Source organism: Streptomyces sp. NPDC090499, from assembly GCF_044769305.1.
Taxonomy (GTDB): Bacteria; Actinomycetota; Actinomycetes; order Streptomycetales; family Streptomycetaceae; genus Streptomyces.
In genome coordinates this window covers 606,725-661,224 of record NZ_JBIVXP010000004.1, presented here as the reverse complement: position 1 = coordinate 661,224, position 54,500 = coordinate 606,725, and the positions used below count along the sequence as shown (strand labels likewise).

Below are 54,500 nucleotides of genomic sequence, written 5' to 3'. Positions count from 1 at the left end.
GTCCGCGAGCCGATCGGCGAGCCGCCGCCCCCACTCCCCGTCGTCCACCCGGACTGCGTCGAACTGGACACCGGCTTTGCGGAGTTGAACGCCGGTGGCGGGCAGCCAGCCGAGGTTTAAAGGGTCACTTTGGGTGTTCATGGGAACAGTTTTGGCACGTGGAGCTACCGTCGCCATAACTCTGAGTCGACCACTGAATACGGTCGAAAATCGGGGTGCGTTGGTTGTGACCGGTTGAGTTCGGTTGAGTTCGGGGGTGACCGCTCATGGCGCGGGCCGAGAACAAAGAGGAAGCGGGCGGCACGGCACAGATGGTGGCCGCCCTGGCGAAGGCACTGCGTGAGCAGCAAGAGCTGACGCAGGAAGAGGTGGGGCGGCGCACCGGCTACACGGCGTCCGCGATCAGCGCCATGGAGACGTGTGCGCAGCCTGCCAGCGACAAGATGCCGGTGGCGCTGGAGGAGGCCATCGGCAACGGGATGGGCGTCTTCGAGAAGGCCCGCAAGTGGATGCTGCTGGAGAAGTACCCCGCCCGGTTCCGGGGCTTCTCGGAGTTGGAGGCCGGGGCGGTCACGATCTCGTCGTACGGGACGCACGTGGTCGACGGACTGTTCCAGACCGAGGACTACGCGCGGGCACTGATCGGAGGCGGCTTCCCGCCGGTCCCCGAGCAGAAGCGGGAGGAGCTGGTCGAGGCACGGCTGGCCCGCCGGGCATTGTTCAAGCGTGAGCCTGCACCGCTGATCGAGCTGATCCTCGAAGAGAGCGTGCTACGGCGGCCGTTCGGATCCTGGGAGGTACTTCGCGGGCAGTTGCTCTCGCTCATCGAGGACGCACAGCGGGACAATGTGTGTCTGCAAGTGCTGCCGATGGAGCGGGGGTTGCGGGGTACGTACGCAGGTGATCGCGGCCCCATGAAGATGGTGGTGACCGCGGCGCACGAACACGTCGTCTACATGGAGATCGAGGACCAGGGCATCCTGGTCAGCGAGCCGGAAGAGGTGTCCCAACTCGCCCACCGCTATGCGAAGACCCGCGCACAGGCCCTGAGCCCCGACGACTCGGTCGGCCTCGCCGAACGGTTGGCAGGAGAGAAGCGATGACCCGCACCGGAACCCTGCGATGGTTCAAGTCCAGCTACAGCGACAGCGGGGGCGGCGACTGCGTCGAAACCGCCTACACCTGGCGCAAGTCCTCCTACAGCGACGACGGCGGTGGCCAGTGCCGCGAAATATCCCCCTGCCCCCAAGCCATCCACATCCGCGACTCCAAAACGGCCCCCGCCGGCCCCCACCTCTCCCTCTCCCCCACCGCCTGGGCCGGTTTCCTCACGGACCTCGCGAAGTGACCGTCGGGCCGCTCGCTTCTCGGCCAGTGTCGTGCTTCCGCGAGGTGCGTCAAGGGCGCTTCGCGTCGGCTCCGCCGATGGCCCTCCGGGCCACCCCTGACACACCTCGCTCCAGCACGGGAGAGAAGCGAGCGAGCGGCCGGAAGGAAGCGGGGGCCCTGACCGGCGTTCGCGGTCAACCGTCGGCTGCGTGCGCATCGCCGGACGACGGGCGCGGACGCGCTTCGGGGGCACGCCGGGCCGCCCAAGCGACGGACGGAACGACGGGGCGCGCCCACAACCCCACCCGCCACGCGGGATGAAGTGATCGGCGTTTGTGTGCCACGGCTGAGGCCCGTCCTCCCTGACCGGGCAGGCTCGATCTCGGCCGGACGAGGCACAGATCCTCCACTCGTACCTTCCCGGGTCCTCCGGGGTCCTCTCGGGCCCCGCCGGTCGCGAGCCGCTGGGCGGAGCGGGCCGCGGACGGGGGGAGCGCGCTCGTTGATCGGCGGTGCGGACTCGGCCGACGGTTGACCGTGAACGCCGGCCGGGACCCCGCCTTTCCGGGCCGCTCGCTCGCTTCTTCCCCGTGGTGGAGCGGGTCGTGTCAAGGGTGACCCGAAGGGGCATCGGCGTAGCCGACGCGAAGCGCCCTTGACTCGGCCCGCGGAAGCACGACACTGCCGAGAAGCGGGCGGCCCCGACGGTCACTTGGCGGCGTACGTGAGGCGCAACCCGTTGAGGCGCAACCGTCAGCCGAAGACGGTGAACAGGGCCAGCGCCGGTCCGGCCGTGTACACGAGTACGCCCACCGTCAGGGCGGTCCACGGTCGCCGCACCTGCACCGCCCCGAGCACGACCGTGACGACCGCGACGCCCAGCGCGACCCACGGCCCGAGCATCGCGACGAGGATCCAGACGCCGGAGTCGTCGCAGAACCTCGCTGTCCCGGCCGAGGTGCCGCAACTGTCACCGGCGAAGGCCATGCCGAAGAACAACAGCCCGTTGACGGCGACGGCGACCGCGAGCAGCAGTACGGCCACGACGGCGAAGACCACCCTGAGGGGCCCGCCCTGCGCGGGGCGCGGCGGTGGAAGGCTCATGCTCCCAATCTCGCCCCCGCCCGGGTGTCCCCGCCTGAGTAGGGCTACTCAACCGGGATGAGTCCGTATCCCGGGGTGGGTCACCAGGGCACCTCCCCGTCGTCGTCGAAGAAGCGGCCGGTCGGGCCGTCGTCGGGCAGGGTGGCGAGGCGGATCGCGGTCGCCGCGCCCTGCTGCGGGGTGCGGTGGCCCTGGAAGCCGTTGAGGTCGGTGGCGCAGTAGCCGGGGCAGGCGAGGTTGATCAGGATGTTCGTGCCCCGGAGTTCCCTGGCGTACTGGACGGTGACGCCGTTGAGGAACGTCTTGGACGGTGAGTAGGCGAGGGCGATCGGGCCCAGCTCGGCGCCGGGCGCGGTCTGCCGGGTGAGGGAGCCGACGCTGCTGGAGATGTTGACGATCCGCGGGGACGGCGAGCGGCGCAGCAGCGGCAGCATCGCGTTGGTGACGCGGATGACGCCGATGACGTTGGTCTCGACGGCCTCCCGTACCGTCGCGAGGTCGGCGGTGGTCGGTGTCTGCGCCATGCCGCCGGTGACACCGGCGTTGTTGACGAGGGCGTCGAGGTGTCCGGCGAGGTCCTCGACCAGCGCGGCGGCCGCCGTCACGCTCGCGTCGTCGGTGACGTCGAGCGGCACGCCGAACGCGTCGACGCCCGCCGCCCGCAGCTTCGCCACGGCGGTCTCCCGGCGCTCCGCGTCGCGCGCGCCGACACCGACACGCCAGCCGAGGGCGCCGAGGCCGGCCGCGATCTCGTGTCCGATGCCCTTGTTCGCGCCGGTGACCAGCGCGGTCTTCTGCTGTTCGGTCATGCTTCGATCCTGACCGGGGCCGGACCGTGCGGGCCAGGACCGATCGGGTGGGCAGCGATACCGCGGGGGTATCGATCCCGGCCGGATCGCTAGCATGGAGGTGTGGAGACGCGGGAGTTGCGGTACTTCGTGGCCGTCGCCGAGGAGCTGCACTTCGGGCGGGCGGCCCAGCGGCTCGGGATGGCGCAGCCCCCGCTGTCGCGGGCGATCAGCCAACTGGAACGGCGGCTCGGGGCGAAGCTGCTGGAACGCACCAGCCGTGCGGTCACCCTGACCGAGGCCGGGTCGGTGCTGCTGCGGGAGGCTCGGGCGGCGCTGGACGCGGTGGCGGCGGCCGAGCAGCGCACCCGGCGCGCGGCGCTCGCCGGGTCCGGCCGGCCGGGCGTGGTGCTGGCGACGAAGGCGGGCTCGTCCGGCGAACTGCTGGCGAAGCTGCTCGACGCCTACGCCGCCGAACCGGGCGCGGTCGCCGTCGATCTGCTGCTGTGCGGGGTCGGCGAGCAGGAGCGGATGCTGCGTGACGGACGGGCCGACGTGGCGCTGCTGCACCTGCCGTTCGACTCCACGGCGGGCTTCGACAGCGAGGAACTGCTGACGGAGGGCCAGGTGCTGGTGGTGCCGGCCGGGCATCCCCTCGCCGTCCGCGAACAGGTGCGCACGGCCGAGGTCGCCGAGCAGGCCGGGCTGCCCCTGGCGCGCTGGCCGGGCCGCGACGGCAGGTACCCGGAGGGGCCCGGTCCGGAGGTCCGGGACCAGGCCCAGCTGTACCAGCTGATCGCGCTGGGCCGCGCCTGCTGTGTCGTGCCGGAGTCCGTCCGGGCCCAGCTGCGCGAGGACCTGGCCACCGTCCCGGTGGTGGACGCGCCGCCGGTCACCACCGTGATCGCGTGGCCGCCGCACAGCCGTTCCCGGGCCGTCGCCGGACTGGTCCGCGCCGCCACGCAGCTCTGAGCTGGGGGAGCCGTCGGGCGCGGCGGGCCGTTGCCGTGACGGTCGCCGTGCCGGACGGCTTCCGCAGGCTCATGACCGGTCCGGGGCTGCACGCCATCGGAGCGGCCTGAGCCCGTCCGGCGGTGCGCTGCGTATGCGGGCGGCCAGGGTCCACCCCGTGCTGGTCAGCGCGCCCAGCGTCAGGACGACCAGCAGCAGCGTGGTGTGGGAGCCGGCGCTGTCGGCCGCGCGGGCGACCGGGTTGGGCAGGCCGAGGCGGTCGACCAGCCAGCCGAGGGCCGCGATGCCGGTGAGAATCGCACCGGTGAGGCGGAGGGCGGGCTGGACGCGGAGGCGGGCCAGGACCAGGAGCGAGGGCAGGGCGAGGCAGACCAGCAGCAGCTGGACCAGTTCGATGCCGAGGTTGAAGCCGAGCAGGCTGGTGGCCAACTGGCCGGTGGAGAGGTGCATTTCGGCGAGCACGAAGGAGAACGCCATGCCGTGGCCGAGGCCGAAGACGCCCGCCACGACCGCTTCCCGCCCGGGGAACAGGGGGCGGATCGCGTGGATCGCGCCGACCAGGATGCTCGCGGCGATGAACGCCTCCACCGGCCAGGACGGGATCTGGAGACGGCCCAGGGCCGTGGCGGCCAGGGCTACCGAGTGGCCGGCCGTGAAGGCGAGGGTGATACCGCCGATACGGGTCAGTGCCTTGCGGGGGCCCACCAGGCCGGTCCACCGGCCGCCGCTCGCGGCCAGCGGGGCCGGCAGCAGCAGGATCAGCAGGAAGAGCAGGTGGTCGGTGCCGGTGAGGATGTGGTTGCCGCCGAGTCCGACCATCGCGACGAAGCCGCGCCAGGCGCTGCCGGGGCCGAGGTCGACCTTGAGGGCCGGGACCTTCATGTGCCGGACGTCGAGCTCGATGGTGCCGACCTGGGTGGTGCCCTTGCCGTCGACCTGGCCGTTGGCCCAGTCCTGGCGGACCGTCACGAGGGTCACGTGGGTGACGACCTGGTGCACGATCACGTCGTAGCGGAAGGTGAAGTGGCGTACGTCGGCGCCGGCGGGCGGGGTGAGGACCGCGGCGACGGTCAGTTCGCGGTAGGGGCCGGTGGACGTCTGCCGGGTGGCGCTCAGGTGCATGGAGCCGATGGCGACCCGCCAGGTCCTGCCGCCGGTCGTGGTCGGGTGGATGTGCTTGAGCAGGTAGGTACGGACGGCGGCGGCCCGGGACGGCAGTTGGGCGTTGGTCGTCGCGGTGAGGTCGATGCCGCTGGCCCGGGAGAAGTCGGAGACCGGCAGTTCCAGGCGGGCGGAGACCGAGGACCTGTAGACGTCCAGCTGCACCACCGAGTGCGGCATCGGATGCGCGGCGGCCGGCGACGCCCCGAGCAGGAGCGCCGCCGGTACCACGATCGCGATCCCGGCCACCAGGCGTGTCAGGGCGTTGGTCAGCCAGTTTCGCGGTCCGGTCATGAGAAGGAGAACTCGTTCCCGTAGTCGCGGGTGTGGTCCCGGTACACGGTGTGGTAGTGCACCTGGTCCCGGTAGACCACGCCGTTCTGGCAGACGAACTCGATCCAGACGCTCGGGCCGTCGATCCGGACGTAGTCGCCCTGGGTGTCCAGGCCGGTGCCGCCCGAGTAGGAGACGTAGGTCTGGTCCAGCTCGTGCGCGTACGTCTTCATGAGCTTCTCGGCGGTGGCGTCGTCCACGTTGGCCACCCAGGGGTGGATGGCCGCAAGGACCAGCTTCTTCTGCTTCGGCGACAGCTCGCTGACCTTGATGCCTTCCTTGGTCTCCGGGAACTCGCCGTCCTTGCCCGGTCCGAGCAGCACGTCGCTGAACGACTCCGACAGCTTGGCCTTGGCCAGCTGCTCGGTGCTCAGGCTGCCGGTGAGCTTCAGCAGGCCGTCGCGGAACTTCGCGAGCGGCGAGTACGTGGTGCCGTCGTCGTCGGTCCAGGTGGTCGGCTCGACGCCGGTGAAGTACGGGCTGGCGCCCGCCACCTTGCCGTCCTTGTAGGTGATGTCGACGGCGAGGTGGTGGCCGCCGAAGTGCAGCTGCCAGGTGCCGGTCGCCGACGGGGTGCCGAGGAACGCCAGGAAGTAGACGCCGCTGCCGTAGCCGCCGCCGGCCGGGCCACCGCCGGTGCCGCCGGAGGGCGGGGCGCCGGTCGGGACGTCGGTCGCCGTCGAGCTGGCGGTGGCGGACGGGTCGGCCGAGGGGGCGTCCGTCGCGCTGTCCGTCGGGGCGGCGGATGCGGAGCTGGAGCTGGTGCCCTGCGCGGAGGCGAGCACGTCGTCGGCCTTGAGGGTCTGCAGGACGTGCTCGTAACCGGTGTCCTTGCCGGTTCCGAGGGCGACCTTCAGCACGTTCTCGAGGGCGGCCAGCTGGTCGTCGGAGAGCGAGCCGGTCTGGATGCCGGGGCGGCAGGAGGAGCCGCACGGCAGGTTCGACCAGGCGGTGGCGTTCGCCTGGGAGAAGTCCAGCAGCGTCTCCGTCTGCTGGTCCGAGGTCAGCGTGTTGAGGAACGCGTTGGCGGCGCTGACCACCGCTGCGACGCCCTTGGCGTCCTTGTGGACCGGACGCTGGACGCCTACGGCCGTTTTCTGCGCCGAGTCGGTCGATGCATTGGCGACGGCGAATCCACCGCCGACCAGCACGATAGCGGTGGCAGCCCCGGCGACACCCCGCCAAGTACGTCGCGTACGTACTCGACGAGTTCTTTCTTTGCTCACGGAGCACTCCTTCCGAGAAAAGGGGAGGCAGGCATGGAATGACGCATCAGCCAACGGCGAGGCGCCAGTTGGCCTGCTGTGACGCCACGGACAGTACCAACAACGCTATGGACACTCAATGCGTGAAAGGTGGCTGAAAAACAGCTTCGGATTACATCCGAAATTCTTCAGGATTCACAGCTTTCAGATTTCACAGATTGCGCTGAATTCGCTGGGTGAATTGACAGGTTCCACTTGTCTGGCGAATAAAAAAGTGGCGGCCCCACATGAGGTGGGACCGCCACAAACCCGCAGCAAGCGAACGCTAGAAGACCGGCGTGCCGCCCTGCGTCAGCTTCCAGTTGACGGCCGCGAAGGCCGCCGGGTCGATGGTGCCCTTGGCCGTGGCGTAGGCGACCATCAGGTCACGGACCTGGTTGGTGGAGCTGTAGGCGATCTCGGCGGCGGCGATGTGCGGGTAGCCGGAGCCGCCGTTGGCGCGGTAGTTGTTGACGGCGACGACGAAGACCTGGTCGTCGGCGACCGCGGTGCCGTTGTAGGTGAGGTTCTTGATGCGGGAGCCCTCGGCGGCCGCGATGTCGATCTCGTAGTCGACGCCGGCCGCCATGTCGTACATGTAGTCCCAGAAGCTGTTGGCGTTGGTGAGGGTGGCGGTGTCCACCGCCGTGCCGGCCGGGACCTGGTGGTAGTACTTCGCCGCGTACTCCAGGTAGTCCTTGAGCTGGGCGCCGGTGAGCTTCTTGCCGTACAGGGTGTTCTCGTAGACGTACAGGCCCGCGACGTCGCGGATGGTCACGTCACCGGCCGGGATGGTGGCCGTACGGCTGAAGCACGCGGCCACCGAGATCAGCGGGAGGGCGGCGTCCGCCGCGGACAGGCCCGCCTTCACCGCGTCCATCTGGACCTGCTGGATGAAGTCGATGGCGGGGACGTCCTTCCAGCAGGCCTCCGCCGTCGTCATCGCCGCGGTGCAGGTGCCGATCGCGGTGTTGACGTACTTGACGACCAGCTGGTGGTCGGCGGTCAGGAGTTCGGTGATCCGCGGGTCCTCGGCGACCGTGTTGCTGTTCAGGGTGGTGGCGGTCTTCTTGGTGATCTTCCAGGAGTGGTCGACCAGCTCCAGCTCGAAGTCGAAGCGGGAGAGGCGGTAGCCGTAGCAGTACGGCTCGGAGAGCAGGACGTCCTCACCGGTCTCCGCGTTCTTCACCGTGTACGTCGGGACGTCGACGTGGGTGTGGCCGACGAGGATCGCGTCGATGCCGGGGACCTGCTCGGCGACCAGGTTCGACGCGTTCTCCACGTAGGGGAGTTCGTCGCCCCACGAGGTGGAGCCGTCCAGGCCCGAGTGGTCGGTGAGGAAGACGACGTCGCAGCCGAGGGCGCGCAGCCGCGGCACGTACTTCTTCGCCTGCTCGACCAGGCCCGTGAAGGCCATCTTCCCGGAGACGTTGTCCTTGTCCCACAGGGCGATGCCCGGGTTGGTGAGGCCGAGGATGCCGACCTTGATGTCGGGGCCGTGCGGGACCTTGATGTGCTTGACGGTGTAGGGCCGGAAGGCGGGCTGCAGCGTCTTGGCGTCCAGGGCGTTGGCGCCGAGCAGCGGGAAGTCGCACTGCTTCTCGAAGGTGCGGACCGTCTCGATGCCGTAGTTGAACTCGTGGTTGCCGAGGGCCGCCGCGTCGTAGCGCATCTCGTTCATGGCGATCGCCATGGGGTGCTTGGGGCCGCGCTTGCCGTTCTTGCCGGTGATCGGGTCGACGCTCGCGTAGTAGGAGGCGAGCGAGGTGCCCTGGATGATGTCACCGGCGTCGACGAGGAGGACCCGGTCCGCGCCCTCTTCCTTGCGGATGTTCTTCACCAGGGTGGCGATGCGGGCGATGCCGTAGGTGTTGCCCTTGGAGTCCACGGGCGCCGCGTTGGTGTAGTAGTCCCAGTTGAAGACGTGGCTGTGCAGGTCGGTGGTGCCCAGGATGGAGAAGCTCCAGGTCTTGGGCGCCTTCGGCGGCTTGGCGTGGCCGTGGCCGGCCTCGGCGGCCTGGGCGGTGCCGGTACCGACCGTTCCCGCGACGGCCACGGCGGCGCCGGTGACGGCCGACTTCTGCACGAACTCACGGCGGTTCATGGGATTGACGGGCATTCAGGGCTCCTGGAGAGGCGGAGAGGACGGTTGTGGCGGGCGGGAGGCGGCGGGCTACCCGCGTAGATGCTGACCGTCGCCCGTTACCGGCGTAACCACGGAAAGCCCAAGGGCCGGTCAAGGATTGCCAAGACCGGCCCAAGTGCGTCGTCCAACCGCAGCTCTACAGGAACGAGTTGATCTCGATCGTCTCGTCCCGGCCCGGCCCCACGCCGATCGCGGAGATCGGGGCGCCGGACATCTCCTCCAGCGCCTTGACGTAGTCCTGCGCGTTCTTCGGCAGGTCCGCGAAGGACTTGGCCTTGGTGATGTCCTCGGACCAGCCCGGCAGCGTCTCGTAGATCGGCTTCGCGTGGTGGAAGTCGGTCTGGGAGTACGGGAGTTCCTCGACCCGCTTGCCGTCGATCTCGTACGCGACACAGACCGGGATCTGCTCCCAGCCCGTCAGCACGTCGAGCTTGGTGAGGAAGAAGTCGGTCAGGCCGTTCACGCGGGTCGCGTAGCGGGCGATGACCGCGTCGAACCAGCCGCAGCGGCGGTCCCGGCCGGTGGTGACACCGCGCTCGCCGCCGATCCGGCGCAGCGCCTCGCCGTCCGCGTCGAAGAGCTCGGTCGGGAACGGGCCGGCGCCGACGCGGGTCGTGTACGCCTTGAGGATGCCGATGACACGAGTGATCTTCGTCGGGCCGACGCCGGAGCCGGTGCAGGCACCGCCCGCGGTCGGGTTCGAGGAGGTGACGAAAGGGTACGTGCCGTGGTCGATGTCGAGGAGCGTGCCCTGCCCGCCCTCGAAGAGCACGACCTTGTCGTCCTCCAGCGCCTGGTTGAGGACCAGGACCGTGTCGGCGACGAACGGAGCGAGCTTCTCCGCGTAGCCCAGCAGCTCCTCGACGACCTGCTCGACGGCGATCGCGCGCCGGTTGTAGAGCTTGGTGAGCATCTGGTTCTTGACGTCGAGGGCCGCCTCGACCTTCTGGGTCAGGATCGACTCGTCGTACAGGTCCTGGACCCGGATGCCGACCCGGTTGATCTTGTCGGCGTAGGTCGGGCCGATGCCGCGCCCCGTCGTACCGATCTTCCGCTTCCCGAGGAAGCGTTCCGTCACCTTGTCGACGGTCACGTGATACGGCGTGATGATGTGCGCGTTACCGCTGATGAGGAGCTTGGACGTGTCGACGCCACGCTCGTTCAGACCGCTCAGCTCGGAGAGCAGGACCGACGGGTCGACGACGACACCGTTGCCGATGACCGGGACACACGTGGGCGAGAGGATTCCGGAAGGGAGAAGGTGGAGCGCATACTTCTGGTCGCCGACGACGACCGTGTGGCCGGCGTTGTTGCCGCCCTGGTATCGCACCACGTAGTCGACGGATCCGCCCAGCAGATCCGTCGCCTTTCCCTTGCCTTCGTCACCCCACTGAGCACCGAGCAGCACAAGTGCGGGCACGCGCGTACACCCCTTCCGGGCGGGGCATGTCCAAGGTCAGGGGCGTACGCGTAAGGTTCGTCGCCGCGTACCACCGCGACCGTCGTTGGCCGCACAACCGTCGGACCGGATGCCCCGGAATAGACGAAGCCCCTGGCGCAATAGCGCAAGGGGCTCTTGCACAGTGATGCTACCCGAGGAAGCGAGGCACGACCGAGGTGGCGACATTCGCGACGTCCGATCAGCTGCTGGTGATCATCGATCCGGCGGCACGGGAGACGGACGGTGAATCCGTCAGGATCGCGAAAGACGTGCTCAGCGCGGGTGCGGCCGCGAAGGTGTGCATGCCGGACGGCCCCGAGGAATTCGCCCGCGTGCTGTCCCGCAGGGGCTCGCGGCGGCCGGTGGTGGTCGGGGACGACGGCGCCCTGGTCCGTGCGGTGACCTTCCTGCACCGCAGGCGGGAGCTGGCCGACTGCGTGCTGTCCATGGTCCCGGTCGGGGGCGCGCTGGGCGTCGCACACGCGCTGGGGGTGCCGGACGGTGCGGTGGCGGCGGCGCGGGCGGTCCTGGACGGGGTGGAGCGCCGGATGGACCTCCTCGTCGACGACAGCGACGGGGTGGTGCTGGGCGCGCTGCGGATCCCGCCGCTGGCGGCCGCCGCGGCCAGGGCCCCGGAGCCGGTGCCGGCCCGGGGGTGGCTGCGGCCCTACCAGCACCTCGTGCGCTCGCTGGCCGCGCGCCCGGCCCCGGCCCCGGCCGTGCCCGGCCCGCCCGCACGGCTGCGGGTGGAGGTCGACGGCGAGACGGTCGTCGACCTGGACCAGCCGGTCGAGGGGATCTCGGTGGTCCCGGGCGGCCACGACGGCCTCGCCGAGGTGGAGGTACGCCCGCTGTCGGTGGGCGCGGAGGCGACCCCGGTACGGGCCACGGGGCGCACGGTGACGGTGGTGGGGGCGGACTTCCGCTACCGGGCCGACGGCGGGGTGGCCGGGCCGGTACGCCGTCGGACGTGGCGGGTGGTGGAGGGGGCTTGGGGGCTTACGGTGCCGGGTTCTTCGTGACGGGGGGCTGGAAGCCGGTGGTGTCGAGGGTGCAGTCGAAGGGGGCCGGGATGGGCAGTTTTTCGCCGAACGGCAGGGTGCAGTGTGACTCGTACCCGTGGGCCGAGGGCGTCCAGAACACCGTTGCCTGCCCCTTCTGCATGTCGAGGAGCAGGTATACGGGGACACCGGCCCTGCCATAGACCACGACCTTGTCGGTCAGATCGTCGTCCCGAGTGGAAGTAGAGGTCAGCTCGGCGACGAAGACCAGGGCCTCGCCGTCCAAACGATTACTCACCGTCTCAAAGGCGTGCCCAGGGGCCGCGTGGATGTCCGGCCCGTACGCACTCTCGTCGCCTGGAAAGACGTAGAGGAAAGGGCCGATGCTGAGGCGATGGCCCTCCGGGAGGGAAGGCCTGAGCTGTTCGCAGACCTCCTCCATCACACGGTGGTAGTACCCCTTCGACCACGGCGACACGACGATTTTCCCCCGGTAGATCTCGGCCTTGAAGCCGTCACGCAGTTCCAGCTCATCAAGGACGTCCAGAAGTTCCTCGAAACTGTCGGGCTCGCCGTCGCTTATCACCGGTCGCTCAGTCATCAGAGTCATGATGCGCCCTCCCCTCCACACCGACCAGCCACCACTCAGAGTATCTGATCAGTCACGGTCAGGTGACCCATACGTCGCGGCCGGATTTCCAAAGGTCTGGTTGACAAATATTTAACGTCCCGATTCCCTCGACGGACTCATTCGCCCTACAGAGTTCCGGTCCGGTACAACCGGCGAACCGCAGGAGAGGGGCCACCCCGATGGCAGTGGACGAGGGAGTCGCCCCGGCGACGGAATCAGGCGGGAGCACCGGCGGCGGGGGCACGGTCCACCGGCTCAAGCCCAACGCGATCGGTCTGCTCGGGGTGGTCTTCATGGCCGTCGCGACCGCCGCGCCGATCACCGCGATGACCGGCAACGTGCCCTTCATGGTGTCGTCGGGCAACGGCATCGGCGCCCCGGCGAGCTATCTCGTCGCAATGGTCGTCCTGGCAATCTTTTCCGTCGGCTTCACGTCGATGGCGAAGCACATCACCTCGACGGGCGCCTTCTACGGCTTCATCTCCTACGGTCTCGGCCGCACCGCGGGCCTCGCCTCGGGGCTGCTCGCCACCTTCGCGTACGCCGTCTTCGAACCGGCGCTGATCGGCATCTTCTCGGTCTTCGCCAACACGACGCTCAAGGACCAGACCGGGCTCGACGTCCCGTGGTGGGCGTTCGCGATCCTGATGCTCGCGATCAACGCGACCGGCACCTGGTTCGGCGTCAGCGTCGCCGAGAAGCTGCTCGTCGTGCTGCTCGGCACCGAGGTGACCGTCCTCGCGGCGATGGCGGTCTCGGTCGCCCTGCACGGCGGCGGCCCGCACGGCTTCACCTTCGGCCCGGTCAACCCGGTCAACGCCTTCAAGGGCACCTCGGCCGGCCTCGGCCTCTTCTTCGCCTTCTGGTCCTGGGTCGGCTTCGAGTCGACGGCGATGTACGGCGAGGAGTCCCGCGACCCGAAGAAGATCATCCCCAAGGCGACGATGATCTCGGTCCTCGGCGTCGGCGTCTTCTACGTCTTCGTCTCCTGGATGGCCATCATCGGCAACGGCGAGTCGGAGGCGGTGAAGGCGGCCTCCTCCGCGAACCCGCTCGCCCTCTTCTTCGACCCGACCGAGCACTACGTCGGCCACTGGGCGGTCGTCCTCATGCAGTGGCTGATGGTCACCGGCTCGCTGGCCTGCGGGATGGCCTTCCACAACTGCGCCGCCCGCTACATGTACGCGCTGGGACGGGAGGGCGTCCTGCCGAAGCTGCAGCGCACCATCGGCCGCACCCACGACAAGCACGGCTCCCCGCACGTCGCGGGCCTGGTCCAGACGGTGATCTCCGCCGTCCTGATCGCCGCGTTCTGGATCGCGGGCAAGGACCCGTACAACGCCCTCTACGTCCTGCTCGCCATCCTCGGCACCATGGCGATCCTGGTCGTACAGGCGGTCTGCTCGTTCGCGGTGCTGGTGTACTTCCGCCGGAACCACCCCGAGAGCCGGCACTGGTTCAAGACCTTCGCCGCCCCGCTCGTCGGCGGCATCGCGATGCTCGGCGTGGTCGTCCTGCTGGTGTCCAACATGGGCGCCGCGGCGGGCGCCGAGTCCGGTTCGCTGCTGCTGAAGGCGACGCCGTGGCTGGTGGCGCTGGTCGCGGGCACGGGCGTCGGCTACGCCCAGTACCTGAAGCGGCGGTCGCCGGAGCGGTACGCGCTGCTGGGGCGGACGGTGCTGGAGGAGACGCGGGAACGGTAGGGGGGCGGGGCCGCCGGCGGATCCGAGCTGAGCGAATGGTGAACTCCCGGACAACCATAGGCATTCACCGGGTGTCTCAGTGGTGTGGCAGGGGCGAGGGGCGCTCCGCCGGGAGGAGCCACCATGACCCACCGCCGGCACCGATTCGGGGCCGCGCTGGCAGTCTTCGCGGCCGCGGTCGCCGCGTGGCTGCCCGTGACGTCCGCCCAGGCCGCCGACGGCCCCGTCGTGCACATCCGGCTCCAGGACGACGCCCTGGGACTGCCGCTGCCGCCGGACACGGACGACCCGGCGATGGTGAACTGGGGCCTGTACAACGACGGTCCCGGCACCGCCGAGGACGTCACCGTCAGCGCGGACCTGAGCAACGTCATCGACTGGGTCACCACGGACGCGCCCGTGCCCGCCGACCACGTCTACACCTGGCCCGCCCGTGACGTCCCCGCGGGCGAGGCGGCCGGCTCGCTCATCGGCCTGAGCGCCAAGCCCGGCACCCCGCTCGGCACCACCGGCACGGTGGCCCTCAGCGGCACGTCCGCCAACAGCACCGTGGTCTCCACCACCGCGCAGGTGACCGTGGGCACCACCGACCTGAGGGTCAACCGGCTGGCGGCCCGCGAGGGCGACAGGCCCGGATCGACGATCGACACCCCGGTCACGATCAGCAACGTCGGCACCCTGCCCGCCGACGGGGTCCGGCTGCGGATGCGCACCACCGTCGGGCTCGCCTACGCGCAGCACTACTCCAACTGCGTGTACTCCAAGGAGAGCGCGGACGCCTACGGCCTGACCGAGCAGGCGCTGTGCACGTTCGACACGGTCGTCGAGCCCGGCAAGAGCTACCGGCTGGACCGGCCGGTCGGGCTGGACGTGACGGACCAGGCCCTGTTCGAGTACTTCAGCCACGAGGCGCTGCCGCTGTCCGGTGCCGCCCCGTCGTCGTCGGGGAGCGGTCCGGCTCTCTCCCTCGTCGCCGCCGGGGACGCCACCACCGACGGCACCCCGATCGACCGGCAGCACATCGACGCCGACAACACCGCCGACATGGTCGCGGGCGGCGCCACCGCCGAGGGCGCACCGGGCGACCTGGTGCACGTGAGGGTCTCGCTGGGCAACGCGGGTCCGGGCTGGGTCGGTTACAACGCGAGCGACGACCAGCCCGCGCTTCTGGTCACCGTGCCCACCGGCACCAGGGCGGAGGAGATCCCCGCCCACTGCAGCGTGTGGAACGACGAGGCGAAGTCCGGTACCGGCGAACAGACGCCGGGCGCGCCGCAGTACATCTGCCAGTCGAGTCCGAACGAGTTCGCCGTCGGGGACACCCGTACCTTCGAGTTCGGGCTGCGGATCCGCGCGAACGCCGCGACCAGCACCGGTGCGGCCCGGGCGACCACGGCCTACGGCAACACCATGGCGTTCGACCACACGCACGGCAACGACACGGCGGCCGTCAGGGTCGAGGTCGAGGGCGGCAGCACCGCGACGCCGAGCACCTCCGCGTCGCCGTCCGCGACGGCCGCCGCCGGCACCGGGGGCAACTCCCCCCGGACGCAGACGGTCTCCGGGTCCGGCGGCTCCGGCTCCCTCGCCGCCACCGGCGGCAGCGGCACCGCGCCCGTGGCCGCCGCCTGCGGTGCGGCCGCGCTGCTGCTCGGCGGCGGTCTGCTGCTCCTGGTGAGGCGCCGGCACCGGGCGTGAGGCAGGCAGGTCCGGCTCTTCGGCGCGGCGTCACCCCTCGCCGAAGAGCCGATCGCGGTGGACCCGCCAGCGCTCCATCATCTTGCCGATCTCGTCGTCGACGAACTCGAAGAAGGCCAGCGTCTCGGCCATCCGCCGCCCCGCCGGGGTGTCGGGGCCCAGGCTGCTCACGCCCTCCCGCAACGCCCCCTCCCACCGCTTGATCACGGCCTCCCGGCTGGTGAGGGCCTCGTACCACTGGTTGCTGTGCACCCGGTACCGCTCCCGCCGGGAGCCCGGCTCCCGCTCGCGCGCGACCATGTGCTGCTGGGCGAGATAGCGCACCCCGCCGGACACCGCCGCCGGGCTGACCTGCAACTGCTCCCCCAGTTCCGCCGAGGTCAGGGCGCCCGAGTCGGACGACAACAGGGCCGCGAAGATCCGGGCCGGCATGCGCTGCATCCCGGCCTCGACGAGCTGTGCCGCGAAGCTCTCGACGAACTTCGAGACGGCCTCCTGATCGCGCCCCATCGCATCCGCAGTCATGGTCACCAGCCTAGCCGGGGTTTCTACACTTCCTTAACTTCACAAATTTCTGAAGACAGCGTACGTTCTGAACCATGACGAAGGCAATCACGGTCGCCGGGCTCCACAAGTCCTTCGGCCGCGCCCAGGCCCTGGACGGCCTCGACCTGGCCGTCGAGGCCGGCGAGGTGCACGGTTTCCTCGGCCCCAACGGCGCCGGGAAGTCGACCACGATCCGGGTCCTGCTCGGCCTGCTGCGCGCCGACTCGGGCGCCGCCCAGATCCTCGGCCGCGACCCCTGGAAGGACGCCGTGGAGGTGCACCGCCGGATCGCCTACGTCCCCGGCGACGTGACCCTCTGGCGCAACCTCTCCGGCGGCGAGGTCATCGACCTCTACGGCCGCCTGCGCGGGGGCCTGGACCGGTCCCGCCGCGCCGACCTGATCGACCGCTTCGAACTCGACCCGACGAAGAAGGGCTGCACCTACAGCAAGGGCAACCGGCAGAAGGTCGCCCTGGTCGCCGCCTTCGCCTCCGACGTCGACCTGCTGATCCTCGACGAACCGACCTCCGGCCTCGACCCCCTGATGGAGGAGGTCTTCCAGCGCTGCGTCGAGGAGGAGCGCGACCGGGGCCGGACGATCCTGCTCTCCTCGCACATCCTCAGCGAGGTCGAGGAGCTCTGCGACCGCGTCAGCATCATCCGGGCCGGCCGGACCGTCGAGTCCGGCTCCCTCGCCGACCTGCGCCACCTCACCCGCACCAGCGTGACCGCCGAACTCGCCGGTCCGCCGAACGGGCTGGCGCACCTGCCCGGCGTCCACGACCTCGACGTCCAGGGCCGGCGGATCCGCCTCCAGGTCGACACCGAGCAGCTCACCGCCGTACTCCGCTCGCTCTCCGGGACCGGGGTCCGCTCCCTCACCGCCACGCCCCCGACCCTGGAGGAACTCTTCCTGCGCCACTACCAGGACGAGGCCGAGGACGAGGCGGTGGCCCGATGAGCACCCTCGCCGGCACCGGCACCCTGCTGCGCTTCGCGCTGCGCCGCGACCGCGTGACCACCCCGGTGTGGATCGCGGTGAACGCGCTGATGGTCCTCTCCATGCCGAACACGCTGCAGAGCCTGTACGGCACGGACGCCGAACGCGCCGACCTGGTCCGCCAGTTGCAGGCCAACGCGTCCTACCGGGCGCTGATCGGCCCGCTCCACGACACCTCGCTCGGCGGCCTGACGGCATGGCGGGTGGGCGTGTACGCCGGGCTCCTCGCGGCCGTGACCGGCCTGCTCGTCGTCGTCCGGCACACCCGCGACGAGGAGGAGAGCGGCCGCGCCGAACTGGTGGCCTCGGGCGCGGTGGGCCGCCGGGCGTCGCTGACCGCGGCCCTGCTGGCGGCGGCGGTCGCGAACGCCGTGCTCGCCCTGCTGGTCACCGCGGGTCTTGCGGGCCAGGGCGCGGCGGGTGCGCTCGCCTTCGGCCTCGGCCTGGGCGCCACCGGCATGGTCTTCGCCACGACGGCGGCGATCGCCGCCCAGCTCACCGAGAGCGCCCGCCTGGCGAGGGGCCTGACCTCGGCGGTCCTGGGCGCGGCCTTCGTGCTCCGCGCGGCGGGCGACTCGGCGAGCAGCGACGGCTCGTCGGTGTGGACGTGGCTGTCCCCGCTCGGCTGGCTGGAGAACCTGCGCCCGTTCGCCGCCGCACGCTGGTGGGTGCTCCTGCTCTTCGCGGCGGCGGTGCTGGTGCAGGGCCTCGCGGCCTACGCCCTGGCCGGCCGCCGGGACCTCGGCATGAGCTTCTTCCCGGCCCGCCCCGGCCCGGCCGCGGGCCGCCTCGGCTCCGCCGCCGCGCTCGCCTGGCGGCTCCAGCGGGGCGGCGTGCTCGGCTGGTCGCTCGGCTTCTTCCTGGCCGGGGTGGTCTACGGCGGCCTGACGGACGGCGCGGCCGACCTGGTCGGCGACAACGACAGCGCCCGGGAGATCTTCGAGCGGATGGGCGGCCAGAGCGGACTGACGGACGCGTTCCTCGCCTCGATGGTCGGGATGCTGGGCCTGGTCGCCGCGCTGTACGTCGTCGCGTCGGTGCTCCGCCTGAACGGCGAGGAGACCTCGGGCCGCGCCGAACCCCTCCTCGCAGGACCGGTGAGCCGCCTGCGCTGGGCGGCCGGCCACCTGACGATCGCCTTCGCCGGTGCCGCCCTGATCATGCTCCTCGCCGGGGCGGGCTTCGCCGTCGGCTACGGCAGGCAGGTGGGCCCGATCCTGGGCGCGTGCCTGGTGCAGCTCCCGGCGGTGTGGGTGATCGGCGGGGTGGCGGTGCTGCTGTACGGCGTGGCACCCCGCCTCGCCCCGGCCGCCTGGGGCGTGGCCGTGGCGGTCCTCCTGATCGGCTGGGTCGGCCCGGCCCTGAACGCCCCCCGACTCGTCCTGGACCTCTCCCCCTTCGGCCACCTGCCCAAGCTGCCGGGCGGGGGGATGGAATGGGGGCCGGTGGTGACACTGACCGGGGTGGCGGTGGTGCTGGTGGGGGTGGGGCTGGCCGGACTGAGGCGCCGGGACATCACCGGCTGACGGCTCAGTCGACGTACTGCTTGAGCCTCTCGGTGTCGAGTTCGATACCGAGAGGCTCGGGGAGCACGAGTGCGACGCCGAAAGGCACTGTGCGGCAGTTGCCGTAGCCGACATCCGTCTCCGGATCGCTGTAGAGCTTGGCTGTGCATGCGTCCCGGTCGATCAACAGGTAGAACGGGATGCCCGCGGCACCATAGGCGACCGGCTTCTCGTAGCGGTCACGCCGATCGGTGTCGGAGTCGTACGACGTGACCTCGAAGACCAGGAGCACCCCGGTGGGATCCGCCCACTCCCCGTGCCCGGCGAAGTGGTCTTCGGGCACGAGCACCGCGTCAGGACGAGCCCGGCCCTCGCGGTACTTCTCCACCTTCAGCCCCTGGCCCTGGTAGAGGTCCAGATCGGGCCTCGCCCTCATACAGCGCTTGCTCAGCCACTGGACAATGGTGTTGTGGTCGCCATCGGCCACCCTCTTGACCCCGATCCGTCCGTTGATGAACTCCAACCTGACGGCGTCATCGGTCTCCTTCGCCGCGAACGCGGCGATACTCTCGAACTCCTCCACCGACATCTGGGGCGACTGCAACGCTCGCTCTGCCATAACGGTCATGGTGCACCCCCTCTCAGGCCAGGGCCAGCCTGGCAGGCCCCTCGCGACCTACCGGGCGGATCCGCTCCTGATCATCCGAACGGGCGATCACCCCACCTCCACATCCAGCCCCTCCAGCCCCCGGATCACGAAGTTCGGCTTCCGCTGCGGCTCCGCCGCCAGGCTCAGCGTCGGTGCCTGCTCCAGCAGGGCCGTCATCGAGGCCGCCAGTTCGATACGGGCCAGCGGCGCGCCGATGCAGTAGTGGATACCGGCGCTGAAGGAGATGTGCGGGTTGTCGCGGCGGGTCAGGTCGAGGTCGCCGGGGTTCCGGAAGACGGCCGGGTCGTGGTTGGCGGAGCCGAAGAGCATGGCGATCTCGGCGCCCCGGGGGATGGTCGTCCCGTCGATCTCGACGTCGTCCAGCACCCAGCGTTCGAAGAGCTGGAGCGGGGTGTCGTAGCGCATCAGCTCCTCGATCGCGGTGGGGACCAGGGAGTGGTCGGCGCGCAGGGCGGCGAGCTGGGCGGGGTTGCGGAAGAGCGCGTACCAGCCGTTGACCGTGGCGTTGACGGTCGCCTCGTGCCCGGCGTTGAGGAGCAGCACGGCGGTGGAGATCATCTCCTGCTCGGTGAGCCGGTCGCCCTCGTCGTGCGCCTCGATGAGCCCGGAGATCAGGTCGTCGCCGGGCTCCCTGCGCCGCTCGGCGATCAGCTCCCGCAGGTAGTCGGAGAACTCCACGGAGGCCCGGACCGCCTTCGCGGCCGTGTCCTCGGACGGGTTCAGCTCGTACATCCCGCAGATCTCCGCCGACCAGGGACGCAGCGGGGCGCGGTCCGCCTCCGGGATGCCGAGCATCTCGGCGATGACGGCGACGGGGAGCGGTTCGGCGACGTCGGCGAGCAGGTCGCCGCCGCCCCGCCGGACCAGGCCGTCGACCAGCTCGGCCGCGAGTCTCGCCACGTACGGCTTGAGCCGCTCGACCGTGCGCGGGGTGAACGCCTTCGACACCAGGCGGCGGATGCGGGTGTGGTCCGGCGGTTCGAGGTCGAGCATGCCGTGGTCGTTGAGCGTGTGGAACGGCTCGTGCTCCGGCGCGGGCGCACCGCGCCCGAAGTCCTCGTGCGTGAACCGGTGCTGGTACGTCCGCCCCAGCCGCCGGTCCCGCAGCAGCGCCGAGACGTCGGCGTGGTGCGGAACCAGCCACTGGTTCGTGGGCTCGAAGTACTGCACCCGGCCCCGGGCGCGGAGCGCGGCGTACGCGGGGTACGGGTCGGCCAGGAAGTCCGGGTCCCAGGGGTCGAAGGCTGCCATGGACGGACGTTAGACCGCCGGTCCCGGCCCTGACCAGGGGTGTCCGGAGGGAGAGCGGTCGACTGTGCGTACGTATGGTGCGAACCGGCAGCAAAAACCCCCAGCGCATATAAAATGACGGCAGCACGGCGGGTTTCCGCCACGGGGGCCGGGGGGTCGCTTGCCCGCATCAGACGGTGGACAGCGCAAGGACGCGAGAGAACCCACTTTCCAGGAGCGCATCGACGCGCTGTGCGTGTCGGTCGGGGACGGCACCCAGCGGGTGGATCTCAACTCCCTCTGGGAACTCGTCGAGTCCGATCCGGAGCAGACCGCGGCGACCTGCAAGTGGTGCGTGCGCAGGGCCGTCGAGCGGGGCCGCAGCCGGCACGGCTACGCACAGGTCGCGCTGACGCTGGCCCAGCTCTACGAGAGCATCTTCGACGACGACACCCTGACCGTCTGGGTCACGGACGAGTTCGAGCGGGCCGGCGTCACCGTGCGGCAGCCCCGCATGGCCGTCCTCGACCGGGAGACCGGCGACCTGTCCAGCCCCGACGACCAGCCAGACGACCGTCCCGTGATGCTCAACATCGAGCGGCGGCTGATCGACTCCGGGGACATCTACCCGCTCGTCGCGTTCTTCTCCCACCACCCCGACGGTGCGGACCGGGAACAGCTGCGCCGGCTCCGCGAGCACCGGTGCCGGGTGATGCTCACGTTCGACATACCGACGACCGACCCCAGGGAGGTGTGGGAGGTTCCGGAGGTGCGGGCCTACGTCGCCCTGCTCGCCGAGCGGATGCCGTACCTCCCCTACTACTTCCTGCCGCGCGAGTTCGGCACGCTCTTCACCTGGCTGGCCTGCCTGGCCCCGCCGGAGGCCAGAGCCGGCAGCGGCGTCCAGCTCCTGCATCCCGACGTCCTGCTGCACGCGGCCCTGGCGTACCACTACACCTGGCGCTTCGCGCGGTGGCTCGGCGACGACGCCGACGCGACGGTGGGAGACGTGTTCTCGACGCTGCCCGCGGAGTACATGCCGTACGTCCGGGAGATGCACCGCCGCCTGGAGGAGCAGCTCGGCGATGCCCTCTGACGGCAGCTACCCGTACGCCGACGGCGTCGAGATCGTGTCGGCGGTGCTGGACGGGCAGCTGGCCAGGACCGACGCGACGGAGCTGCTGCGGCGCCCCCTGGACTCGGCGGCCCACCTGCACCTGCGGCACGCCGAGGTGGTACGGCTCGGGGAGCTGATCGAGCAGGCACCGAGCATCGAACGGGCCCGCGCGCTCACCGAACTCACCGCCGTGGCCGCCGAGTTCCTGGGGTCCGAGGCGCGCGGGCGGGCCCTGGGCCAGGGAGCGGCCCGGCTCCTCGATCTCAAGGCGCCCGAGACCGCTCTGACGCTCCTCGACGAGGCCCGGGAGCTGCTGGCCGGCGACGGCCTCCTCGCGCTGGAGGCCGGGAAGCTCCGGCTGCGGGCCCTGTGCGACCTCGACCGCCGTGCGGACTTCGAACGCGATCTGCCGGCGTTCCTGGCGGAGGCGGAGCGCCACGGCAGCGGCGCCGATCTCTGCATGGTCCTGTACGACCGGGCGCAGCTGGCGGCCCGGTCCGGGGACACCGTGAGCGCGCTCACGAGCGCGCGCGAGGCCCGCCGTATCCGGGCGGCGGTCGCCGCGCAGGACAGCGGCTACGTCCGCAGCCCCGCCTCGTTCGCGCTCCAGCACGGCATGATCGCCCGGCAGGGCGGACGGTTCGAGGAGGCGTTCGGCGCCCTGGAGGACATGCGGAGCCTCGCGCTCGCGGCCGGGCAGGAACCGGCGGCGGCCTGGGCCCTCAGCGAGCTGGGCATCACCTGGGACCTGTTCGGAGACGCCCGGCGGGCCGCGGAGCTCCTGGAGCGGGCGGCCACCGAGGCCGAGCGGATCGGGCGTCGGGTCTGGGCCGACCACTGGCGGCACCGGACCCCCGACCAGCCGCGGTACGGCGACGACGAGGAGTCGGCCTCCTGGCACCGCGCGTCGTCCATCATGCTCACGGCGCCCGACCGGGCCGCGGACGCCGTCCCCCTGTTGCGCGCGGCGATCGCCACGGCGCGCGACGCCCACCAGCCGGACCTCGAAGCGGACGCCCGCAACCAGCTCGCCGCCGCGCTCCAGCAGTGCGGGCGGCCGGAGCAGGCACAGCTGGCGCTGCGGGCGGCCATCGCCACCACCCGGCGCTCCGGCGACCTCCTGCGCGAGCTCCGCTATGTCACCAACCTCGCCCGCCACCTCATGTTCGAGGACGACGTCGAGGACGCGCAGCAGGAGATCGCGGCCGCCCTCGAACTCGGCGAACGGCTGCGCGCGGACGCGGCCGCCGTCGAACTCAGCCAGAACGTGGCCATCACGCTCGCCCGCGCCTACGACACCGCGATCCTCATCGCCGCCGCCGTGCACAAGGTCGGGCTCGGCGCGGCCGACGCGGCGTACGCCGACCTCGCGCGCCGGCAGCCCGAAGCGCTGCTGGAGATGGGCCAGCGGGCCCGTGCCGCCACGATGACCGAGGCACTGCGCGTCGGGCAGATCGTGGAGCGCCATGCGGACGCGGCCCCGGCGCTGGTGCCGGCCATGCTGGAGCTGCGCACCGCGGAAGCCGCCGTACAGCTGGCGGCCGCGCGGTCCGGGAACCTGGCACCGGCGCTCTCGGCACGGGACCGGTCGGCGGCACGGCTGACCGCCGCCGCGGGTGCCGCCGGGGTGTCCCTGACTGTGGGTTCCGAGCCGGTGCCGGCCGCCCAACTCGCCGCCGCGCTGCGGCCGGACGAGGTCCTCGTGGACCTGCTCACCGTCCCGGAAGGCGTGGTCGTCACCTGCCTCACCCCGGCCGGGCGGTCCGGGGTCGAACTCGTGCTGTGGCCCGAGGAGGACCGGCGCGGCATGCTGCTGCGGCTCAAGCGCGCCTACCGGGAGCGGCTGGGCGCCCACCCCGACGACCTGGCGGAGACCCGGCTGCTGCTCCGGTCCGCCCTGGCCGACCTGGACACCGCGCTGCTGGACGCGGTGCGGGACACCGTACGGCGGGTGTCCCCCGACCCGCCCCGGCGGATGCTGGTCAGTCCGGAGAACGAGCTGTTCCATCTGCCGTACTGGCGGCTGTCGGACCGGCTGGACGGCTGCGTCGTGAGCATCCTGCCCACCCCGGGCGCCCTGCCGCTGCTGCGGGCGCGCCGGCGCGACGGGCGGCGCCCGTGGGTGTCGGTGGGCGATCCGTCGGGCACGCTGCGCCATGCCGGCCTGGACCTCTCCCCCGCGCTGGACTACCGGCCGTGCCCGCCGGAGACCGGGGCCCTGCTGAGCACGCTGCCCGGCGCGGGCCGCGTCCACTTCGCCTGCCACGGGAGCTTCGACGAGGACAACTCGCAGCTGTCGGGGCTGGAGGTGCTGCCCGCCCCGGACCCGGCAGCCGATCCCCTCGCCGCGCCCCCGGACGACGGCTCCGGAGCCCCGGGCCGCTTCACGGTGGCGCAGATATCCGGCCGGCTGCACCTGCCGCACTGTGCCCTGGTGGTCCTCTCCGCCTGCACCTCGGGCCTGCCCCGGCTGCACCCGGCGAGCGAGTTCACCGGCCTGCCCGGGGCGTTCCTGATGTCCGGCACGCGCAACGTCGTCGCCTCCCTGTGGCCGGCGAGCGACGCGGCAGCGGCCCTGCTGATGCGCGCCTTCTACGCCGCGCTGGACGACGATCCGTCGGCCGCCCCGTCCGCCGCCCCGTCCGCCGCCCCGTCGGCCGCCCCGTCCGCCGCCCCGTCCGCCGCCCCGTCGGCCGCCCCGTCCGCCGCCCCGTCCGCCGCCCTGGCCGCGGCGCGGCGGCGGCTGGCCGGGACGAGCCGCGCCGAGGCGGCGGAGCTGCTGGGCACCGGCGAACTCCCGCCCTTCGACCCGCCGTTCGCAGAGACCGTGTTCACCGACTGCTTCCAGCACTACGGAGTCGACTGATGACCGACCCCTCCCGCGCGTTCATCCGTGCCCTGGCCGGTGTGTGGGGCCCGGACTACTGGGTCACCTGGCATCCCTCGTCCCGACGGTCCCTCGGCACCGTCGGCCCGGCCAGGTATCCCGGAATCGTCCCCGTCGACACGCTCCCGGACAGCGCCGTCGAGCCGCCCGAGGTGACACCGGCCGACCGCTCCACCCTGACCTGGAACACGGAGGGGGCCGTCCGGGTCACCTTCCAGGGGACGGCGGAGGCCGCCGACCCGGCCGGTGCCCTCGCGGACGTCCGGGCGGGCGCGGTCGTGGAGTTCACCCGCAAGAACGCCCTCCTCGTCGTCTACCGCGGACTGACCGAGACCCGGCTCGCCGACCAGCCGCGCCTGGCGAGGGAACTGGTCAGGCGCTACTGGGCCGGTGACTGGGACCCCGACTGGTGTGTCGTCAGCCATCTGGTGACGGCGAGGTCCGGCACCGTTCTCATGGCGGCCGACAAGGGCGCCACGGTCGAGCTCGGCGCGAGCGGCTCGGCCGCCGCCGGGCCCGTCTCGCTGGCCGATCTGGCCACGCAGGTCCGCGCCACCAGGTCCGCCGCGTTGCAGTGCGAGCTGGTCGGGGAGCGGCTGACCCCGTTCTACCGGGTGCTCCGGCTGCGCCGCAGGTTCCTCCGCGGCGTCGAGGCCGAGTACGGGGCCCGCGGCCTGCGGACCCCGGCCGGCCGTCCGGCCGAGGTACCGCCGGGCCTCCTCCACGAGGTCGAGAGCGCGCCGGAGGCGGCCCTGGAACACCCGGCCCAGCCGGCGCCCCCTCCGGACGAGGAGGCGGGCGCCGGGTGACACGGCGGGGCGGGCTCAGGCGGCGGGCAGGTTCCAGTACTGCCAGGCGTACGGGCCGCAGTTGCGGAGGTTGATACCCGCGTGCTCGCTCGGGTCACCGCTGTTCTGGATGCTCAGGCACTGGTTGTTGACCTCGGTGCGCAGCCAGTTGCCGTCCTTGTACCAGCGCTGGTTGGCCAGCCCGTGGCAGTCGCCGACCACCTGCGCGGCGGCGTTGACCTCCCCGTTCCGCACGTCGAGACAGTGCTGCTCGGCGCCGTTGACGAGTTTCTTGCCCGACCAGTACCAGAGCTGGTTGCCGGTACCGGCGTTGCAGGTCTGCACCTCGACGTTGTCGCCGTTGGAGGCGAGGCACTTGCCGTTGAGGTGCGTCGTGATCTGGAAGTACTGCGGCACCGCGGTCGCCTGGACGGGCAGGGCGGAGACGAGCAGGGGGACAGCGGTCAGCGCGAGCACGGCGATGCCGCGCTCCAGGTGCTTGATCATGATCATTGGTGTAGCGGCGCCCCGCATCCCGCCAACAGGCTGCGAGCTGGGGCTTCACCCGATTGGCGGAGCGGTTTCACCGGGCCCTGGGTGATCGACGGAGCGTGTTTCTGCTCCAGCAGCTTTCGGCGGGGGCAGTAGCTTGCCGACTCCGAGCCCGGAAACCGTCCGGGCCCACGGAACGGAGGACCGCCGATGCCCCGGGAAGCGCCGTACCTGACCGCGGCCGAGGCGCTGCGCGCACGGCTCGCCGCGGGTGAGTGGCGGCTCGGCGAGCGGCTGCCGTCCCGGGCCCGGCTCGCCGAGGAGTACGGCGTCGGACGCAACGTCGTGCAGCGGGCGGTGGACCTGCTGATCGCCGAGGGGTTCCTGGAAGGCCGGGCGGGCTCGGGCACCTACGTCCGCCCACCGCACGAGCGACTGCGGATGGTCCGCTCCCGGCGCCGCGAACGCTCGCTCGCCGCCCGCACGGAGCGGGGCCGGGCGGGTGCCTGGGACGCACACAGCGAGGCCCGGGTCCCGGCCCCCGGGCACATCGCCGAACGGCTGGCCGTCACCCCCGGGGCCCCCTGCGTCCGCACGCACTACGAGTTCCTCGCCGACGGCCGGCCCGTCCAGCTCTCCGAGTCCTGGGAACCGTTGGCCCTCACGGGCGGCACCCCGGTCGTCCTGCCCGAGCGGGGACCGCTGGCCGGCCAGGGGGTGGTCGCGCGGATGCGGTCCATCGGCGTGGAGGTCGCGACGGTGGTCGAAGTGCCCCGCCCGGCCCGCGCCACCCGGGCCCAGGCGAACCTGCTCGGCATCGGCGCCGGTGACCTCGTCCTCCGGATCGAGCGGACCATCTACGACACCGGCGGCCGTCCGGTGGAAACCGCGGACCTGATCATCCCGGACGCCCGCCGGGAGGTCGTCTACGAGTTCGAAGCGGACCGCTAGTGCCCTCCCGGCCCGGACTGCTGCACGACCCGGACTTCCGCCGCCTGCTCACCGCCACCGCCCTCGGCCAACTCGGCGACCGCATCCTCTTCCTGGCGTTTCCGCTGGTCGCGATCACGGCCCTGGACGCCTCCGCGTTCCGGGTCGGCCTGCTCACCGCGGCGACCACGGCCGGCTCACTCCTGGTCGGACTGCCGGCGGGCGCCTGGGTGGACCGGATGCGGAAAAGACCGGTGCTGATCGCCACCGACCTCACCCGGGCGCTGGTCCTGCTGACGGTGCCGGTGGTCTGGTGGGCGGGCCGCCTCACCTTCTGGTGGCTGTGTGCCGTCGCCCTGGTCCACGGCGTGCTGACCGTCTTCTTCGACGTCGCCCACGTCAGCTACCTGCCGGGGCTGGTGGGCCGGGCCCGTCTGGTCGAGGGCAACGCCCGGCTCTCCGCGGTCCGCTCGGTGACGAGCATCAGCGGGCCGGCGGTGGCGGGACCGCTGGCCGGGCTGGCCGGTGCCCCCGCCACGGTGCTGGCGAGTTCGCTGGGGATGGCCCTGTCGGGCCTGCTGGCGACCGGCATCCGCAGGCCGGAGGAGCGCCCTGCGGCACGCGAACACCCCCGGCTGGGGCGGGACATCAAGGAGGGCCTGCGGTTCGTCCTCGGGCATGCCGCCCTGCGCGCCATCGTCCTCGGGGACGCGATGTTCAACCTCTTCCTGGTCATGTACCAGGCCATGCTGCTGGTCCACCTGGACCGGGTGATCGGGCTCTCGTCCTTCGGCGTCGGCCTGGTCCTGTCCGGGATGGGGTGCGGTGCCCTGCTGGGCGCCCTGCTGGCGACCAGGGCCACGCGACGGCTCGGCACCGGCCCGGTCATCTGGCTCGCCCCGCTGGCCACGTGCCCGCTGACCGCGCTGATGCCGCTGGCCCGGCCCGGCTGGAGCGTGACCGTGGCCGCGGCCGGACTGGCGGCGCTCTCCCTGGGCGGGGTCGTCCGCGTGGTGGCCCAGTCGAGCCTGCAGCAGACGCTGACACCGGACCACCTCCTGGGCCGCATGAGCGCGACCGCCCGCTTCGTCTCCTGGGGCGGCGTCCCCCTCGGCGGCCTCCTCGGCGGCGCCTCGGGCACCCTCTTCGGAGCGACGACCACGCTGTGGATCGGCGCGACCGGAATGACCCTGAGCGCCCTCCCGAACCTCCTCACTCTCCCGAGACGGCCTTGAGGTGCGCGACGAGGGCGGCGAAGGCGGGGGCGGGGAAGGTGAGGGGGGCGCGGGTGGGGGCTTTGGAGTCGCGGACGGCTATTCGAGGGGGGAGGGGGGCGATTTCCACGCAGGTGTCGCCGTCACCTCCGCTGGAGTACGACGACTTCCGCCAGTGCATTCACAGTTCCTTCGCCACCCGGTGAATGAGGTCCCGTGACGCCGCCGGATCCAGGGACGCGCTCTTCACCTGGCGAAACAGGGTGCGCAGCTTTTCCAACTGCGCCTCTGCGTCGCAGAAGCCGGCGCCGGTGGGCGAGTCACGCAGCCCGGTGTCCAACCTGGGCACAGGACCGCCCAAGTACATCATCGAAGCTCCGGCTCCGGCGAAGCCCTCGTACTCGACGGGGATGACACGCACCGTGGCATGGCCCGCATCGATCTGGTCCAGGACATGGCGGAGTTGGGTGAGGGACGCCCGGCGATCCGACACATGGACCCGCAGGGCGAACTCGTGGATGACCGTCTCGTACGGAGTGGGGTCGTCCCCTTCGATGACGACCCGCCGCTTCAGCCGATGCTCCACACGGGAGGCCACCTCACTCTCGGGCAACTCGGGACGCATGTACGTGTAGACCGCGCGGGCGTAGTCGGCGGTCTGCAGCAGGCCGGGGATGAGCATGATGACGACCTCGCGCAGGAACGTCGCGTGGTGCTCGGCTTCGGCGGTGTCGAGGAACACCGGGGGAAGCACGTTCCGGTACTCCTCCCACCAGCCGCGCGTGCGGTCGGTCGCCATCGTCACCAACGCGTCGATCAACGCCTCGTCCATACAGGCATAGTGCGCAGCGAGGCGACGCACCCGTTCCTCGCTGACACCCGCGAAGCCCAGTTCCATCTGGCTCATCTGGGCCGAGGTCGAATTCAGCACCCCGGCCACCTCGCGAGCCTTCAGTCCGGCCGCCTCGCGCAGTCGCCGCAGCTCCGTGCCCAAGCGCACCTGCCGTGCGGTGGCATGGCCCCTCAGCGGCATCCACCCTCCTGCCCTCAACGCCCTTGTCGGTGAGCCCCTTTCGAGTGCCAGATTACGCCAGCAGGTTGCAGCGGCAATAATTGTTGCCATACCGTCAGTGACGCGACGCACACGCTGCGGAACTCCGGGACCCCGGAAGCGCACCGCTCCGCCCTGCCACGGCGGCTGCGGCAATGCCACCGCCCGACGACCGCAACCCCCCACCACCCGAACGGAGTTCACGCATGCCCGAAAGCGACTCCTGGGAGTACTCCCTCTACCTCCCCAACGACCCCCGAGCCGTCCCGATCTGCCGCCGTACCCTGCGGCTGATCCTCACGATGCACGACCTGATCACGCTGGTCGACACGGCGGAACTGCTCGCGGCGGAGCTGGTCACCAACGCCGTACGGCACACGAAGGGCCCGGTGGCCCTGCGGGTGCGCTGGGCGGGCGGGGTGCTGCGAGTGGGCGCGTGGGACGCGGATCCCGAGCCTCCCGTCCTTCCCGGCGAGTCGAAGGTGCCCGCCGAGGGCGACGAAGCGGACGGCGGCAGAGGACTGCCACTCGTCCGGGCCTGCTCCGACCTGTGGGGGTGGCAGCCGCTGTCGCGGTTCGGGAACCGGGGCAAGTACGTGTGGTGTGACCTTGTCGCGGCGTAGCTCGTTGATCGTCACGACATATGGGAAGGAGAACCGATGGTGAGCTCGTCGCACGAGGGCCTGCACCAGCTCTGCCAGAAGGACCCGGCGGGTTTCACCCGCACCCTCCAGCGTGTGCTGCGCATCCGATCCCGGAACCGCGTGACTTCGCGGTGCTGAACGCGGATCTGACGGAGATCGAACCGGTCGAGCGGCGGGTGGACACGCTGTTACGGGTGGAGTCGGAGGAAGGCACGTATCTGCTGGTCGTCGGGTCCCAGGGAAAGCGGGACAACGGCAAGCGGAGCAGCTGGGCGTACTACCTCAGCTACCTCCACGCCAAGTACGGCTGGGAGCCCGTGCTGATCGTCCTGACCCAGAGCGCGTCCACGGCCCGCTGGGCGGCGCGGCCCATTCGGCTCGGGCTGCCCGGGTGGCACTCGCTCACCGTGCGGCCGCTCGTGCTGGGTCCGGAGAACGTCCCGCTGATCACCGACGAGGCGGAGGCCTCGCGGGACGTGTTCCTCACGGCGTTCTCGGCGATGACGCATGGTAAGGGTCCCCGCGCCGCTGCCATACTGAAGCCACTGGCGGCAGCCTTGGAGACCACTGATACCGAGAGCGCGGGAATGCTCGCGCAGTTCGTCGAATCGTGCCTGGTCGATGCGGAAGCCAGGCAGACGTGGAAGGAGCTGATGATGGCGGTCCACTACTTCTTCCGGCATGAGGTCGCCGAGAAGGTCCGCGAAGAAGGCCGGGAAGAAGGCCGCGAGGAAGGCCGGGCCCAGGCCAAGGCCGAGATGGTGCTGCAGATCCTGGACTGGCGGGGCCTCGTGGTGCCGGATGCCCTGCGGGAGCATGTGCTGGCCTGTACCGACGCGGAGCAGCTCGAGAGCTGGGCGCAGCAGGCGGTCCACGCGCACGAGGCGGCGGACCTGCTCGCCGAAGACGTCGGCTGACCGCGCCGTCACCGGTTCAACCGACCGAACGGAGCCGGGTCCTGGCCCGAGCCAGCACCCGGCCGGCGCTCGGGGTCAGGACGTGTAACGCCGGTCCGCCAGGGACTGCTGCGGGCGGTCGGTGGGGGGCCAGGGGTGGGCCGCGGGGGCGGCGGGGGCGAGTTGGTCAGGGGTGGTCCAGTCGCGTTGGCCGCCCACGACCTCCGGGTCGAACATGACGACGGCCGCTGCCAGGATCAGGGCCGCCACCGGGCCGGCCAGCATGACCAGGAGGAAGGCGAGCAGGCTCGTCGAGGACTGGCCGCCCGTCTGTGTCTGGGCGACGTGGACGCTCACCGCGGCCATGCCGGTGTAGTGCATGGTCGCGACGGCCGCGCCCATCACCAGGCTTGCGCCCACGGTGGCCCAGACCGCGCTGATCGACACCGCCGCCCAGAGCGCGGCGGTCGCGGCGACCACGGCGATCACCACGGAGAGGACGACGACCGTGGTGTCGTAGTGCACGGTGCCGCCGGTGTTCATGGCGGTCATGCCGAGGTAGTGCATCGCCGCCACACCGAGACCGGTGAGGACGCCCGCGGTGCCCAGGGTGGCCGGGCCCGAACCCCGGTAGCCGACCAGGAAGACGCCGACGGCGACCACCGCGATACAGACGACGAGGCTCAGCACCGTCCGGCCCGCGTCGTAGCTGACCAGGGCGCCGTCCACGCTGAAGCCGATCATCGCGATGAAGTGCATGGTCCAGATGCCGCAGCCGAGGGAGACCGCACCCAGGGCGAGCCAGCCAAAACGTTTCTCTCCACGGCCCCGGCCGATCGAACGGGTCGTGCAGCGCAGGGCCAGCACGGCGCCCAGGCAGGCCATCAGGTAGGCGGCTATCGGGGTGACCAGGCCGTAATGGAATTCGGACACGTCAGCGGTCATCGCGGCAACTTTCTTCACGCGAAACAGGGACGGTGGGGAGGGGGGACGAGAGACAGCTGAAACCAGCCACCTGGCTGGTTCCTTCACCATTCAAACACAACTGGAGCACGCTGTATCCACACCTGTACCGCCCGCGATCGAATCGCAACAACGACTGTGCGCGACGACTGTGCACAACGCCTGTGCACGTGGCATGTGCGTTCCCTGTGCTACCCCGGCGTCACCAGCCGTGCCTCGTAGGCGAACACCGCCGCCTGGGTACGGTCCCTGAGACCCAGCTTCACCAGGATCCGGCTGACGTGGGTCTTCACGGTCGACTCGGCCACCACCAGCCGCTCGGCCATCTCCGCGTTGGACAGGCCCTGGGCGATGAGGACCAGGACCTCCGTCTCGCGGTCCGTGAGGTCGCCGTAGGCGGCGTGGGCCGTGGGCATCAGGCGCGGGATGTCGGAGAGCCTGGAGAACTCCGTGATCAGGCGCCTGGTGACCGAGGGCGCCAGGAGGGCCTCGCCCGCGGCCACCACCCGGACGCCGTCGGCGAGCTGACGGGCCGAGGCGTCCTTGAGGAGGAAGCCGGAGGCCCCGGCGCGCAGGGCCTGGTACACGTACTCGTCGAGGTCGAACGTGGTCAGGACCAGGACCTTGGACGTCGCGTCGGCGGCCACTATCTCCCGCGTCGCCTCGATGCCGTTCAGCTCGGGCATGCGGATGTCCATCAGGACCACGTCCGGGGCGAGTTCCCGGACCCGGTCCACCGCCTGACGGCCGTTGACGGCCTCGCCGACGACCTCGATGTCCGGCATCGCGTTCAGCAGGACCGAGAAGCCCTCGCGCACCATCATCTGGTCGTCCGCGATCACCACGCGGATGGTGCGCACGGTCATGCGTCACCCCCGGTGGCGGTGGCCGGCAGGAACACCGTCACCTCGTAGCCTCCCTCGGGCGTCGGGGCCGCCGTCATCTGGCCGTTCAGCATGGAGACCCGCTCCTGCATGCCCGTGATGCCGTGGCCGGCGCCGGGGGACGGCTTGACCAGGGCGGGCCGCGGCGGCGGGCCGTTGACCACGCGCAGGCCCAGGCCGCCGATGACGTAGCCGATCTCGACCCGGGCACCCGCTCCCGGCGCATGGCGCAGGGTGTTGCTCAGCGCCTCCTGGACGATCCGGTACGCCGACAGCTCCACGCCCTGCGGGAGTTCACGGACCGCGCCGGTCACCCCCTTGTCGACCACGAGGCCCGCCTCCCGCACGTTGTCGAGCAGCGCGTCCAGATCGGCGAGGGTGGGCTGCGGGGCGTCCGGCGCCTCGTAGTCCTCCGCGCGGACCACGCCCAGCACGCGGCGCAGTTCGGTGAGCGCCGCCACCGCGTTCTCCCGGATCGTGACGAACGCCTTCTCCAGCTCCGGCGGCGGGTTGTCCACCCGGTAGGGAGCGGCCTCCGCCTGGATGGCGACGACGGACATGTGATGGGCGACCACGTCGTGCAGCTCGCGGGCGATCGTCGTGCGCTCTTCGAGGAGCGTGCGCCGGGACCGCTCGTGTGCCGTCACCGTCTGCTGGGCGGTCACCTCCTGCCGGGCCGCGCTGCGTATGTGCCGGACCGTCACGCCCAGCAGGGACAGCGCGGACAGGAACAGCAGCCCCATGGTGTCGGAGTCGAAGTAGTGGCCGCCCCGGAAGCCCGTCTCCGCCATGACCCCGTACACCGCCGTCAGCACCCACATCCAGGCCGCCGTACGCGGCCTGGTGCGTATCGCCACGATGGTGAGCACGAACAGGTGACAGGCGTAACTGCCTGGCAGCCAGGGCCACTCGCTGTCCCAGTCGCTCCCCAGGGCGGCCGCGACCGGTGTCGCCGCCATCGACAGCCAGAACGCGCCGACGGGCCGCACCATGGTCAGCAGGACCGGGGCCAGGGCGAGCAGACCGAGACCCAGGTTGAGCGCCGCGCCGTTCACGCCGCTGTCGGAGGCGATGAGCATCGCGACGAGGCCGCCCGCGCAGATCAGGGCGTGCGGCGCCCAGGCCGCGTACTCCCGCAGCCGGCCGGGGAGCCGGCGGGCGAGGGCGCTGTCGGTGCTCGCCGCGGGCAGCGGGCGGTAGGCGAAGGCGTCGTGGAACAGGTCCTGCCGCAGTCCGCGCAGGGCGTCCATCGCCGCCCGGAACTCCGGACTGCGCGGCTTGTACGGCTCGAACGCGCTGTCCGGCGGCTCCGGCGGCATCGGCTGCGTGTGGGTCGTCTCGGTCACGTACACGACCGTAGGCGCAGGGCCGGGTCGCCGTCGTCACCAGTGAGAAGGGTCCTCGGCCGTCCTTCTCAGGTACTACGGGTACGCCGGCGAGCGGCGGGGAGCGGCGGGGAGCGGCGGGCGGCCAATCGGAGTACACGCGGATTCCGTGAGGGCCTCGGTGCGGGGAGCAGTGCAAGTGAGCAGGTGAGGGCCCACCCAGGCATAGGGGTTGCGCAGGATAAACCGCCTCAAGCGCCACGGGCCGAGGCAACGAGGCGGCAATAAGCTTGCCGTCCAATACGAGACGACCATGCTGGTCGCAGTCCTCAACGAGTGGCTGTGACCAGCACGGATCCGATATGTCCTAGCCGTCGATGTCGAGCACCGTGCCGTACAGCCGGTCCACCTTCATCCGGATTACCACCCGGCGCTCGGCAACCAACTCTTCCAGGAACGCAGTTTCGTCCTCGGGCCTCCCTGCCTTCGGGATCATCCCGAGCAGTTCCCGCCCGACCGCGTCCCCGGGAACAGTCGTGCTCTCAGAGACCACGCTCTCGCCTTCAGCCACGGCAAACGACCACACGTCGCCGCCCGACACGTGCAGCGCCGCACGTGGATTGCGCCGCAGGTGCTGGACTTTGACCCGGTCGGCCGTGGTTGAGAACCGCAAAATGCGCGCTCCGGGATCCCAGCTGTACGCCATGGTTGTGAGGTGGGGGTGGCCACTGCGTTTGATGGTGGCGAGCGTGCCGAACTGCTGCTGGCCAAGCAAGCTGGAGAGGGCTTCGTCGGACAGTGAGCGAGGCGCTGGTCGTTGAGTCATGAAGTGATCAACGTCCTTGGCCGCCCGGCAATTTCATGGACTCCATAAGCCCAACGCCCACTTCTGCCTTCCCAGACCGCCAAGTCGTAACTCATGTCCGCGAGGCTCCTACACCACGTTGACAGCCAGCCGAGACCAGCCGAAGCCGTGGGCCCGGGTGAACCCACGTGCCTCCCCGGGTAATGCCCCACCCTCCGCCGGCGCGTTCCCGACCAGGCGGCCTTCGAATTCTGCGAACCGGCTGGTTTTCGGTCAGTAACCGGAGGGCCGCACCAGCCCGGACTCGTACGCGAACACCGCTGCCTGGGTGCGGTCTCTGAGGCCCAGCTTCACCAGGATGCGGCCCACGTGCGTCTTCACGGTCTGCTCGGCGACGACCAGCCGCTGGGCGATCTCCGCGTTCGACAGGCCCTGCGCGATCAGGGCGAGGACCTCCGTCTCGCGCTCGGTCAGATCGGCGATCCGCGCCTTCAGCGGGGCACGCACCCCGCCCCCGTCCAGCTGGGAGAACTGGGTGATCAGGCGCCGGGTGATGCCGGGCGCGAGCAGCGCGTCGCCGGCGGCCACCACCCGTACCGCCTCCGCCAGTTTGTCCGCGGACGCGTCCTTCAGCAGGAACCCGGACGCGCCGGAGCGCAACGCCTCGTACACGTACTCGTCCAGGTCGAAGGTGGTGAGCACCAGCACCTTGATGTGCGGGTGCGCACCGACGATCCGGCGGGTGGCCTCGATGCCGCCCAGTTCGGGCATGCGGATGTCCATGAGGACGACGTCCGGGCCGAGTTCGGCGACCTTGGCCACCGCGTCCAGGCCGTCCACCGCCTGACCGACCACCTCGATGCCGGGCTGGGCGTTCAGCAGCACGGTGAAGCCCTGCCGGACCATCTGCTGGTCGTCGGCGATGACCACCCGGATGGGGTTGCCGGTGCTGCTCGTCATGCGCGGTCGTCCTTCGGGTCGGGGGCACGGGTGGTACCGGTGGTGGGGTCCGCGGTCCTGCGGGCCAGCAAGCCGGGCGCGGTGGCCGGGATCTCCGCGAAGATCCGGTAGCCGCCGTCCGCCAGGGGGCCCGCCGAGAGCGACCCGCCGAGCATCGTGGCCCGCTCCCGCATGCCGAGCAGCCCGTGCCCGGCGCCCGGCGACGGCGGCGCGGGCCGGGTCGGCCGGGAGTTCGCCACGGACAGCAGGAGTCCGTAGGGGATGTACTCGATCTCGACATGCGCGGTCGCCCCCGGCGCGTGCCGCAGGACGTTGCTCAGCCCCTCCTGCACGATCCTGTACGCCGACAGCTCCACGCCCGACTGCATCGGGCGCCGCTCGCCGTTGATCCTGGTGGTGACGGTCAGACCGGCCGCCCTGGTGTTCTCGACCAGCCTGTCCAGCTGGTCCAGGGTGGGCTGCGGGCTGTGCGGGCCGGTGCCGGGGCCGTCGTCGGGCGCGTCCTCGTCGGGGCTCCCGGAGCGCAGGACGCCCAGCACTCTGCGCAGTTCGGTCAGCGCCTCCAGCGCGTTGTGCCGGATGCCGTCGAGGTTCTCGCGCAGCTCGTCCGGCGGGTTCTCCACCAGGTGCGGGGCGACCTGCGCCTGGATGGAGATGACCGACATGTGGTGGGCGACCACGTCGTGCAGCTCACGCGCGATCCGGCTGCGCTCCTCCAGCAGGGTGCGCCGGGCCCGCTCCTCCGCGGTGAGCGAGGCCTGGCGGCCGAGCTCCGCGCGCGCCTCGCGGCGGCCGCGCAGCGCCGTGCCGAGCGCCACGACGATCACGGCCAGGACGACGGTCACCACCGAGGTCGACTGGTGCGGCGGCGCACCCCAGACGCCGTCGAGCAGCCAGGTGAGCAGCACGGTCACGGCCAGTGCCTCGACGGCCACCCGGGCCCGGACCCGCAGCGCGAGCAGCAGCAGGACCAGCAGCTGCGCGATGATCCCGGCCACGGGCCAGGGCCAGGTGAACCGGACCCCCGGGGTCCTGCCCAGCCCGCCGTGCAGCGCGACGGCGCCCACCAGCATGGCCCCCCACGACATCCACCACGCCGGGACGGGCCGCCACATCGCGAGGAGCACCGCGCCGCCCTGCGCGAGGCCGAGCGGAAAGGCGAGACCGGCGACGAGCTGCCCGTTGTCCTGGAGCTGGGCGATGCCGCCGATGGTGATGCCCAGCGCCGCCAGGCACAGCACGCCGTGCGGCAGCCAGCGCAGCCATACCGAGGGGGGCAGCGGGTCGACGCGGACGGTGCACAGGTCGTCGCGGAGCATCCGCAGCCAGCGCAGCACGCGGCCGGTCCCGATCCACTCCGGCCGCCGGCCCCCCGTCTCCGTCACGGTGATCAGCCTAGACATGGCGGGCTCCCGTCGGCGTCGCCCGGTCGGACGCGGGGCGGGTCCGCACGACGCGCGAGCGGATCCGGGAGCGGCCGCGCTCGTACCCGTGGAACGCCGCCCAGCACAGGCCCAGCATCAGGGCGAAGGCCGGCAGCCAGAGCAGGCGGGCCGCGACCCAGCCGAGGTGGTCGGGGGGTGTGTGGAGGCCGGGCAGGCGGCCGAACAGGAGACCAGTGGCCGTGGTCGCCATGAGGGCCGTCTGGTGCCAGAGGAAGATCGTCATCGCGGAGAGGTTCACGAGGGCGACCGCCGCCCAGGCCGGGGGACGGCGCATCGCACGGCGCAGCCGCTCGCGCAGCAGCAGGGCGAGGCCGCACTGGGCCAGGCCGAAGGTGACGGCGGCCAGGGTGGGCGGGTCGAGGTTGGAGACGGACGCGCCGGGCACGCCGACCATCGACGCCGGGTAGCCCGCCCACGCGACGAGGCCGGCCGTCGCCGCCGTACCGCCGATCAGCAGGACCCACCCGGCGCGCGGGCGGTCCAGTTCGCCGCGGGTCCAGGCGGCGCCCAGGGAGTACGGCACCAGCCAGCCGGCCGCCAGGTTCACCCAGCCGATGCCGGGCGGGGCGCCGAAGCCGAAACGGAGCAGGTCCACATGGAGAACGACGGCCAGCGGCCACAGCGGGTTGAGCCGGGCGACGAGCGGGGTCGCCGCCGTCAGCGCCGCGAAGACCACGAGGAACCAGAGGGGTGACAGGGCGAGTTTGGCGAGGGTGCGGACAGTGGTGAAGTCGGTACCGGACAGCAGGAGCGCGGCGGTCACGATCGTCCAGAGGACGAGGAGCGCGGCGACCGGCCGGGCGAGGCGGGACAGACGGGCCGTCAGCCAGCGGTGGTACGGGGTGTCCTCGGACCGGGCGGTGGCGTAGCTGCGGGTGGCGACGTGGCCGCCGACCAGGAAGAACACGGCCAGGGTCTGGAAGAGCCAGGAGACCGGCGCCAGCCGCGGCAGCTGCTGGAGAGGGCTGCCGGTGTGCAGCTCGCCGCCGTCCGCCACCAGTGCCGTGACCAGCCAGTGCCCCAGGACCACACCGAGGACGGCGACCGCGCGCAGGGCGTCCACGGCGCGGTCCCGGCCGGGCGGGGTGGCGGCGTCGACGCGGAGGGCGAAGTGCCGGACGCGGTGTCGTGCGCGGTCGCGGAGGCGGGGTGTCGGCGGCTTACGCACGGGTGACCTCCCTTGTCTCGCCGAGGACGATCCGGGCGAGGTTGGCCAGGGAGGCCGAGCCCGGGGTGAAGTAGTCGCTGTGGCCGCCGGGGCCCGCCGCGAAGACGCGGGCGCCGAAGGCCGGGGAGACCGGGTCGGTGCCGAAGCCGACGGTTGTGCCGAACAGGCCGGCGCGGACGTGCGGGACCTCGGCTATCCAGTCGGCCGCTCCCCGGGCCGCCCAGACACGGGCGGAGGTGTGCAGGGCCGCGGCCGAGCCGGCGCCGGTACCGGGGCTGCCGACCAGGGCGATGTCGGTGACGCCCAGGCCGGTGAGGGCGGGCGCGGCACGGGCGCAGACCACCGTGCCGTACGAGTGGCACAGCAGGGCGACGGACGCCCGCCCGGGGGCGGTGAGGGTGCGCAGTCCGCCGATGAACTCGCGCAGCAGCGGAGCGGCTTGGCCTGCCCGGCCCGATGTGAGGACGGTGGTGCTGATCGTGGCGGGGGTGCGGTAGCCGAGCCAGGCGACCACGGCGACCCGGGTGCGTCGCCGCCCGTGGTCGTGGGTTCGGTGTTCCCGGGTGAGACGCCGGTACAGGGAGTCGGCCGCCGCGCGGAAGCGGGCGTAGGTGTCGAGCGTGGTGTCCGAGCCGGGGACCAGGACGGCGACGCGCGTCGCGTGCGGCAGATCGCCGAAGACCTCGGTGACCTGGCCGTCGCCTCGGGCGTCGAAGCGGAGGAGGTGACGGGAGGGGGACGCCAGGGCGCGGTCGGCGGCGGCGCGGGAGAGGTCCCCGTCGGCGGCGGCCATGCGGGCGGCCGCGGCGGCGTTCCCGCGGTTGGCCGCGTAGGCGGTGGCGAGGGCGGCCGGGGTGAGACGGGCGGGGAGAGCGGCGGGCGGCGGGGCGGGGATCCCGGGCCGGACGGCCGCGGACAGCGGGAGGACCACGGCGGCGGCGAGGAGGGCGGCGAGAAGAGTCCGGCGCAGCCGCCCCCGCCGACGCCCCCGGTCCGGCCCGTCCCGCTCGCCCTGCCGCCCGTCCTGCCGCCCGTCCTGCCGCTGCCTGGGCGCCCGCAGCTCCCCCGTCACCACCGTCATGGTCGGTCCCCCCGTTCAGTCGCCCGGCCGTCGGGCTGTTCTGATCGGGAAATTACGGACCGGACCGCGTCGTTCGCGTCCCGCCCGGGAGCTCACCTGGGTAGTAGCTCTCAGGTACTACGGGTATGCGGGGGAACGCTCAGGGGCGGCCCGTCACCAGGCCGGCCAGGCCCCCCGGCCGACCGCACTCACCAGCAACCGCACTCACCAGCAACCGCACTCACCAGGCCAGTTGGGCGATCTCCTCCGCCACCACCGCGCAGGCGTCCGCCGCCGGGTCGATGAGGGGGAAGTGGCCGACCTCCTCCAGGAGCGTCAGGCCCACCACCTCGCCCGCCTTGGCCGCCGCGTCCGCGTAGGACTCGGCGACCGCCTGCGGGACGACCACGTCCGTGCGGCCCTGGACCAGGGTGGTCGCGATGCCGGTCGGGAGCAGGAGCGCGGGGTCGGCATACGGCTGGCGGTCGGCGAACTTCTCGTCGCCGCCGAGGAGTTGCAGAGCCGCGTTGCCGCAGACGTCCAGCTTCTCGGCCATCGCGAAGTCCGCGATCGGCGCCAAGGCCACGACACCCCGCAGCGGCGCGGGAGCCGAGGTGCGCCACGCGGCGTCCGCCGGGAGGACGTGCCGTGCCGCCGCCCACAGCGCCAGGTGGCCGCCGGCCGAGTGGCCGGTGAGGACCGTACGGCGCAGGTCCGCCCGCGGGACCGCCTCGCGGACCAGGGCGGGCAGGGCGTCCAGCGCCGCCGCCACGTCGTCGAAGGTGTCCGGCCAGCGGCCCGCCACCGGGGCCGTACCGCCCTGCGCGGGGAGCGTCGTACCGCGCCGGTACTCGACGTTGGCCACCGCGAAACCGCGCCGGGACAGGAAGTCGGCGAACGGGGTGACGTGACCGCGGTCGTACGGGGCACGCCACGCGCCCCCGTGCAGGATCACCACCAGCGGGGCCAGCGGCTCCTCGGTGCGCGGGGCGTAGAAGTCGATCACCTGGTCGGGATGGTCGCCGTAGGCGGCCGTGGCGTCGGGCGCGACGTGCGGGTGCGAGAAGGCCGACTCCTCCTCGGCGGCGGCCCGTGCTGCTGCGTCGTCGTCCGGCATGCTCCAACCTCTCAGCGACGTGATCAATGTGGCGGACCAGGTGGGGAATTCGGCCGTTGGCCGGGACGGTATCAGGCCCGTGACGTGCGGGGACGCGCGGATGTGACGCACGGTGAGGATTGCTCGGTTCTGTACCGTCCCGGCCCCTGTCCGGGGATCACTATGTCGCCATGTCGCTAGCCGACGGCCGTTCCCGTCACCTCTTCCAGGACCTCCCCCAGCACCCGCGCCGCCCGCTCCGCGTCCGCGAAGCCGACGTACAGCGGGGTGAAGCCGAAGCGGAGCACGTCCGGGTGCCGGAAGTCGCCGACCACGCCCCGCGCGATCAGCCGTCGCATCACCTCCCCGGCGTCGGAGCAGCGCAGCGCGATCTGGCTGCCGCGCTCCTCGTGGGCCACCGGGGTCACGCACTCCACGCGGCCCGCCGGGACGTACGCCTCGACGCACTCCAGGAAGAAGTCCGTCAGGGCAAGGGACTTGGCGCGTACCGCCGCCACCGGCACCCCCTCCCACACCTCCAGCGCCGCCTCCAGGGCAAGCATGGAAAGGATGTCCGGGGTGCCGACGCGACCGCGTACCGCCCCGCCCGCCGGTTCGTACGCCGGGCGCATCCCGAAGGGCTCCGCATGCGAGTTCCAGCCGGGGAGCGGGGAGTCGAAGCGGTCCTGCAGCTCCCGTCGGACATACAGGTACGCCGGTGAACCCGGGCCGCCGTTCAGGTACTTGTAGGTGCAGCCGACCGCCAGGTCGACCCCGTGCTCGTCGAGGCCCACCGGCAGCGCGCCCGCACTGTGGCACAGGTCCCAGACGGACACGGCCCCGGCCGCGTGGACCGCGGCGGTGAGGCCGGGCAGGTCGTGGAGGCGTCCGGTGCGGTAGTCGACATGGTTGAGGAGTACGGCGGCGGTGCGGTCACCCAGCGCACCGGGGACCTCGGCCGGCGTGACCGGGCGCAGGGTGCGGCCCGTCAGCCGGGCGGCCGACTCGGCGATGTAGCCGTCCGTCGGGAAGGTCGTCGCGTCGACCAGGATCTCGTCGCGGTCCTCCCCCGCCAGCCGTACCGCACCCACAAGTACCTTGAAGACGTTGACACTTGTCGAGTCGCCGACCACGATCTGGCCGGCCGCCGCGCCGATCAGCGGGGCGATCAGGTCGCCGATCCGCTCCGGCGCCGTCCACCAGCCGCTCTCGTCCCAGGACCGGATCCGCAGCTCGCCCCACTGCCGCCGGACGACGTCCTCGACACGGCCGGGGACGTGCGCGGGCAGGGCGCCCAGCGAATTGCCGTCCAGGTAGACGCCCGCGACGTCGGCCGCGTGATCGGACACCGTGTCGAGGACGAAGCGCGCGCGCACCCCGGCCAGCTCGTCCTCGGCGTCCAGCTTCTCCGCCCTCAGGGCCCGCTCAGACATGGGACCTCGCCGTCCACAGCTCCGGGAACACGTTCTTGCGGGCGCGCTTCTCCAGCCAGGCGACCCCGGCCGAGCCGCCGGTGCCGGCCTTGGCGCCCATCGCGCGGCGGGTGGCGACCAGGTGGTCGTTGCGCCAGCGCCAGACGAGCTCGGCGACGTCGGTCAGGGCCTCGCCGAGGCGGGCGAGGTCGGCGTCCTCGGCGCCGGAGTAGACGGCGGTCCAGGCGGCCTCGACGGCCTCGGAAGGTGCATAGGGCAGTGATATGTCACGTTCCACCACCACCGCGTCCGGGATCGCATACCCCCGCCGCCCCAGCACCCGCACCACCTCGTCGTACAGGCTCGGCTCGTGCAGCGCCTTCTCCAGTTCCGCGTGCACACGGGGCGCACCGCGGTGCGGGACCAGCATGGACGCGGACTTCTCGCCGAGCAGGAACTCCATCCGCCGGTACATCGCCGACTGGAAGCCGGAGCCCTCGCCGAGGGCGGACCGGTAGGAGTTGAACTGGGCCGGGGTGAGCTGGCCGAGCGGCCGCCAGGAGGCGTTCAGCGCCTCCAGCTCGCGGACGGAACGCTTCAGCGCGGCGATCGCGGTGGGGATGTCGTCCCCGCGCAGGGCCGCCGCGGCCGTCTCCCACTCGTGGACGATGACGGTGAACCACAGCTCCATCACCTGGGTCGTGACCAGGAAGACCATCTCTCCGGGATCGTCGGAGAGGGTGTGCTGGAGGTGGGTGAGCACGTCCGCCTTGACGTAGTCCTCGTACGGCGTCGTGCCGGCGAAGTCGAGATGCGGGGTCTCGGGCTCGTTGGTTTCGAGAGCCTCATGGGACATCGCTGTCTCCTGCTGTACTCCGGGTAGCGGTCCGCCCCTGCCGATGCCGACACGGGGGCCCCGGTCCCCACCGGCATCTTCCGCAACGTAACCCGGATACGGCAAGGCCCGCCCGTCGGGAGCCCCCGTCCGGCGGTCACCACTCAGCCGCGGACCGTCCGCCCCCGGTACAGCCGTCCGGACACACCCTCGAACGCCAGGTCGAGCCCGACTCCGTCGCGTTCCGCGTGCAGGTGCAGGTGGGGCTCGGTGCTGTTACCGCTGTTGCCGACCTCGCCGAGCACCTGCCCGGCCCGGACCGTGTCGCCTTCCCTCACCGTCACCGAGCCGGGGCGCAGGTGGGCCAGTTTCACGATCTCCCGGCCGGTGTCGAGGAACACGTGGTTGCCGTACGGCGGCTGGTAGCGGATCTCCCCCGGGCGCTGGTCGGGGATGCCGTCGGCGGCAGAGACCACCGTGCCGTCGCAGGGGGACCTGACCGGCTGCCCGTAGGCGGCGTACGCCGTCGGTTCGCGGCCGGGCCGGGTACGGGTGCCGTACCGGCCGAGCGCGACCAGGTCGAGGGCGGCGCGTTGCTCCGGCACCCGGGCGTGGTGGTTCACCGCCGGGCCGCCGCCCTGTACGACGTACCAGGCGCCCTCCAGCGGGAACCGCAGCGGCCGGGAGAGCGGGGCGGGCCTGCGGTGCAGCCGGGCGGCGGTGACCAGCCACCCGGCACCCGCGAGCAGGACGAGCCCGACGGCGAGTCCGGACAGGCCGGCTCCGGCCGGCAGCCCCGGCAGCCGCCAGGCCGAGGCGAGGGCGGCCACCGCGCCCGCCTCGACCGCCCGTCTGAGCGGACGGGGTTGCATCGCCGGTGCGCCGCAGCCCTCGACGACCACGTAGAACGCGGCGAGGACGGCCAGGTCGGCGGTCCAGGCGGTGCGATCGCCGGCCGTCCAGAGGATCAGGACGTTCCAGGCGGCGACCAGGACGAGGACGACCGTCCAGGCGAGGCGTGCGGGCAGCCGGCGCCCGGACGGGGTGTAGCGGGAACCCTCGATGCGCAGGGCGGTGAGCTCGCCGCCGGGGGCCGTCTGGGCCCAGGCCCGCACCCGGCCCGTGCTGCCGGACACGATGAGCCCGTCCGGGCCGTCCGTGACGGTGCCGAACTCGCCGATCCGGGCGTTCGTGGCGTGCACGATCCGCTCCAGCGCCGGGATGCCGACCGCCGCCGTCACCCGCGGGGCGAGCCGGGGCCACTGCTCCGGGTCCGCGGTGAGAAAGCGGGCCAGGGCGTCGGCCTCCGCCGGCTGCCCGCGGGGCATCGGATCATGCACGTGCGCTCCCCCCTGCCGTCACGCCTGCCGTCGCCCTGCCCCCACGCCGGCCGTCCCCCTGCCGTCGCCCTGCCCTCACGCCGGCCGTCCCCCTGCCCTCACGCCTGCCGTCACGCCGACGGTCGCCGACGGACCGGGCGGTCTGGAAGACGACGGGACGCGGGGTGAGGTTCTCTGCGGTGGCAGACTTGCGCCATGACGACGCACACGAACCTGCTCGGCGGCCCGGAGCCGACGTATCTGCCGGAGAACGAAGAGGCGTACCGCCTGCTGAGCGAGGAGTCGCTGGCTCCCGTTGAGGTGGCGGCGAAGTTCCCGACCTTCTCGCTGGCCTGGGCGCTGCTCGCCGACGAGGCGTTCGAGCGCGGCGCGGTCGTCGAGTCGTACGCCTACGCGCGCACCGGCTACCACCGCGGCCTTGACGCCCTGCGCCGCGCCGGGTGGAAGGGGCACGGCCCCGTTCCCTGGGAGCACCGGGCCAACCGGGGCTTCCTGCGCTGCCTCGCCGGGCTCGCCCGCGCCGCCGGTGAGATCGGCGAGAAGGACGAGAACGAGCGCTGCTGGCAGTTCCTGAAGGACAGCAGCGCGGAGGCGTACACCGAGCTGCACGGTTAGCCACGGACAGCCACGGGCGGCAGGGCGGTTCAGGTTCCGGGGCACCCGGCAGCCGTCCAGGCGGCGTACTCCTGGCGGACGTAGAGCAGGCGCCTGCGGGCGAGCGTGATCGCGTCGGGGTGGTACGGGCCGGCCACCAGGCCGGGATGGCGGCGGTCGTACCGGACCAGTTGCTCGGCGGTCTCCGCGGCGGCCGCGGCCGGCCCGGAGCCGCCGCCCAGGGCCATCCGGTCCATGAGGGCAGCCCTGCGCAGCAGCCAGGCCCGTTCGGCGGCCGTCGTGTCGACGTCGGCCGGGGTGCGGGTGCCGGGCCCGGCCCGGCGGCCGTCGCGCTCCGCCCCGAGCGCGAGCAGCCGGTGCATCTCGCGGCGCAGGTCGGGCGCGTCCGCGTAGGCGCGGGGGCCGGTGCCGCAGCGTCGGCACGGCACCGTGCCGTGGCCGGGCTCGCCGCGACCGCCCTGATCGCCGTGACCGCCGTGACCGCCCTGATCGAGGGCCGATGGATGCGCCGTGGACCGCATGGGAATCCCGACCCGTCCCGGGCAGTCGTCGACAGGGCACGGCCTGTGGGTCGCGAAGGCCCACTCGCGGGGTCGTCCGCCCCGGTGTCGCGACTCGCTCGGGGCGGTCATGCCGAACACCTCAGGCAGGCGCGGACCTCGCGGCCGCCGCGGGTCTGGTGGACCTCGGTCGACTGGGCGAGGTACTGGACGATGCCGGTGCCGCGGCCGTGCTCGTCGGGAGCCGCGTCGCGGTGCCGGCGCTCCACCGTCATGCCGGAGTCGGTGACCACGATGTGCAGGGTGCCGTGGTCGAGGACGAGCGACAGGGTCATGCGCTCACGGCCGTACTGGGCGGCGTTGGCGGCGAGTTCGTCCACGATGAGAACGGCGGAGTCCCGCTCGTTCGCGGGCACGCTCCAGGTCTCCAGCAGGTCGGCCGCGAAGTGACGGGCGGCGGGGACATGCGCCTCCTGCGCGGGCAGGGTCAGCAGCGCCTGGTAGCGGCAGGGCTCGCCGGGCAGTGAACTCGGGCGGGGCGAATCGGTCACGAACATGGTCTTCTGGCTCTTCCGTGGAGGTGCGGAGACCGGGATGGGGAGTGACCTCCGACGGTGTCGGGAGGGTCGGTGTTCCGGTCCTGCGGTGGCGCGCTCATTCAGTTCCACGGACGGCACATGTCCAACGGTTCGAGCCGTTCGCGCCTTTTGTGACCAATTTCGCGAGCTTCGACGGAGGCCTGCGGCATCGGCAGGGGTGCCGTGCCCTGGGCGACGACTCCACAACCGATTCCGCTAGGAGTTCCTTGCCGTCCGGGCCCGGTAGGCCGCGACCGTCGTCCGGCTCGCGCACGCGTTGGAGCAGAACCGGCGCGTCCGATTCCGTGACTGGTCCACGAAGTGGTTTCCGCACCCGGCCGCGGCGCACCGCCCCAGCGTCACCGCCGGATCCCCGGCCACGACCAGGGCGAGCTTGGCGGCGATCAGCTGGCCGACCCAGCGCCGGGCCGGGGTGCCGTTGCGGCTGAAGTGGACGTGCCAGCCGCCGAGTCCGTCATGGTCGGACAGGTGCGTTTCCGGCGGGTAGTCGCGCAGCAGGCGGTGCACGGCTTCGGGGGCGGCACCGTCGACCGACTGCGCCAAGGCCGTGCGCACGATGTCCGGCAACTCGCCGTGGTCACCGCCCGGCGGCGGAACGACCTCGTGCTCCGCGAAGAACGCGGCGACCAGTTCGCCATGCTGGTCGAGGGTCCCGGTATGGGCCGGCTCGACGGCCAACCGCGTCACGTTCCCAAGTTGTGCTCCGCGGTTCACGGGCACCCCGACAAGACCAGGACCGTCCCCCGCAAGCCCGAGAAGACTGCGATCACGAAGCCTGAAAGTCACCGACCGGTCACTTGTCAGCTGATCCGCCGCTCGTCAACGGCACTCCCGGCAGCGGCAGCGGCCACGACCACGACGCCTCACGACCGGATGGTGACGAGTTTCTGGCCGTCGCCCGCGACGATCTCGAAGTGCTGGATGGCCCCCGGGGACATGTCGACCGCCCCTTGGACCGTGGTGCCCGGAGGGTATTCACCCGCCCGCCAGGTGGCGCCGTCCGCCCTCGCGCCGCCGGGCCCGACGGCCTGGAGCCGGCAGGTGATTCCGGCGGGCGCCCCCTTGGCGTGGACCTGGAGGACGCTCCCCCAGGCGGCGGGGTAGACCCGCACCGAGGCGGTGACGCCGGTGGCGGGGTCGCTGCCGGAGAACGTGCGCGAGGCGGTCGGCGCGGTCGCACCGGGCGGCGTCGCCTGACTGGTCACGGTTCCGACCGTGGCCAGCCACGTGCCGCCGGCCGCCGCCGCGACGAACGCCAGGGAGGCGGCGGCGCCCGCCAGTTGCAGGCGGCGGCTCCTGCGCCGCCGGACCGCGGCCCGCTGGAGCAGGCTCTCCAGCACCCCCGTCTGCGGTGCCCGCGGCGGCGCCGCGGCCGGTGCGGGCGAGGAGAGCTGTGCGCTCTCGGCCGCCTGGGCCACCAGCCGGTCGGCCAGGTCGCCGTCGGCCGCCGGCATCGGCCCGCCCGCGGCCTCGGCCTCGGCCGCGGTCACCGTCGCCAGCAGCGCGGGCAGCCCCGCCAGCCGGGCGTGTTCGGCCCGGCACTCGTCGCACTCCGCGAGGTGGACCCGTACCCGTTCCGTCTCCGCGGGGGCCAGTGTGCCCAGGACGTATCCACCCAGCGCCAGCCGCAGGGTGTCATGCTCCGCACCCACGGTCACCACCTCCCGCACATCACGGTCACGGCTCGATCCCCCGCTCCTGGAGCGCCAGCCGCAGGGCGTGCAGGGCGTAGTACGTGCGCGACTTCACGGTGCCCAGCGGAATGCCCAGCACCTGTGCGGCCTCCGCCATGGTCCGCCCCCGGTAGTAGGTCTCCAGCAGCACCGCGCGGTGATCCGGGGACAGCGCCCGCAGGGCGTCGGCAACCGCCCAGCTCTGCAGTGCCTGCTCGATCTCGTCCTCGCCCGGCGTCTGCTCGGCGACCCGCTCCAGCACCTCGCCGCCCGCCTCGGCCGGCCGGGCCCGCCGGGCCCGGTGGGCGTCGATGACCAGATGCCGGGCGACCGTGCACAGCCAGGCGCGGGCCGGGCCGCGTGCGGGCTCGAACGCCGCGGGGTGCTGCCACGCCCGCAGCAGGGTCTCCTGGACCACGTCCTCCGCCCATTGCCGATCTCCCGATGTCAGTCGCAGCACGTAGTGGAACAGGGGCCCTGCGTGCTCCGCGTACAGAGTGCGCAGCAGCTCCTCGTCCGCGGTCGAAAGCGCTCCTCTACCGGAGACACGGCGCGCGGACCGATCCGGATCGACCCTTGGGTCACGCTTTCGGAAACTCCGAGGCATAAGTCGATGATCGCCCACATGTAGTTCTTTGTCCTGTAACGCAGAGCACGGTGCGGACAGCTCTCCGCATCGGCGCGAAGAAATTCCGGAAAAGTGCATATATACCGAACCGTCTGACCGCTGCCGTCCGTGGAGCCGGACAGGAACCGACCCACGCGAGCAAAGGACGGATCAGACGTGAACCGGACACACCACCCCCCGAACTCCCGCGCCCGAGACCGACGATCACGCGCCGCGGCCGGGCTGGCCCTGGCCGCCATCGGCACGCTGGGGCTGCTCAGCGCGTGCGGCGGGCCGCCGCACTCCTCGTCGATGCCCACCATGAACATGCCCATGAGCCGCCCGAGCACGGGCAGGTCGGTCAGCGGGACCGCCGTCGCGATCAAGAACTTCGCCTTCGCGCCGGCCACGCTGAAGGTGCCGGTGGGTACGACGGTGACCTGGACCAACCAGGACACCGAGGCCCACACCGTCACCAGCACCGAAGCGGGCGGTCCGCTGCACTCCGCCGCCCTGGGCACCCACGCCTCCTACAGCCACACGTTCACCAGGCCCGGCACCTACGCCTACCTCTGCACCATCCATCCGTTCATGACCGCCACCGTGGAGGTGACCCGATGACCGCCTACGACGGCTACGACGCCTACGACGGCCACGACGAATCCGGTGAGCCGCCCGAACCCGCCACGGAACACGGCATGACGCGTCGCCAGCTCATGCGGCACGCCGGGTGGTTCGGCGGTGCGGTGGTGCTGACCGTGGCCGGCGGGGAGGTGGTCAGCCAGATCGCCGGCTCCCGGGGCTCCACCGCCGAAGCCGCCACGGGTGCCACGGGCACCACGGGCGCCGCCGGTGCCACCGACGCCGCCGCGGCGGGCAGCGGCACGCTGCGGTTCGTGCAGGTCTCCGACAGCCACATCGGCTTCCAGGGCCCGGCGAACACGGACGTGGCCGGCTCCTTCACCGAGGCGGTCCACCAGGTCAACTCGCTCGGTTTCCGGCCGGACTTCGTCATGCACAGCGGCGACCTCACCCACCTGTCCACGGCCGGGCAGTTCGACCAGGTCAAGCAGATGATGTCCGGGCTGAGGACGGACCGGGTCTTCACCGTGCCGGGCGAGCACGACTCCATCGGGGATGCGGGCCGCGCCTACCGGCGGGCCTTCGGCGCGGGCACGCTCGGCGACGGCTGGTACAGCTTCGACACCCACGGCGTGCACTTCATCGCCCTGGTCAACACCCTGAGCCTGGAGAAGCTCGGCCACCTCGGCAACAGCCAGATCGACTTCGTCCGCAAGGACCTCGCCGGGCTGTCCTCGGACACCCCCGTCGTGGTCTTCAGCCACATCCCGCTGTTCGCCATGTACCCGAAGTGGGGCTGGAGCACCGACGACGCCCTCAAGGTCATCGCCCTGCTGCGCCGCTTCTCCTCCGTCACCTGCCTCAACGGGCACGTCCACCAGCTGTTCACCAAGACCGAGGGCAACATCACCTTCCACTCCGCCACCACCACCGCCTACCCGCTGCCCAGACCGGGCCGTGCCCCCGCCCCCACCCCGCAGGTCGTCCCCGCCCGGCAGCTCAAGGAGGCGCTCGGCATCCGCAGCGTCGGCTACCGCCGGGGCGACCGCGAACTGGCCGTCAAGGACGAGAGGCTGGCATGAACCACCGAAGACTCCTCGCCCCCGCCCTGCGGTGGGCGACCGCCGCGACCCTCGCCGCCGGCGGATACGTCCACGCCCAGCTGTACGTCGACGGGTACCGCTACGTCCACGTCATCGGCCCCCTGTTCCTCCTCCAGGCCGGCGCTTCCTTCGCCCTCGCGGTCCTGCTGGCGGCGGGGACGCCGCCCCTGCTGCTGCGGGCCGCCGCGGCCGGCGTCGCACTCGGCGCCCTGGGCGGCTTCGCGGCCTCGCGCACGGTCGGCGTCTTCGGCTTCACCGAGCGCGGTCTGCAGCCCGCACCGCAGGCCGGCCTCAGCCTCCTCGCCGAGACCGGCACGCTGGTGTTCCTCGCGGCCTGGCAGCTGGCCTCGACCGCGGCCGGACGGCAGGAGGCACCTTCCATGCCCCTGGAACCACGCCCGGGAAGCGCCTGGCCGAGCCCGCGGCTGCGCGAACTGAGGGACACCGTGCGCGTCCTGCTCGGCCTGGACGACGACACCGCCGTCGTCATCCGCCAGCTCGGCCGGGACGCACCCGGCCGCCCGAGGCTGGAGACCGTCGTCGAGGTACTGCCCATGGACGGCGGCCGGGCCCACCGCTGGACACTCGACCGCCCCGCCGACCGGATCACCGAGCACGACCTGCGGACGGCCCTGCTCGGCAGGCGGGGCCAGGGCCTGTCCTAGGGCCGGCCCTTCGCCTCGATCGGCGGCGAGGTCACGTTCCCGTGGGTGCGGCACTCCGGGCGGGCGCAGCCCGGGGCCGGCCGGCGGACCATGGCGAAGGCCAGGGCCGAACCGACCACCAGGACACCGGCGCAGATGGGCATGGCCCGGTCGAACGCGGCGTCGAACGCTGAGGGCGACCGGTACGCCTCCGGGCCCATCCCGGCGAGCAGCGGCAGCGCCGCCACCGCGATCAGGCTGGCGGCGCGGGCCGCCGCGTTGTTGATACCGCTCGCGATGCCCGCACGGGCCGTGTCCACGGAGGCGAGGACGGAGGCGGTGAGCGGGGCCACCAGGGTGACCATGCCGACGCCCTGCACCAGGACCGCCGGGAGGACGTCGGTCAGGTAGTCCGCGTGTTCGCCGACGCGCAGCATCAGGAGCATCGCGGCGGCGCACAGCAGCGGGCCCACCGTGAGCGGGATGCGCGGGCCGATCCGGTCGGCCAGGGCACCCGAGCGGGCCGAGAAGAGCAGCATCAGGGCCGTCGTCGGCAGCAGGGCCGTGCCGGCGGCCAGGGCCGAGTAGCCCGCCACCACCTGGAGTTGGAGCGCGGTGAGGAAGAAGTAGCCGCCGAACGCGCCGTACACGCACAGGGTGACGATGTTCAGTGCCGTGAACTGGCGGGACGCGAAGATGTCCAGCGGGAGCATCGGGTCCTGGCGGCGTTTCTCGACGTACACGAAGGCCACGCCGGCCGCGACGCCCGCGACGGCGAGCAGCGAGGTGGTCCCGGCCTCGATCAGGGCGAAGGTCACGAGGCCCAGCGCGAGCGCACCCAGTACGGCGCCGAGCACGTCGAAGCGGCCGTGGGCCCTGCCGTCGGCGGACTCGGGGACGTGCCGCAGGGCGACGGGGACGCAGAGCAGGGCCAGCGGGACGTTGAGGAGGAAGACCCAGCGCCAGCCGGGACCGTCCACCAGCCAGCCGCCCAGGAACGGTCCGATCGCCGCGCCGATGCCGCCGAAGCCGGACCAGAGGCCGACCGCGCGGGCCCGGTCGTCGGGGTGGAAGGAGGCCTGGATGAGGGCCAGCGAGCCGGGGGTGAGGAGGGCGCCGCCGATGCCCTGGAGGGCGCGGGCGCCGATCAGGACGGCGTCGGTCGGGGCCAGGCCGCACATCAGGGAGGCCGCCGCGAACCAGACGACCCCGATCACGAAGATCTTCCGGCGGCCGTACTGGTCGCCGAGCGAGCCGCCGAGCAGGATCAGGCCGGCCAGCGTCAGCATGTACGCGTTGATCGTCCACTGGAGCGCGGACAGGCTCGCGTCCAGGTCGTCGCCGATGCGGGGCAGGGCGACGTTGACGACCGTCGAGTCCAGCAGCGCCATGCTGGAGCCGAGGACGGTGGTGAGCAGGATCCACTTGCCCTGGGGTGAGGCGATCCGGACGTCGGGCATGGTTCCAGGTATACAGCGGACCCGGCGCCGTAGACAGACGAACGCCGGGTCCTGACCGTAATGCGGCTTACTTGATCTTGTTGCCCGCCGAGCGCAGGTTCTGCGTGGCCTCGACGACACGCGCGGCCATGCCGGCCTCGGCCAGCTTGCCCCAGGTGCGCGGGTCGTAGGTCTTCTTGGAGCCAACCTCGCCGTCGACCTTCAGGACGCCGTCGTAGTTCTTGAACATGTGGTCGGCGACCGGACGGGTGAAGGCGTACTGGGTGTCGGTGTCGAGGTTCATCTTCACGACGCCGTTCTCCAGCGCGGTGCGGATCTCCTGCTCGGTGGAGCCGGAGCCGCCGTGGAAGACGAAGTCGAACGGCGACTGCTTGCCGAACTTGGCGGCCACGCCGTCGGCCAGTTCCTTCAGCAGGTCGGGGCGGAGCACGACGTTGCCCGGCTTGTACACGCCATGCACGTTGCCGAAGGAGGCGGCGAGCAGGTAGCGGCCCTTCTCGCCGAGGCCGAGCGCCTCGGCCGTGCGGATCGCGTCCTCGACGGTCGTGTACAGCGAGTCGTTGATCTCGTGGGAGACGCCGTCCTCCTCGCCACCGGTCGGGGTGATCTCGACCTCGAGGATGATGTTGGCGCGGCGGGCCTGCTCCAGGAGCTCCTGCGCGATGGCCAGGTTGTCGGCGAGGGTCTCGGCGGAGCCGTCCCACATGTGCGACTGGAAGAGCGGGTTGCGGCCGTTCTTCACCCGCTCCTCGGAGATCGCGAGCAGCGGACGGACGTACCCGTCGAGCTTGTCCTTCGGGCAGTGGTCCGTGTGCAGCGCGATGTTCACCGGGTACTTCTCGGCGACGATGTGCGCGAACTCGGCGAGCGCCACCGAACCGGTGACCATGTCCTTCTTGTACTGGCCGCCCAGGAACTCGGCCCCACCCGTGGAGATCTGGACGATGCCGTCGCTCTCCGACTCCGCGAAGCCGCGCAGCGCCGCGTGCAGGGTCTGACTTGAGGTGACGTTGATGGCCGGGTAGGCGAACTTGCCTGCCTTCGCCCGGTCGAGCATCTCGTTGTAGACCTCGGGGGTTGCGATGGGCATTGTCCGCTCCTTGAGTGTGCGGGTCGGCGTACTGCTGCTTTTCCTACGGCCCTGACCTAGACCTTGGGGGCGACGTCATCGTCGTCCCCATCTTTCCAGACATGAACCGATGCTCCACGCGCCGGTCAAATCCGGGTCAATCCCAGTCGTCAACCCGCTGTTCAGTCCAGTCCCAGTTCATCCTTCGAGAAGGCGAACAGGTACGGCACCCCGGCGCCCTCCTGGATCTTCTCGGCGGCGCCGGTGGCGCGGTCCACGATGGTGGCGACGCCGACGACCTCGGCACCGGCCTCACGCACGGCCTCCACGGCGGTGAGCGGGGAGCCGCCGGTGGTGGAGGTGTCCTCGACGACCAGGACGCGCCGGCCCTTGATCTCCGGCCCCTCCACCCTTCGCTGCATGCCGTGCGCCTTCGCCGCCTTGCGCACGACGAAGGCGTCGAGACGCTTTCCGCGGGCGGCGGCCGCGTGCAGCATGGCGCCGGCCACCGGGTCGGCGCCCATGGTGAGCCCGCCGACGGCGTCGTACTCCAGGTCGGCGGTCAGGTCCAGCAGCACCTGGCCGACCAGCGGGGCGGCCTCGCCGTCGAGGGTGACGCGGCGGAGGTCGACGTAGTAGTCGGCCTCCAGCCCCGACGACAGGGTCACCCTGCCGTGCACCACGGCCTTGTCCTTGATCTGTTGCAGCAGCTCAGCACGTACGTCGCTCATGCCGACCAGCTTAGAGGCGGCGCCAGGTCCAGGTGGTGGCGGCTTCCAGGGGCTCGATGGGCGTGACGAGGCGGGGCAGGGTGTTCAGCCCGTTGGGCGGGCCGGTCTGCGGCTCCACGCAGACCGCCTCCACCTGCTCGTCGTAGACCACGACCCACTGCTCGCGGCTGGTGACCTTCAGCTGCAGCTGCTCCGGCCAGGTGAGGGTGACGTCGACTCCGTCGGGCATGCCGAAGCAGTCGTCCCAGGGGCCGGGCTGCGGGGCGATGCGGTTGCCGGTGGGCAGGTGGTCGTCGCCGCGCTCCTCCTGCCAGGCGGGGGCGAAGTCCACCTGGACGTCCTGGGCGTCCTGGCCGCCGAGGTTGCGGTTGAACCAGGGGTGCCAGCCGATCTGCGCCGGGAAGGAGTCGTCGTACGTCTCCACGGACATCGTCAGCGTCAGCGAGTCCTCGGCGAGCTGCACGACGTGGGTGACGCGGGCGGGGTGCGGCCAGGGGGCGCCGAGTTCGCGCGTGATGACGGCCTCGGTCGCCGAGACCCGCGCGGTGCGCCAGGCGCCGTCGCGGGCGGTGCCGTGGATGGCGTGCGGCGGGGAGTTGAGGGGCATCTGGACGACGGTGGCGCCGTCGAGGAAACGGCCGTCCCTGATCCGGCCGCACCAGGGAACCATCGGGAAGCAGCCGAAACGGTCGCCCTGCCGGAGAAGTTCGAGGGAGCCGACCTCGAGTCCGGCGATCCGGCCGCCGTTGCCGGGGTGCAGGTGGAGGGTGGCGTCGCCTGCGGTCAGCGTGATGTCTTCGTTACTCACGGGACGAGAGTAGTGGGGGCGCGCCTCGGGTTTCGGGTGCGGGTGGGTGGGGGCTTGTCGCGCAGTTCCCTGCGCCCCTGAAAGACAGGGGCTTGGCCGCGGGCAGCCGCTCCTGCGCGGGCCGGTGGGGGTTGCCCGCGCAGTTCCCCGCGCCCCCGAAAGACAGGGGCTTGGCCGCGGGCAGCCGCTCCGCCGCAGGCCGGTGGGGGTTGCCCGCGCAGTTCCCCGCGCCCCCGAAAGACAGGGGCTTGGCCGCGGGCAGCCGCTCCGCCGCAGGCCGGTGGGGGTTGCCGT

Annotated in this window: 52 protein-coding genes and 2 pseudogenes (1 of these 54 cut by a window edge); 19 read left to right on the top strand and 35 right to left on the bottom strand. The window is 71.9% G+C overall.

The annotated features are described in order from the left end of the window. A pseudogene (locus ACIQVL_RS18665) lies at nt 1-141 on the bottom strand (hypothetical protein) (it extends 265 nt beyond the left edge of the window). Nucleotides 142-266: 125 nt separating this feature from the next. Between ACIQVL_RS18665 and ACIQVL_RS18660 the strand changes: the two are divergent. Continuing rightward, the gene (locus ACIQVL_RS18660; RefSeq protein ID WP_403475831.1) at nt 267-1,103 is read left to right on the top strand and encodes a helix-turn-helix transcriptional regulator; all 837 of its coding nucleotides are present in this window, start codon (nt 267-269) and stop codon (nt 1,101-1,103) included. Next, nucleotides 1,100-1,348 carry a DUF397 domain-containing protein gene (locus ACIQVL_RS18655; RefSeq protein ID WP_403439898.1) on the top strand — a complete coding sequence of 83 codons (249 nt, stop codon included), beginning with the start codon at nt 1,100-1,102 and terminating at the stop codon, nt 1,346-1,348. Before ACIQVL_RS18660 ends, ACIQVL_RS18655 begins: the two co-directional genes overlap by 4 nt. 734 nt (nt 1,349-2,082) lie before the next feature. Here ACIQVL_RS18655 and ACIQVL_RS18650 read toward each other — a convergent pair. Both ACIQVL_RS18650 and ACIQVL_RS18645 read right to left on the bottom strand, forming a co-directional pair. Continuing rightward, on the bottom strand, nt 2,083-2,433 hold the full coding sequence (locus ACIQVL_RS18650; protein ID WP_403439896.1) for a hypothetical protein: 351 nt from the start codon (nt 2,431-2,433) through the stop codon (nt 2,083-2,085). An 80-nt stretch (nt 2,434-2,513) separates the two neighbouring features. Further along, nucleotides 2,514-3,242 (bottom strand): SDR family oxidoreductase, encoded by a 729-nt coding sequence (locus ACIQVL_RS18645; protein ID WP_403475830.1) that lies wholly within the window; start codon nt 3,240-3,242, stop codon nt 2,514-2,516. Nucleotides 3,243-3,344: 102 nt separating this feature from the next. Here ACIQVL_RS18645 and ACIQVL_RS18640 point away from each other — a divergent pair, with 102 nt between their 5' ends. After that, nucleotides 3,345-4,193 (top strand): LysR family transcriptional regulator, encoded by an 849-nt coding sequence (locus ACIQVL_RS18640; RefSeq protein WP_403475829.1) that lies wholly within the window; start codon nt 3,345-3,347, stop codon nt 4,191-4,193. 69 nt (nt 4,194-4,262) lie between these two features. Here ACIQVL_RS18640 and ACIQVL_RS18635 read toward each other — a convergent pair whose 3' ends face one another. The 4 genes from ACIQVL_RS18635 to ACIQVL_RS18620 all read right to left on the bottom strand — a co-directional run bounded on the left by ACIQVL_RS18635 (nt 4,263) and on the right by ACIQVL_RS18620 (nt 10,497). Next, entirely contained in the window at nt 4,263-5,648 is a 1,386-nt protein-coding gene (locus tag ACIQVL_RS18635) for a HupE/UreJ family protein (protein WP_403475828.1), read from the bottom strand. Beyond that, nucleotides 5,645-6,838, bottom strand: a complete 1,194-nt coding sequence (locus ACIQVL_RS18630; protein WP_403475827.1) for a DUF3500 domain-containing protein — start codon at nt 6,836-6,838, stop codon at nt 5,645-5,647. Before ACIQVL_RS18630 ends, ACIQVL_RS18635 begins: the two co-directional genes overlap by 4 nt. 379 nt (nt 6,839-7,217) lie before the next feature. Continuing rightward, a complete protein-coding gene (locus ACIQVL_RS18625; RefSeq protein WP_403439886.1) occupies nt 7,218-9,050 on the bottom strand; it encodes a bifunctional metallophosphatase/5'-nucleotidase in 1,833 nt (610 codons plus the stop codon). A 163-nt stretch (nt 9,051-9,213) separates the two neighbouring features. Then, entirely contained in the window at nt 9,214-10,497 is a 1,284-nt protein-coding gene (locus ACIQVL_RS18620; RefSeq protein ID WP_403439884.1) for an adenylosuccinate synthase, read from the bottom strand. Between the two features lie 197 nt (nt 10,498-10,694). On the opposite strand from ACIQVL_RS18620, the gene ACIQVL_RS18615 reads away from it, so the two are divergent. Next, on the top strand, nt 10,695-11,540 hold the full coding sequence (locus ACIQVL_RS18615) for a diacylglycerol kinase family protein (protein ID WP_403475826.1): 846 nt from the start codon (nt 10,695-10,697) through the stop codon (nt 11,538-11,540). Here the strand turns inward: ACIQVL_RS18615 and ACIQVL_RS18610 are convergent. Beyond that, nucleotides 11,518-12,129 carry a Uma2 family endonuclease gene (locus ACIQVL_RS18610; RefSeq protein ID WP_403439880.1) on the bottom strand — a complete coding sequence of 204 codons (612 nt, stop codon included), beginning with the start codon at nt 12,127-12,129 and terminating at the stop codon, nt 11,518-11,520. The genes ACIQVL_RS18615 and ACIQVL_RS18610 overlap by 23 nt on opposite strands. Before the next feature lie 200 nt (nt 12,130-12,329). Here ACIQVL_RS18610 and ACIQVL_RS18605 point away from each other — a divergent pair, with 200 nt between their 5' ends. Together ACIQVL_RS18605 and ACIQVL_RS18600 are read left to right on the top strand one after the other, a co-directional pair. Next, on the top strand, nt 12,330-13,853 hold the full coding sequence (locus tag ACIQVL_RS18605) for an APC family permease (RefSeq protein ID WP_403475825.1): 1,524 nt from the start codon (nt 12,330-12,332) through the stop codon (nt 13,851-13,853). Nucleotides 13,854-13,976: 123 nt separating this feature from the next. After that, nucleotides 13,977-15,551: a hypothetical protein gene (locus ACIQVL_RS18600; protein WP_403475824.1), complete on the top strand. Its 1,575-nt coding sequence runs from the start codon at nt 13,977-13,979 to the stop codon at nt 15,549-15,551. Nucleotides 15,552-15,581: 30 nt separating this feature from the next. Here ACIQVL_RS18600 and ACIQVL_RS18595 read toward each other — a convergent pair whose 3' ends face one another. After that, nucleotides 15,582-16,076 (bottom strand): GbsR/MarR family transcriptional regulator, encoded by a 495-nt coding sequence (locus ACIQVL_RS18595; RefSeq protein ID WP_403475823.1) that lies wholly within the window; start codon nt 16,074-16,076, stop codon nt 15,582-15,584. A 74-nt stretch (nt 16,077-16,150) separates the two neighbouring features. Here ACIQVL_RS18595 and ACIQVL_RS18590 point away from each other — a divergent pair, with 74 nt between their 5' ends. Together ACIQVL_RS18590 and ACIQVL_RS18585 are read left to right on the top strand one after the other, a co-directional pair. Further along, nucleotides 16,151-17,059, top strand: coding sequence for an ATP-binding cassette domain-containing protein (locus ACIQVL_RS18590; protein ID WP_403475822.1), 909 nt, complete (start codon nt 16,151-16,153; stop codon nt 17,057-17,059). Next, a complete protein-coding gene (locus tag ACIQVL_RS18585; protein WP_403475821.1) occupies nt 17,056-18,624 on the top strand; it encodes an ABC transporter permease in 1,569 nt (522 codons plus the stop codon). Before ACIQVL_RS18590 ends, ACIQVL_RS18585 begins: the two co-directional genes overlap by 4 nt. A 4-nt stretch (nt 18,625-18,628) precedes the next feature. On the opposite strand, the gene ACIQVL_RS18580 is transcribed toward ACIQVL_RS18585, so the two are convergent. Both ACIQVL_RS18580 and ACIQVL_RS18575 read right to left on the bottom strand, forming a co-directional pair. After that, the gene (locus ACIQVL_RS18580) at nt 18,629-19,231 is read right to left on the bottom strand and encodes a Uma2 family endonuclease (RefSeq protein WP_403439868.1); all 603 of its coding nucleotides are present in this window, start codon (nt 19,229-19,231) and stop codon (nt 18,629-18,631) included. Between the two features lie 87 nt (nt 19,232-19,318). Beyond that, on the bottom strand, nt 19,319-20,524 hold the full coding sequence (locus tag ACIQVL_RS18575) for a cytochrome P450 (protein ID WP_403475820.1): 1,206 nt from the start codon (nt 20,522-20,524) through the stop codon (nt 19,319-19,321). A gap of 160 nt (nt 20,525-20,684) precedes the next feature. On the opposite strand from ACIQVL_RS18575, the gene ACIQVL_RS18570 reads away from it, so the two are divergent. The 3 genes from ACIQVL_RS18570 to ACIQVL_RS18560 are packed head-to-tail and all read left to right on the top strand — an operon-like array spanning nt 20,685 to nt 25,316. Further along, nucleotides 20,685-21,599 carry a chlororespiratory reduction 6 domain-containing protein gene (locus tag ACIQVL_RS18570; protein WP_403475819.1) on the top strand — a complete coding sequence of 305 codons (915 nt, stop codon included), beginning with the start codon at nt 20,685-20,687 and terminating at the stop codon, nt 21,597-21,599. Further along, on the top strand, nt 21,589-24,486 hold the full coding sequence (locus ACIQVL_RS18565) for a CHAT domain-containing protein (RefSeq protein WP_403475818.1): 2,898 nt from the start codon (nt 21,589-21,591) through the stop codon (nt 24,484-24,486). Before ACIQVL_RS18570 ends, ACIQVL_RS18565 begins: the two co-directional genes overlap by 11 nt. Beyond that, nucleotides 24,486-25,316, top strand: a complete 831-nt coding sequence (locus tag ACIQVL_RS18560) for a hypothetical protein (protein ID WP_403475817.1) — start codon at nt 24,486-24,488, stop codon at nt 25,314-25,316. The genes ACIQVL_RS18565 and ACIQVL_RS18560 overlap by 1 nt, the downstream gene beginning before the upstream one ends. A 15-nt stretch (nt 25,317-25,331) precedes the next feature. Here ACIQVL_RS18560 and ACIQVL_RS18555 read toward each other — a convergent pair whose 3' ends face one another. Further along, nucleotides 25,332-25,802, bottom strand: coding sequence for an RICIN domain-containing protein (locus ACIQVL_RS18555; protein WP_403439858.1), 471 nt, complete (start codon nt 25,800-25,802; stop codon nt 25,332-25,334). Between the two features lie 195 nt (nt 25,803-25,997). Between ACIQVL_RS18555 and ACIQVL_RS18550 the strand changes: the two genes are divergently transcribed. Next, nucleotides 25,998-26,738: a GntR family transcriptional regulator gene (locus tag ACIQVL_RS18550; RefSeq protein ID WP_403475816.1), complete on the top strand. Its 741-nt coding sequence runs from the start codon at nt 25,998-26,000 to the stop codon at nt 26,736-26,738. After that, nucleotides 26,738-27,952 carry an MFS transporter gene (locus tag ACIQVL_RS18545; RefSeq protein WP_403475815.1) on the top strand — a complete coding sequence of 405 codons (1,215 nt, stop codon included), beginning with the start codon at nt 26,738-26,740 and terminating at the stop codon, nt 27,950-27,952. The genes ACIQVL_RS18550 and ACIQVL_RS18545 overlap by 1 nt, the downstream gene beginning before the upstream one ends. On the opposite strand, the gene ACIQVL_RS18540 is transcribed toward ACIQVL_RS18545, so the two are convergent. Together ACIQVL_RS18540 and ACIQVL_RS18535 are read right to left on the bottom strand one after the other, a co-directional pair. After that, nucleotides 27,930-28,112, bottom strand: coding sequence for a DUF397 domain-containing protein (locus tag ACIQVL_RS18540; RefSeq protein WP_403475814.1), 183 nt, complete (start codon nt 28,110-28,112; stop codon nt 27,930-27,932). The two genes, ACIQVL_RS18545 and ACIQVL_RS18540, sit on opposite strands and share 23 nt — an antisense overlap. Beyond that, the gene (locus ACIQVL_RS18535) at nt 28,113-28,964 is read right to left on the bottom strand and encodes a helix-turn-helix domain-containing protein (protein WP_403475813.1); all 852 of its coding nucleotides are present in this window, start codon (nt 28,962-28,964) and stop codon (nt 28,113-28,115) included. It abuts the gene before it with no gap. 224 nt (nt 28,965-29,188) lie between these two features. Between ACIQVL_RS18535 and ACIQVL_RS18530 the strand changes: the two genes are divergently transcribed. After that, nucleotides 29,189-29,605, top strand: coding sequence for an ATP-binding protein (locus ACIQVL_RS18530; RefSeq protein ID WP_403475812.1), 417 nt, complete (start codon nt 29,189-29,191; stop codon nt 29,603-29,605). A 36-nt stretch (nt 29,606-29,641) separates the two neighbouring features. Further along, nucleotides 29,642-30,543: pseudogene (locus ACIQVL_RS18525) on the top strand (hypothetical protein). A gap of 75 nt (nt 30,544-30,618) precedes the next feature. On the opposite strand, the gene ACIQVL_RS18520 reads toward ACIQVL_RS18525, so the two are convergent. The 12 genes from ACIQVL_RS18520 to ACIQVL_RS18465 all read right to left on the bottom strand — a co-directional run bounded on the left by ACIQVL_RS18520 (nt 30,619) and on the right by ACIQVL_RS18465 (nt 43,815). Continuing rightward, entirely contained in the window at nt 30,619-31,467 is an 849-nt protein-coding gene (locus ACIQVL_RS18520; protein WP_403475811.1) for an MHYT domain-containing protein, read from the bottom strand. A gap of 209 nt (nt 31,468-31,676) precedes the next feature. Next, complete coding sequence (locus ACIQVL_RS18515; protein WP_403439842.1) at nt 31,677-32,351, bottom strand: response regulator; 675 nt, start codon at nt 32,349-32,351, stop codon at nt 31,677-31,679. Continuing rightward, on the bottom strand, nt 32,348-33,715 hold the full coding sequence (locus ACIQVL_RS18510) for a sensor histidine kinase (protein WP_403475810.1): 1,368 nt from the start codon (nt 33,713-33,715) through the stop codon (nt 32,348-32,350). The genes ACIQVL_RS18515 and ACIQVL_RS18510 overlap by 4 nt, the downstream gene beginning before the upstream one ends. Nucleotides 33,716-34,061: 346 nt before the next feature. Further along, on the bottom strand, nt 34,062-34,520 hold the full coding sequence (locus tag ACIQVL_RS18505; RefSeq protein WP_403475809.1) for a TIGR03618 family F420-dependent PPOX class oxidoreductase: 459 nt from the start codon (nt 34,518-34,520) through the stop codon (nt 34,062-34,064). 252 nt (nt 34,521-34,772) lie between these two features. Continuing rightward, complete coding sequence (locus ACIQVL_RS18500) at nt 34,773-35,459, bottom strand: response regulator (RefSeq protein WP_403439839.1); 687 nt, start codon at nt 35,457-35,459, stop codon at nt 34,773-34,775. After that, nucleotides 35,456-36,862, bottom strand: a complete 1,407-nt coding sequence (locus ACIQVL_RS18495) for a sensor histidine kinase (RefSeq protein ID WP_403475808.1) — start codon at nt 36,860-36,862, stop codon at nt 35,456-35,458. Before ACIQVL_RS18495 ends, ACIQVL_RS18500 begins: the two co-directional genes overlap by 4 nt. Further along, nucleotides 36,855-38,072 carry an acyltransferase gene (locus ACIQVL_RS18490; RefSeq protein WP_403475807.1) on the bottom strand — a complete coding sequence of 406 codons (1,218 nt, stop codon included), beginning with the start codon at nt 38,070-38,072 and terminating at the stop codon, nt 36,855-36,857. Before ACIQVL_RS18490 ends, ACIQVL_RS18495 begins: the two co-directional genes overlap by 8 nt. Beyond that, nucleotides 38,065-39,153, bottom strand: a complete 1,089-nt coding sequence (locus tag ACIQVL_RS18485) for an alpha/beta hydrolase (RefSeq protein ID WP_403475806.1) — start codon at nt 39,151-39,153, stop codon at nt 38,065-38,067. The genes ACIQVL_RS18490 and ACIQVL_RS18485 overlap by 8 nt, the downstream gene beginning before the upstream one ends. Nucleotides 39,154-39,373: 220 nt before the next feature. Beyond that, nucleotides 39,374-40,249 carry an alpha/beta hydrolase gene (locus tag ACIQVL_RS18480; RefSeq protein ID WP_403439832.1) on the bottom strand — a complete coding sequence of 292 codons (876 nt, stop codon included), beginning with the start codon at nt 40,247-40,249 and terminating at the stop codon, nt 39,374-39,376. Between the two features lie 176 nt (nt 40,250-40,425). Continuing rightward, on the bottom strand, nt 40,426-41,661 hold the full coding sequence (kynU, locus tag ACIQVL_RS18475) for a kynureninase (protein WP_403475805.1): 1,236 nt from the start codon (nt 41,659-41,661) through the stop codon (nt 40,426-40,428). Beyond that, complete coding sequence (locus ACIQVL_RS18470; protein WP_403439828.1) at nt 41,654-42,496, bottom strand: tryptophan 2,3-dioxygenase family protein; 843 nt, start codon at nt 42,494-42,496, stop codon at nt 41,654-41,656. Before ACIQVL_RS18470 ends, kynU begins: the two co-directional genes overlap by 8 nt. Nucleotides 42,497-42,639: 143 nt before the next feature. Beyond that, entirely contained in the window at nt 42,640-43,815 is a 1,176-nt protein-coding gene (locus ACIQVL_RS18465; protein WP_403475804.1) for a M23 family metallopeptidase, read from the bottom strand. Nucleotides 43,816-44,010: 195 nt separating this feature from the next. Between ACIQVL_RS18465 and ACIQVL_RS18460 the strand changes: the two genes are divergently transcribed. Next, complete coding sequence (locus ACIQVL_RS18460; protein ID WP_403439825.1) at nt 44,011-44,430, top strand: DUF3151 domain-containing protein; 420 nt, start codon at nt 44,011-44,013, stop codon at nt 44,428-44,430. Between the two features lie 29 nt (nt 44,431-44,459). Here ACIQVL_RS18460 and ACIQVL_RS18455 read toward each other — a convergent pair whose 3' ends face one another. The 5 genes from ACIQVL_RS18455 to ACIQVL_RS18435 form a co-directional block, all read right to left on the bottom strand. Beyond that, on the bottom strand, nt 44,460-44,951 hold the full coding sequence (locus ACIQVL_RS18455; protein ID WP_403439823.1) for a hypothetical protein: 492 nt from the start codon (nt 44,949-44,951) through the stop codon (nt 44,460-44,462). 107 nt (nt 44,952-45,058) lie between these two features. Beyond that, entirely contained in the window at nt 45,059-45,487 is a 429-nt protein-coding gene (locus tag ACIQVL_RS18450; protein ID WP_403439821.1) for an ATP-binding protein, read from the bottom strand. Between the two features lie 237 nt (nt 45,488-45,724). Continuing rightward, a complete protein-coding gene (locus ACIQVL_RS18445) occupies nt 45,725-46,216 on the bottom strand; it encodes a CGNR zinc finger domain-containing protein (RefSeq protein ID WP_403475803.1) in 492 nt (163 codons plus the stop codon). A gap of 176 nt (nt 46,217-46,392) precedes the next feature. Further along, a complete protein-coding gene (locus ACIQVL_RS18440) occupies nt 46,393-47,181 on the bottom strand; it encodes a zf-HC2 domain-containing protein (protein WP_403439817.1) in 789 nt (262 codons plus the stop codon). A 25-nt stretch (nt 47,182-47,206) separates the two neighbouring features. Then, the gene (locus ACIQVL_RS18435) at nt 47,207-47,809 is read right to left on the bottom strand and encodes a sigma-70 family RNA polymerase sigma factor (protein ID WP_403439815.1); all 603 of its coding nucleotides are present in this window, start codon (nt 47,807-47,809) and stop codon (nt 47,207-47,209) included. A gap of 177 nt (nt 47,810-47,986) precedes the next feature. On the opposite strand from ACIQVL_RS18435, the gene ACIQVL_RS18430 reads away from it, so the two are divergent. The 3 genes from ACIQVL_RS18430 to ACIQVL_RS18420 are packed head-to-tail and all read left to right on the top strand — an operon-like array spanning nt 47,987 to nt 50,159. After that, complete coding sequence (locus ACIQVL_RS18430; protein WP_403475802.1) at nt 47,987-48,430, top strand: cupredoxin family copper-binding protein; 444 nt, start codon at nt 47,987-47,989, stop codon at nt 48,428-48,430. Then, nucleotides 48,427-49,473 (top strand): metallophosphoesterase family protein, encoded by a 1,047-nt coding sequence (locus tag ACIQVL_RS18425; RefSeq protein WP_403475801.1) that lies wholly within the window; start codon nt 48,427-48,429, stop codon nt 49,471-49,473. The genes ACIQVL_RS18430 and ACIQVL_RS18425 overlap by 4 nt, the downstream gene beginning before the upstream one ends. Continuing rightward, nucleotides 49,470-50,159: a hypothetical protein gene (locus tag ACIQVL_RS18420; RefSeq protein WP_403475800.1), complete on the top strand. Its 690-nt coding sequence runs from the start codon at nt 49,470-49,472 to the stop codon at nt 50,157-50,159. The genes ACIQVL_RS18425 and ACIQVL_RS18420 overlap by 4 nt, the downstream gene beginning before the upstream one ends. On the opposite strand, the gene ACIQVL_RS18415 is transcribed toward ACIQVL_RS18420, so the two are convergent. The 4 genes from ACIQVL_RS18415 to ACIQVL_RS18400 form a co-directional block, all read right to left on the bottom strand. Further along, on the bottom strand, nt 50,156-51,598 hold the full coding sequence (locus ACIQVL_RS18415; protein WP_403439807.1) for an MFS transporter: 1,443 nt from the start codon (nt 51,596-51,598) through the stop codon (nt 50,156-50,158). The two genes, ACIQVL_RS18420 and ACIQVL_RS18415, sit on opposite strands and share 4 nt — an antisense overlap. Nucleotides 51,599-51,665: 67 nt before the next feature. After that, nucleotides 51,666-52,688: a class II fructose-bisphosphate aldolase gene (fbaA, locus tag ACIQVL_RS18410; RefSeq protein ID WP_403439805.1), complete on the bottom strand. Its 1,023-nt coding sequence runs from the start codon at nt 52,686-52,688 to the stop codon at nt 51,666-51,668. A 161-nt stretch (nt 52,689-52,849) separates the two neighbouring features. Further along, nucleotides 52,850-53,398, bottom strand: coding sequence for an orotate phosphoribosyltransferase (gene pyrE / locus ACIQVL_RS18405; RefSeq protein WP_403439803.1), 549 nt, complete (start codon nt 53,396-53,398; stop codon nt 52,850-52,852). Between the two features lie 10 nt (nt 53,399-53,408). Further along, nucleotides 53,409-54,206 carry an aldose 1-epimerase gene (locus tag ACIQVL_RS18400; protein WP_403475799.1) on the bottom strand — a complete coding sequence of 266 codons (798 nt, stop codon included), beginning with the start codon at nt 54,204-54,206 and terminating at the stop codon, nt 53,409-53,411. Nucleotides 54,207-54,500: the final 294 nt, after the last annotated feature.

What these genes read in the sequence shown, in the direction of transcription:
- ACIQVL_RS18660 (WP_403475831.1), top strand. Translation starts at nt 267, where the DNA reads ATGGCGCGGGCCGAGAACAAAGAGGAAGCGGGCGGCACGGCACAGATG.
- ACIQVL_RS18655 (WP_403439898.1), top strand. Translation starts at nt 1,100, where the DNA reads ATGACCCGCACCGGAACCCTGCGATGGTTCAAGTCCAGCTACAGCGAC.
- ACIQVL_RS18650 (WP_403439896.1), bottom strand. Translation starts at nt 2,433, where the DNA reads ATGAGCCTTCCACCGCCGCGCCCCGCGCAGGGCGGGCCCCTCAGGGTG.
- ACIQVL_RS18645 (WP_403475830.1), bottom strand. Translation starts at nt 3,242, where the DNA reads ATGACCGAACAGCAGAAGACCGCGCTGGTCACCGGCGCGAACAAGGGC.
- ACIQVL_RS18635 (WP_403475828.1), bottom strand. Translation starts at nt 5,648, where the DNA reads ATGACCGGACCGCGAAACTGGCTGACCAACGCCCTGACACGCCTGGTG.
- ACIQVL_RS18625 (WP_403439886.1), bottom strand. Translation starts at nt 9,050, where the DNA reads ATGCCCGTCAATCCCATGAACCGCCGTGAGTTCGTGCAGAAGTCGGCC.
- ACIQVL_RS18610 (WP_403439880.1), bottom strand. Translation starts at nt 12,129, where the DNA reads ATGACTCTGATGACTGAGCGACCGGTGATAAGCGACGGCGAGCCCGAC.
- ACIQVL_RS18605 (WP_403475825.1), top strand. Translation starts at nt 12,330, where the DNA reads ATGGCAGTGGACGAGGGAGTCGCCCCGGCGACGGAATCAGGCGGGAGC.
- ACIQVL_RS18600 (WP_403475824.1), top strand. Translation starts at nt 13,977, where the DNA reads ATGACCCACCGCCGGCACCGATTCGGGGCCGCGCTGGCAGTCTTCGCG.
- ACIQVL_RS18595 (WP_403475823.1), bottom strand. Translation starts at nt 16,076, where the DNA reads ATGACTGCGGATGCGATGGGGCGCGATCAGGAGGCCGTCTCGAAGTTC.
- ACIQVL_RS18590 (WP_403475822.1), top strand. Translation starts at nt 16,151, where the DNA reads ATGACGAAGGCAATCACGGTCGCCGGGCTCCACAAGTCCTTCGGCCGC.
- ACIQVL_RS18585 (WP_403475821.1), top strand. Translation starts at nt 17,056, where the DNA reads ATGAGCACCCTCGCCGGCACCGGCACCCTGCTGCGCTTCGCGCTGCGC.
- ACIQVL_RS18580 (WP_403439868.1), bottom strand. Translation starts at nt 19,231, where the DNA reads ATGACCGTTATGGCAGAGCGAGCGTTGCAGTCGCCCCAGATGTCGGTG.
- ACIQVL_RS18575 (WP_403475820.1), bottom strand. Translation starts at nt 20,524, where the DNA reads ATGGCAGCCTTCGACCCCTGGGACCCGGACTTCCTGGCCGACCCGTAC.
- ACIQVL_RS18565 (WP_403475818.1), top strand. Translation starts at nt 21,589, where the DNA reads ATGCCCTCTGACGGCAGCTACCCGTACGCCGACGGCGTCGAGATCGTG.
- ACIQVL_RS18560 (WP_403475817.1), top strand. Translation starts at nt 24,486, where the DNA reads ATGACCGACCCCTCCCGCGCGTTCATCCGTGCCCTGGCCGGTGTGTGG.
- ACIQVL_RS18555 (WP_403439858.1), bottom strand. Translation starts at nt 25,802, where the DNA reads ATGATCAAGCACCTGGAGCGCGGCATCGCCGTGCTCGCGCTGACCGCT.
- ACIQVL_RS18550 (WP_403475816.1), top strand. Translation starts at nt 25,998, where the DNA reads ATGCCCCGGGAAGCGCCGTACCTGACCGCGGCCGAGGCGCTGCGCGCA.
- ACIQVL_RS18540 (WP_403475814.1), bottom strand. Translation starts at nt 28,112, where the DNA reads ATGCACTGGCGGAAGTCGTCGTACTCCAGCGGAGGTGACGGCGACACC.
- ACIQVL_RS18535 (WP_403475813.1), bottom strand. Translation starts at nt 28,964, where the DNA reads ATGCCGCTGAGGGGCCATGCCACCGCACGGCAGGTGCGCTTGGGCACG.
- ACIQVL_RS18530 (WP_403475812.1), top strand. Translation starts at nt 29,189, where the DNA reads ATGCCCGAAAGCGACTCCTGGGAGTACTCCCTCTACCTCCCCAACGAC.
- ACIQVL_RS18520 (WP_403475811.1), bottom strand. Translation starts at nt 31,467, where the DNA reads ATGACCGCTGACGTGTCCGAATTCCATTACGGCCTGGTCACCCCGATA.
- ACIQVL_RS18515 (WP_403439842.1), bottom strand. Translation starts at nt 32,351, where the DNA reads ATGACCGTGCGCACCATCCGCGTGGTGATCGCGGACGACCAGATGATG.
- ACIQVL_RS18505 (WP_403475809.1), bottom strand. Translation starts at nt 34,520, where the DNA reads ATGACTCAACGACCAGCGCCTCGCTCACTGTCCGACGAAGCCCTCTCC.
- ACIQVL_RS18500 (WP_403439839.1), bottom strand. Translation starts at nt 35,459, where the DNA reads ATGACGAGCAGCACCGGCAACCCCATCCGGGTGGTCATCGCCGACGAC.
- ACIQVL_RS18495 (WP_403475808.1), bottom strand. Translation starts at nt 36,862, where the DNA reads ATGTCTAGGCTGATCACCGTGACGGAGACGGGGGGCCGGCGGCCGGAG.
- ACIQVL_RS18485 (WP_403475806.1), bottom strand. Translation starts at nt 39,153, where the DNA reads ATGACGGTGGTGACGGGGGAGCTGCGGGCGCCCAGGCAGCGGCAGGAC.
- ACIQVL_RS18480 (WP_403439832.1), bottom strand. Translation starts at nt 40,249, where the DNA reads ATGCCGGACGACGACGCAGCAGCACGGGCCGCCGCCGAGGAGGAGTCG.
- kynU (WP_403475805.1), bottom strand. Translation starts at nt 41,661, where the DNA reads ATGTCTGAGCGGGCCCTGAGGGCGGAGAAGCTGGACGCCGAGGACGAG.
- ACIQVL_RS18470 (WP_403439828.1), bottom strand. Translation starts at nt 42,496, where the DNA reads ATGTCCCATGAGGCTCTCGAAACCAACGAGCCCGAGACCCCGCATCTC.
- ACIQVL_RS18460 (WP_403439825.1), top strand. Translation starts at nt 44,011, where the DNA reads ATGACGACGCACACGAACCTGCTCGGCGGCCCGGAGCCGACGTATCTG.
- ACIQVL_RS18455 (WP_403439823.1), bottom strand. Translation starts at nt 44,951, where the DNA reads ATGCGGTCCACGGCGCATCCATCGGCCCTCGATCAGGGCGGTCACGGC.
- ACIQVL_RS18450 (WP_403439821.1), bottom strand. Translation starts at nt 45,487, where the DNA reads ATGTTCGTGACCGATTCGCCCCGCCCGAGTTCACTGCCCGGCGAGCCC.
- ACIQVL_RS18435 (WP_403439815.1), bottom strand. Translation starts at nt 47,809, where the DNA reads ATGCCTCGGAGTTTCCGAAAGCGTGACCCAAGGGTCGATCCGGATCGG.
- ACIQVL_RS18425 (WP_403475801.1), top strand. Translation starts at nt 48,427, where the DNA reads ATGACCGCCTACGACGGCTACGACGCCTACGACGGCCACGACGAATCC.
- ACIQVL_RS18420 (WP_403475800.1), top strand. Translation starts at nt 49,470, where the DNA reads ATGAACCACCGAAGACTCCTCGCCCCCGCCCTGCGGTGGGCGACCGCC.
- ACIQVL_RS18415 (WP_403439807.1), bottom strand. Translation starts at nt 51,598, where the DNA reads ATGCCCGACGTCCGGATCGCCTCACCCCAGGGCAAGTGGATCCTGCTC.
- fbaA (WP_403439805.1), bottom strand. Translation starts at nt 52,688, where the DNA reads ATGCCCATCGCAACCCCCGAGGTCTACAACGAGATGCTCGACCGGGCG.
- pyrE (WP_403439803.1), bottom strand. Translation starts at nt 53,398, where the DNA reads ATGAGCGACGTACGTGCTGAGCTGCTGCAACAGATCAAGGACAAGGCC.